This window comes from Kineococcus sp. G2, from assembly GCF_037154035.1.
Taxonomy (GTDB): domain Bacteria; phylum Actinomycetota; class Actinomycetes; order Actinomycetales; family Kineococcaceae; genus Kineococcus.
This window is the reverse complement of the sequence record NZ_JBBBEM010000038.1, coordinates 1-55,382: the sequence shown is the minus strand read 5'-3', so window position 1 is coordinate 55,382 and position 55,382 is coordinate 1. Positions and strand designations below refer to the sequence as shown.

Genomic DNA, 55,382 nt, shown 5'->3' with positions numbered 1-55,382 from the left:
CCTCCCCCCCCCCCACGGCGGCACCCAGCTGGGCGAGCTGCTCGGCGACGGCGTTCATCCGAGCGTCGTTCTCGTGCAGCCGCTCCAGGGCGGCCTCGACGCGGTCGGCGGCCTGCTCGCGGGTGTGCTGCGCGGCGGTGAGGGCGAACTGGGCGCGCTGCAGGCGGTGCTCGGCGCCCGCCAGGGCGTCGGCGGCCTCGTCGGCGGCGGCCTGCACCTGCAGCAGGCTGGGCGCGGAGGCGGAACCGCCGGCGGCGCGGTGGGCGGAGAGCACGTCGCCGTCGCGGGTGGCGGCCACGAGGTCCGGGCGGGCGGCGACCAGCTCGCGGGCGGCGGCGAGGTCGTCGACGACGACGACGTCGCCGAGCAGGCGGGCCAGGGCGCCGGACAGCTCGGCGGGGGCCTTCAGCAGCGCCAGGGCCGGCCGGGCACCGTCGGGCGCGTCGGCGGCCGCGGGGCCGGCCACGAGTGCGGGGGCGCCGGCGAGGACCATGCCGGCGCGACCGGCGTCCTCGGCGCGCAGGTGCTCGATCGCGGCGGCCGCCTGCTCGGGACCGGCCACGGCCACGGCGTCGGCAGCGGCGCCGAGCGCGGCGGCCACCGCCTGCTCCCAGCCGCTCTCCACCTCCAGCAGCGCGGCCACCGAGCCCAGCACGCCGGACAGGGCGGGCCCGGCCGCCAGCAGGGCGCCGGCGCCGTCGCCGCGGGTCAGGCCCAGCTCCAGGGCCTCCTTGCGCGCGGCCCAGCCGGCGCGCTCCTGAGCGGCGGCGCGCTCCTCGGCACGTGCGGCCTCGCAGGCGGCGTCGGCGGCCTCCAGGGCGGCCGCGGCCTCCTCGTGCTCGGCGTCCAGGCCCTCCTCGCCCTCCTCGACGCCGGCGACCCGGGTCTCCAGGGCGGCGAACTCGCCCTGCGCGTGCTCGCGGCGGCGTTCGGCGTCGGCCAGCGCGCCGGTCAGCCGCTCCAGCTCCGCCTCGGCGGCCTCCACCCGGCTGCGGGCGGCGGCGACCTGCCCGCCGAGGCGGGCCAGGCCCTCGCGCCGGTCGGCGGCGGCGCGCAGCGCGGCGGCCACCCGGCGGTCCTCCTCGGCGGCGGCCCGGTCGGCCTCGGCGCGCCGGGCGAGGACGTCGTCGAGGGCGGCGCGGTGCTCGGCGACCTGCCCCGTCAGCTCGGCCTCCTCGGCGCGCACGCGCGCGGCTGAGGCGGTCAGCTCCTCCGGGTCGCGCCGGCCGGTCTGCTCCTCCGGCTCGGCGGCCAGCAGCCGCAGCCGCTCGGCGGCCAGCGCCCGCGCGCCGCGCAGCCGCTCGGCCAGCGCCTGCAGGCGGTGGTGGGTGTCCACCGCGCGCGCGAGGTCGGGGGCGGCCGCGGCGGCCGCCGCCTCCGCGGCGCGCAACCGCCCGGTCGCCTCCGCCAGGTCGGCCTCCACGCGCTCCTGGCGCGCCCTCAGCGCCGCCTCGTCGGCCTCCTCGCGCTGCAGGGAGCTGACGGCCTGCACGAGGTCGTCCGCCAGCAGCCGCAGGCGCGCGTCGCGCAGGTCCGCCTGCACGACCTGCGCGCGGCGGGCGGCCTCGGCCTGCCGCCCCAGGGGCTTCAGCTGCCGGCGGATCTCGCTGACCAGGTCGGCGACGCGGGTGAGGTTGCCCTCCATGGCGCCGAGCTTGCGCAGCGCCTTCTCCTTGCGCCGGCGGTGCTTCAGGACGCCGGCGGCCTCCTCGACGAAGGCGCGCCGCTCCTCCGGGGAGGCGTGCAGCACGGCGTCGATCTGCCCCTGGCCGACGATGACGTGCATCTCGCGGCCGATGCCGGAGTCGCTGAGCAGCTCCTGCACGTCCAGCAAGCGGCACTGCGAGCCGTTGATCGCGTACTCGGAGCCGCCCGTGCGGAACATCGTCCGGGTGATCGTCACCTCGGCGTAGTCGATGGGCAGGGCGCCGTCGGTGTTGTCGATCGTGAGGCTGACCTCCGCGCGGCCCAGCGCCGCGCGCCCGGACGGGCCCGTGGTGCCGGCGAAGATGACGTCCTCCATCTTGCCGCCGCGCAGGCTCTTGGCGCTGTGCTCCCCCATCACCCAGGTCAGGGCGTCCACGACGTTGGACTTGCCCGAGCCGTTCGGGCCGACCACGCACGTGATGCCCGGTTCCAGCCGCAGCGTCGTCGCCGACGCGAACGACTTGAACCCCTTGAGGGTGAGGGTCTTCAGGTGCACGGACAGGGAGCCTAACTTCGCGCCGGGCCCCCACCGGGACGCCGCGCGGTCGGCGCGCTCAGCCGGTGGTGAAGCCGCTGACGCCGCGGGCGGCCGCGCGGTGGCCGACGACGGCGGTGACCTCCCCGGGGCGCTCGTGCGCGCTGGGCTGCTCGCCCAGGCGCTCCAGCAGCTCCTGCAGCCGCTCGGCCGGCCCCTCGGCGACGACCTCCACGCGCCCGTCGGCCTTGTTCACCGCCCGCCCGGACAGGCCGAGCTCGAGGGCCTGCGAGCGCGTCCACCAGCGGAAGCCGACGCCCTGGACCCGCCCGGAGACGAAGGCGGTCAGCCGCTCGGGCCGCGGTGCGGGGGCGGGTCCACCGGCGTCGTCCACGTCGCGCAGCGTAGGGACCTCGGCGGGGCCGGGCACACCGGTCGGCGGCGGGGGCCGCCGGGTGCCGGCGGGCCGGGCGGCGGTGCTCAGGGGCGCGCGCTGCGCGGCGCCGGCTGGCACGACGGGCAGGTGAACGACGAGCGGTTCATGAAGGCGTCGCGGCGCACCGGCGTCCCGCACCGCGGGCACGGCCGCCCCGCCTGCCCGTACACCGCCAGCGAGCGGTCGAAGTAGCCGCTGGCGCCGTTGACGTTGACGTAGAGGGCGTCGAAGCTCGTCCCGCCGGCGGCCAGCGCAGCCGTCATCACCTCGCGCAGCCCCGCCAGCAGCACTCCCACCTGCGCGGGCCGCAGCGACGCGGTGGGCCGGGCGTAGTGCAGCCGCGCGCGCCACAGGGCCTCGTCGGCGTAGATGTTGCCGACCCCGGAGATCAGCGCCTGGTCCAGCAGGGCGCGCTTGACGCCGGTGCTGCGCTCGCGCAGCCGCCGGGCGAAGGCGGCGTCGTCGAACGCGGGGTCCAGCGGGTCGCGGGCGATGTGCGTGACCGGCTGCGGCAGGAACGGCCCCCACGCGGCGTCCGGGTGCTCCCCCAGCCCGCCGGGCCCGCCGTCGGGCGTGGGCACCAGCGGCACGACGGCCAGGCCGCCGAAGGTGCGCTGGTCCACGAACCGCAGCTCCGTGCCGGCCGCGTCCGCCGGGACGGAGGAGCCGTCGAAGCGCCAGCGGGCGCGCAGGTGCTTCTCCTCCGGGGCGTCCTCGGCCTCCACGAGCAGCTGCCCGCTCATGCCCAGGTGCACCACCAGGGCCTCGTCGGCCTCACCCCGGGCGGGGTCCACCAGCGGTAGCCACAGGTACTTGCCGCGGCGCACCGCGTCGGCGAGGACGGCGCCCTCCAGCCGGGCGACGGCGTCGGCCGGGCCGGCGACGTGGCGGCGCGCCACCCGCGGGTGCAGCAGCTGCGCCTCGCGCACGCGGCGGCCGGCGACCCAGCGGGCCAGGCCGCGGCGCACCACCTCGACCTCGGGGAGCTCGGGCACGCCCCGATCAGCCCTGCGCGCGCACGGCGTGCGCGGCGCGGGCCTCCTGCAGCGCCTCGACCGCGGTGGCGGCGGCCCTCTGCTCCGCCTCCTTCTTGCTGCGGCCCTCGCCGTGGCCGAGCACCGAACCGCCGACGACCGCGTCGGCGCGGAAGCTCTTGGCGTGGTCGGGGCCGGAGTCGGTGATCGCGTAGGAGGGCACGCCCAGCCCGGCGGCAGCGGTCAGCTCCTGCAGCGCGGTCTTCCAGTCGGTGCCCGCACCGAGGCGCTCGGAGGACTCCAGCACGTCCGCCGTCAGGCGCAGCACGAACTCGCGCGCGGCCTCCAGGCCCACGGACAGGTACGCGGCACCGATGACGGCTTCCATCGTGTCGGCGAGGATGGAGGACTTGTCGCGGCCCCCGGTGGTCTCCTCGCCCTTGCCCAGGCGCACGTGGGCGCCGAGGTCCAGGCCGCGGGCGATGTCGGCCAGCGCGCGGGAGTTCACGACCGCGGCGCGCAGCTTCGCCAGGCGCCCCTCGGAGACGTCCGGGTGCCGGTGGTACAGGCGGTCGGTGACCACGAGGCCCAGCACGGAGTCCCCGAGGAACTCCAGCCGCTCGTTCGTCGGCAGACCGCCGTGCTCGTACGCGTACGAGCGGTGGGTCAGCGCCTGCACGAGCAGGCCGGCGTCGATGTCGACGCCGAGGGCGGCCCCCAGCCGGGCGACGTCGGCGACGTCGCCCGGCCGGGTGGCGCGGTCCTGTTGAGCGGTCAGCTCAGAGGTCCTTGACCTTGCGGCCCTTGTACTCCAGGTACAGGGGGGTGCCGGCGGAGTCGGTGACGACGCGCGCGGTGTGCGGGCGCGCGTAGGCCACCTGGCCGCGCTGCGTGGTGCGGGTCAGCGTCTCCTCGGACGCCTTCCACTGGGCGCGGCGCGACCGCGTGTTGCTGCGGGACATCTTCCGCTTCGGGACGGCCACGGTCAGCTCTTCTCTCTCGTGTCGGACGGGTTCTGGCCGGGCTGCTCCTCGAGCAGGCCCTGCAGGGCGGCCCACCGGGGGTCCGCCGGCTCTTCGGTGTCCTCGCCGCCGCCGAGCACGCGCTCGGAGACGCCGATCTCGTAGTCCTGCTGGCACGGGCCGTCGCACTCGGGCTGGAACGGCAGCTCCAGCACGATCGCGTCGCGCACCGCGGGCTCCAGGTCCACCAGCTCGCCGGCGGCGACCTCGCGGACCTCGTCGTCGTCCTCGGAGACCTCGGCGGGCCGCTTGCCGGGGTAGGCGAACAGCTCCTGGACCTCGACCTCGACGTCCTCGGCGACCTCGGTGAGGCAGCGCACGCACTCCCCCACCGCCCGGCCGCGGACGGTGCCGGAGACCAGCACGCCCTCCATGACGGCTTCGAGGCGCAGGTCCAGCTCGAGGTCGCTGCCCTCGGGGACGCCGATCACGGCGATGCCCAGGTCCGCCGGGGCCGGGACCGTGCGCCGCAGGGTGCGCATCGTGCCCGGGCGCCGACCCAGCTCGTGGGTCGACAGCACCAGCGGCGCGGCGGGGTCGAGACGACCCTCCTGCACCTTGACCACTCGCTCTGCCTCTCGCTGCGTTGGGAGCACCACTCGGCCCCGCCGCCCGTGGTCGTCCCCACCCGGCCGGCACGGGTGCCGGGGGTGGCCACGCTCACCAGCGTCGAGGCCGCGGTCAAGGGTAGCTGAGCCCGGGCCCGCGCAACGAATCCGCCCGCGCCCGGGCCCGCACGGGGGCCCGGGCGGCGCTCAGCCGTCCTGGCCGGGGCGCGGTGCGGGGTGGGCGCCCGCGGCCGCCCGGGCCTCGCCCTGCTCCTCGCGCGCCTGGGCGCCGGCCTCCTCCTGCTCGGGCGCGCGCACCTTCAGGCGGTCCCGGCCGCGGCGGGCCTGCTGCTGCAGGCGCTCCAGCTCCTCCTCGAAGTCGCCGAGCTTGCCGTCGCACCAGGCGTCGGCGTCCAGGCGCAGGCGCTTGGCCTCGTCGCGGGCGGTGGCCACGATGTGCTCGGCGCGCTCGCGCGCGGCGCGGGTGACCGCCTGCGACTCGGTCAGCTCCTCCGCCTCCGCGCGCGCCCGCGCCAGCACGCGCTCGGCCTCGCTGCGCGCCGACTCGAGGACCTCGTCGCGCTGGGCGAGCACGTCACCGGCCTGCTGGACCTCCGCGGGCAGCAGGCGCCGGACCTCCGCGACGAGCCGGAGCAGCTGCTCGCGGTCCACGACCACGGACGACGACAGGGGCACCGCGCGCGCCCCCGACACGAGCGCGGCGAGCTCGCCGAGCTTCTCGTGCACTTCCACGACTACCTGCCTCCAGAGGGTCCACCGGCCGCGCCTCGCGGCGGCCGGGGCTCATCCTCCCCCACCGGCTCGCGCAGGCGGCGCAGCAGCGCCGCGCGCACCACCGGCGGCACCAGGTCCGAGACGTCGCCGCCGTGGCGGGCGACCTCCTTCACCAGGCTGGAGGAGACGTGCTCGAGGCGGGGGTCGCCGACGAGGAAGAGGGTCTCCACGTCCGCCAGGTGCCGGTTCATCAGCGCCATCGGCAGCTCGTAGGCGTAGTCGGTGCCCCCGCGCAGGCCCTTGACGACGACGCGCGCCCCCAGGCGGCGGCAGTGGTCGACGAGGAGCCCCTCGCCGAACTCCTCCACCCGCACGCGCGCGGCCCGCTCCCCGCCGGCGGCCTCCAGGGCGGTGCGCACCAGCTCCACCCGCTCCGGGCCGCTGAACAACCCCCGCTTGGCGGGGTTGACGGCAACGCCGACGTGCACGACGTCGAAGACCTCGGCGGCGCGCAGCACCACGTCGAGGTGGCCGAGCGTCACCGGGTCGAAGCTGCCGGGGCACACGCAGCGGCGCAGCGGCGGGCCGGGGGGCTCGAACTCGGGCACGGTCTCGGGCACGCCCGCACGCTAGCGCCGCAGCGGTGTCAGGGGCGCACCACCCACACGCCCGTCTCCCCGTAGCGGCGCAGCCGGGCCGGCGGCCAGGACGCGGGCCAGCGGGGCTGCGGGCTGCGGGCCGAGCGCTCCACGACCACGGTGGCGCCGTCCGCCAGCAGCGGCTCCAGCGCCGTCAGCACGCCCGCCAGCGCGTCCTCGTCCACCGCGTAGGGCGGATCCACCAGCACCAGGTCCCAACCGCCGCCGGCGGCGGCGCGCGGCCCGGCCAGGAAGCGCTCGACGCGCTCGTGCTCCACCCGCACACCGGGCAGGCCCAGGGCGGTGGTGTTGGCGCGGGCCGTGCCCGCGGCGGTGCGCGCCGCCTCCACGAGCACGACCTCGCGCGCACCCCGGCTGGCGGCCTCCAGCCCCAGGGCGCCGGAACCGGCGTACAGGTCCAGCGCCCGGGCACCCTCCACCGCACCGGCGGCGTCCAGCGCCGAGAACAGCGCCTCGCGCACCCGCTCGCTGGTGGGGCGCGTGGTGTCCCCCGGCGGCACCTTCAGCCGCCGCCCCCCGGCCGTCCCGGCCACGATGCGCGTCACGGCGCCCCCTCCCCCGCGCGCGGCGCGCGCGTCACGACAGCCGCCGCGCGCGGTGCGCGGCGTAGGCCCAGCCGACGGCGACCGCCAGCGCGGTCACCACCAGCTGGCCGGTCAGCAGCTGCGGTGGCGCGGAGCGCGCCAGCAGCGCCAGCAGCACCGGCAGGGTGGCGACCGCCGCCAGGTCCGGCCCCGTCGTGACGGCCGCGGCGGCGCCGGGTGAGACCGGCCCGGCGGGCGTGGCGATCGCCGGGCGCGAGTGGTCCGGGTCCGGGCGCAGCGCCCCGCGCACCGCGGCCGCGGCCCAGCCGGGACCGGCCAGCGCCCCCAGCAGCGCCCAGGCGCCCCAGCCGGTCCCCGTCCCGGCGTGCACGAGGCCGCCGGTCGTCGCGGCCAGCGGCACGGCCACCGCGCCCCACAGCGCGCTCGCGGCCGCCACCGGCAGCCACCGCACCAGCACGAGCCGGCCCGCCGCGATCGGCAGTGCGCGCGCGGCGGCCGGGGCGAGCGCACTGCCGCGCACGGACTCGGCCAGCGTCGTGGCCGCCGCGTACCCGGCCGCCCACAACAGCACCGCGACCGCTCCGCGGTGGGCGGAGGTGCCGGCGGCCACGACGAACGGGACGAGCGCCAGCACCGCGGCCGTGACGAGGCGACGCGGCTGGCGGCGCAGCAGCCGCGCGTCCGCCGCGAGCACCGCGGTCGCGGGGCCGCGCACCCACGGAGCGCGGGCACCGGGCGGGCGGCGCCCCGGCGGCACGCGCCCCGGGCCGTCGGCGGCCAGCGCGCGGCCCAGCTCGCGCACGTCCACCTGCAGCACCGAGGACGTCAGGCGCTCCAGGCGCGCGGCGCCGCGCCGCAGCGAGGACGCGGGCGCACCGCCCACCGCGCGCAGGCCGCGGCGGCCGGCCGTCACCAGCACGAGAGCGGCCGCCGCCGCGGCGCAGGCACCGGGCAGCAGCAGCGCGGCCGGCGCCACGCCGCCCACCCCGAGGCCCGCGAGCGCCGAGGCGGCCAGCGCCACCACCAGCGCCGCAGCCGTCGCGTCCAGCGCGGTGGCCGCGCGCAGCAGGCCGTCGACGTCACCGCGCACCGCGGGCCCCAGCTGCAGCGCGTAGCCGGCGCAGGCCGTCGCCGCTCCCAGCGCGGCGGCGCCGGCGAGGGCGGGCAGGGCCGCCGCGGTGAGGCCCCCGGTGACACCGAGCGCCACCGAGACGGCCCACGCCACGACGACCGCCCCGGCGGCCGCGGCCACCAGGGCGCGGGTGCGCACCACGGGGCGCAGCAGCTGCTCGCGGGGCACCGGCAGGGGCGCCCACCAGGCGGTGCGCGCCGCGCCCAGGCTCACCGGTCCCAGCCGGCTGATCGCCGCCAGCGCCAGCAGCAGCACGCAGCACGCCAGCCCGGCGCACGTCAGCACCGCCGGCGCCTCGGGCGCCGGACCGGGACCGTCCTCGGTGGCGGCCAGCCCCCGCTGCAGCGCACCGCGCAGCGAGGAGCTGGCACCCAGGAGCAGCAGCGCGGCGATGCCGGCCTGCAGCAGGGCCGTGTAGGCGTCGGCGACGGTGGCGCGCAGTCCGCGCGCCGAGCGGGCCGGGGCCGCCTCACGCACCAGGTCGCGCCGGCCCGGCAGCGGTTCCCCGGCCGCGGGGCCCGGCAGCGGTGCTGCGGGCGAGCCCGCCGGAGGCCTCACGACGTCGCCACCGGACGGGCTCACCGGGCGGGATCCGTCACCAGGTGCGCCGCCTCGTCGGCGTCGACCACGCGGCAGGTGGACCCGCCGGACACGCCGCCGGGTCCGTCGTCCACGACGACGGCCCGGTCGGCCAGGCGGCGCAGCAGCACCACGTCGTGGGTGGCCACCAGCAGCGCCGTGCCGGCGTCGCGCTCGGCCGCCAGTCGTTCGGCGAGCGCTGCGCGACCGGGTGGGTCCAGGCGCTGCTCGGGCTCGTCGAGCAGCAGCAGCGCGCGCGGGCGCACCAGGGCGGCGGCCAGGAGGAGCCTGCGCTTCTGCCCGCTGGACAGCGACACCGGCAGCCGGTCGGCGGCGTCGGTGAGCCGCTGAGCGGCCAGCTCGGCGTCCACGACCGCTCCGGCGTCGCGCACGCCGTGCCCGCGGGCCACCAGCTCGAGGTGCTCGGCCACCGACAGCTCGGGGAACCAGGCGTCCTCGTCGAAGACGCACGCGACGTCGCGGCGGAAGGAGGCGGTGCGCTCGTCCACCGGCCGCCCGCGCAGGCGCACCGCGCCGTCCAGCGGCTCCAGCAGACCGGCGGCGGCCCGCAGCACCGTGGACTTCCCGGCGCCGTTGGCGCCCACCAGGCACACCGCCTCGCCGGGGCCGACCGCCACGTCGACCGGCGCGCACACCGGCTGCCCGTAGCCGACGACGAGGTGGTCCAGCTGGAGCAGCGCGGCGCCCTCGGCACCGGGGCGGCCGCTCACGCGCGCTCCAGGAAGCGCTCGGTCTCACCGCTGACGCGGTCCGCGACGGCGGCCGCGAGCGCCGGGTGGCGCTCCAGGGCGGGGTCGCCGGCGACGAGCGCGGTGGCGGCGGCGCGGGCGTCGGCGATGACGTCGGCGTCCTTGAGGACGCCGAGCAGGCGCAGGGACGAGCGGCGGCCGGACTGCGCGGCGCCGAGGACGTCGCCCTCGCGGCGCTGCTCGAGGTCCAGGCGGGCCAGCTCGAAGCCGTCGCGGGTGGCCACCAGGGCCGACAGGCGCTGCCCGGCCGGGGACGCCTCGGGGACCTCCGTCAGGAGCAGGCAGGTGCCGGGCAGGCCGCCGCGCCCGATGCGCCCGCGCAGCTGGTGCAGCTGGGAGACGCCGAAGCGGTCGGCGTCCACGACCACCATGACGCTGGCGCTGGGCACGTCCACGCCCACCTCGACGACGGTGGTGGACACGACCACGTCGACCTCGCCGGCGGCGAAGCGGCGCATCACGTCGTCCTTGTCGGCCGGGGCGAGCCGGCCGTGCAGGACCTCGGTGCGCAGGTGGGCGGTGGCCGGGTGGCGCCGGACGATCTCGACGACGTCGCTCACGGCCAGGGGCGGGCGACGCTTCTCGCCGTCGTCGGGCGGCGGCTCCTCCCCGCCGTCGGCGGGGTCCTTGCCCGCGTCGTCGCCGTCGATGCGCGCGCACACGACGTAGGCCTGCCGGCCGAGCGCCGCTTCCTCGGCCACCCGCTGCCAGACGCGGTCCACCCACGCCTCGTTCTGCAGCGGCACCGCGACGGTGGTCACCTCCGCCCGACCCGGGGGCAGCTCGTCGAGCACGGACGTCTCCAGGTCGCCGAAGACGGTCATGGCGACGGTGCGCGGGATGGGGGTGGCGGTCATGACGAGCAGGTGCGGGACGCTGGAGGCCTTGGCGCGCAGCGCGTCGCGCTGCTCGACGCCGAAGCGGTGCTGCTCGTCGACGACGACGAGGCCGAGGTCGGCGAAGGCGACGTGCTCCTGGAGCAGCGCGTGGGTGCCGATGACGATGCCCGCCTCGCCGCTCGCGGCGGCCAGGAGGGCCTCGCGGCGGGCGGCGGCGCCCATCGAGCCGGTCAGCAGCACGACGCGGGTGGCGAGCTCGTGCCCGCCGAGCAGGCCGCCGGCGGCCAGGTCGCCCAGGGCGGCGGTGGTGGAGCGCAGGTGCTGGGCGGCGAGGACCTCGGTGGGTGCCAGCAGCGCGGCCTGCCCGCCGCCGTCGACGACGGTGAGCATGGCCCGCAGCGCCACGAGGGTCTTGCCGGAGCCGACGTCGCCCTGCAGCAGCCGCTGCATGGGCCGCTCGCGGGCCAGGTCCGCGGCGATCTCCTCACCGACGCGCTGCTGGGCGCCGGTCAGCGGGAACGGCAGGCGGGCGTCGAACGCGGCGGCGAGGCCGCCGGGGCGGCGGGTGCGCGGCACGGCCCGCTCGCTGGCGGCGCCGGCGCGCCGCTGCGCGAGCGCGGTCTGCAGGACGAAGGCCTCCTCGTAGCGCAGCCGCCGCTGCCCGCGGGCGACGTCGGCGCGGTCGCGGGGGGTGTGCACGGCGCGCAGCGCCTCGAGGGGGTCCAGCAGCTCCGCCTCGGCGACGACCTCGGCCGGCAGGACGTCGGGCACCCGCCCGGTGGCTCCCAGGACCGTCTGCACGGCCTTGGCGATCTTCCAGCTGGGGGCCTTGCCGGTGGCCGGGTACAGCGGGATGGGCCGGTCGGCGAGCGCGGCGGCGTCCTCGGAGTCGTCGTCGAGGGGCTGGTAGTCGGGCCGGGCCAGCTGCCAGGAGCGGTTGAAGACCTCCACGCGCCCGGACGCCAGCACGGTGCGGCCCTCGCGCAGCTGGCGCTCGTGGTGGGCGAACTGCCGCACGCTGCGCGCGAAGAACGTCAGCCCCACGGTGTCGCGGCCGTCGCCGAGGGTGACCTGCAGCAGGGCGCCGTCGCGGTTGCGCATCCGGCGCGGCGGCTGCACCCGCACCACCTGCGCCACGATGGTGACGTCGTCGCCCGCGACCAGCTGCCGGATCGGCGTCAGCTGCCCGCGCTCGGCGTAGCGGCGCGGCAGGTGCCACAGCAGGTCGCGGACGGTCTCCAGGCCCAGCTCCTTGGCCAGCAGCGCCGCGGCGGGCGCCGTCAGCCGGCTGGACAGCGGTGCGTCCAGCTCGTCCACGCCGGAAGGCTACTGCCCGCCCCCGACGCCACCGCCGCGACGTCCCGCGGGCCGGCGGCGCGCGGCGACGACGCCGGTTCGCCCGCACGGCCACGGCTCGGCTATGGTTGACGGCGGTGTCCGGGCATCCCCGGCACCGGTCGACGCCCCACCGGGGTCGTCGCCCCTCCACCCCTCACGACCCCAGGAGTACCCCGTGGCTGCCAACTGCGACGTCTGCGCCAAGGGCCCTGGCTTCGGCAAGAGCGTCTCGCACTCGCACCGGCGCACCAACCGCATGTGGCTCCCGAACATCCAGCGGATCCGGGCCACGGTGAACGGTTCGCCGAAGCGGCTCAACGTGTGCACCTCCTGCCTGAAGGCGGGCAAGGTCACGCGCTGACCCTTCGCGCACAGCACGACCCCGAGGGGCCGGTCCACCAGGACCGGCCCCTCGGTGCGTTCCCGGGCGCTCCCGGTGCGCTCAGCGGTCGCGGAAGTGGTCCCAGCCCGTGCCGCCCGTCCGGGGCAGCCCGTCGACGAGGACGGAGCGTCCCCGCACGGCTCCGAGGACCTGCCCGACGACGCGGAAGCCGGCGGGTGGCCGCGCGTGCCGCGGGAAGCAGGCCAGCAGGCCGTGGTCCTCACCGCCGGTGAGCACCCACTCCTCCGCGGTGGCCCGCCCGGTGCCGGTGGCGGCCGCGAGCTCGGCGGCGGACTCCCCCAGCGCGGTGCCCGTCAGGTGCAGGTCGAGGACGGCGCCGCTGGCGGCGGCGATGCGCCCGGCGTCGCGCAGCAGCCCGTCGCTGACGTCCATGAGGGCGCTGGCCCCGGCGGACGCGGCGGCGGGGCCCAGCGCGGCGGGCGGCACGGGGCGGCGGTGGGCGGCGAGGAGGTCCTCCACGGCTGCCGGCCCGGCCAGGCGGCCGGCGCGCAGCAGGTCCAGCCCCGCGGCCGAGCGGCCGGGGCGGCCGGCGAGCGCCACGACGTCCCCCGGCCGGGCCCCGGAGCGCAGCACGGGGGGGCGGCCGCCGAGGTCGCCGAGGGCGGTGACGGCGACGACGACCTCGCAGGCTCCCGACAGGTCGCCGCCGACGACGACGGCGCCCAGGGCGCGGCACGCGTCGGCGACCCCGGCGGCGAAGTCCTCCACCCACGCCACCTCGAGCTCGCCGGGCAGCCCGAGGGCGATGAGCAGCCCGGTGCAGGTGGCGCCCATGGCGGCGACGTCGGCGACGTTCTGGGCGACCGCCTTCCAGCCGACGTCGGCGCCGGTGGACCAGTCGCGGCGGAAGTCGCGCCCCTCGACGAGCACGTCGGTGGTGGCGACCACCCGGGCGTCGGGGGCGGCCACCACGGCGGCGTCGTCGCCCGGTCCGAGCAGCGCCCGGGAGGGCAGGTGCGGCAGCACGCGCTCCAGCAGCTCGGCCTCGTCCAGGTCCGCGACCCGCACCGCTGTCCCCCGCCCTCGCCCGCGGCCGCGCGGTCGCGGCGGCCCCGCGCCACACCCGGCTGCGCGGCCCGGCCACACTAGCGGCGATGCCTCCCGCCGACCCGACGCCCCCGCCGTCCTCCGGCCCGACGCCCGCCGCCCCGGCACGCCGGTCCCCGTCCCCGGGCCGGCAGCGCGTGCGGGTGGCCGCCGCGGTGGCGGTGGTGGTGGGGGCGTCGGTGTGGGCGTTCACCTCCGGCAACGACGGCGTGGAGGCCGCCCCGGCGGCCGGGGACCCCGCCTGCGCGCGGCTGCTGCAGGAGCTGCCGGCCAGCCTGGAGGGGCTGGCGCGCGCCCCGCAGGGGGCTGCGGGGGTGGCGGTGTGGGGCGAGGAGCAGGTGGTGCTGCGCTGCGGGGCGGCGGTCATCGGCCCCACCACGAAGCCGTGCGTGCCGGTGGGGCCGGACGAGGCGAGCACCGTGGACTGGGTGCAGGACGCGGTCAGCGAGCGCGCCGTGCGCTTCCTGACCTACGGGCGCGACCCGGCGGTGGAGGTGACGGTGCGCTTCGGCGGGCGGCTGCGGGCGTCCGGCGCCAGCGCCCCGCTGGTGGACCTGGCGGCGCCGGTCTCGGCGATCCCGCAGACGCGGGCGTGCGTGTGAGGGAGGGCTCTCAGCGCAGGCCGGTGGGGCGGCGCAGCGCCAGCTGCAGCAGGTGGTCCACCAGCTCGGGGTAGGTGACGCCGGTCGCGGCCCACGCGCGCGGGAACATCGAGTGCGGCGTGAACCCGGGCATGGTGTTGATCTCGTTGACGACGATGCCGTCCTCGCCGCGCTCGACGTCCACGAAGAGGTCCACGCGGGCCAGGCCCTCGGCGCCCATCGCCTCGAAGACGCGGGCGGCGGTGCGGCGCACGGCCGCCTCCACGTCGGCGGGCAGGTCGGCCGGGCAGGTCAGGCGCACGCCGTCCGCGTCGAGGTACTTGGCCTCGAAGTCGTAGAAGGCGTGGTCGCCGACGACCTCGATCTCGCCGGGCACGCTGGTGCGCGGCGCACCGCCGTCGAGGTCCTCGAGCACGCCGCACTCCACCTCGCGGCCGGCGACGGCGGCCTCGACGACGACCTTGGGGTCGTGGGCGACGGCCTCGGCGACGGCGGCGGCGAGGCCGTCGGGCCCGTCGACCCGGGTGATGCCGATGCTGGAGCCGGCGCGGGCGGGCTTGACGAACACGGGGTAGCCGAGGGCGTCGACGGCGGCCCGGCAGGCGGCCTCGTCGGCGGCCCAGCGACGGGCGTGGAAGCTCGTCCACGGCCCGACGCGCAGGCCGGCGCCGGCCAGCAGCACCTTCATGGCCTGCTTGTCCATGCTGACGGCGGAGGCGAGCACCCCGGAGCCGACGTAGCGGGTGTCGGACAGCTCCAGCAGCCCCTGCAGGGTGCCGTCCTCGCCGAAGGGGCCGTGCAGCAGCGGCAGGACGACGTCGACGCGCTGGAGGGCGGCCACGCCGGCGGGCGGCTCGTCGAGGACCTGCAGGGCCCGCTCGGCGACCTCCTGGGCGAGGGCGACGCGGGTGCCGGCGGCGGGCACCTCGGGCAGCTTGCCGTCGGTCAGCTCGAACAGGGAGGGGTCGTCGGGCACGAGGACCCAGCGCCCGGCGCGGGTGATGCCCACGGGCACCACGTCGTAGCGCTCGCGGTCGATCGCGGCGAGCACGCCCGCCGCGGTCACGCAGCTGATGGCGTGCTCGGAGGAACGGCCGCCGAAGAGGACGGCGACGCGCGGCTTGGCGCTGACCTGGGTGCTCATCGGCGGGCACCCTACCGGCGGTGTGGTTGGGTGCGTGCGTGCCTGCGAACCCCCTGCCCGAGATCTCCCCCGACACGCTCGCCGTGGTCGCCGGACGCCCCGCCCGCGGGCCGGGCAGCGAGCTGAACACGCCGGTCTCGCTGACCTCCACGTACGTCGGCGGCGGCTCGATCGGCGACGGCGACCTGGGCTACGGCCGCTTTGGCAACCCGACGTGGGAGGCCCTGGAGACGGCGCTGGGGGCGCTGGAGGGCGGCTCGGCGCGCACGTTCGCCTCCGGCATGGCGGCGGTGGCGGCGGCGCTGCACCTGGTGCCGGCCGAGGCGACGGTGCTGGTGCCGCACGGCGCGTACAACGGCACCCACGCGGTGCTGGACCTGCTGGCGCAGCAGGGGCGGGTGCGGGTGGCGAGGGTGGACGTGACGGACGTCGAGGACGTGCGCGCGGGGCTGGCGGCCGCGGCGGGCCCGCTGCTGCTGTGGCTGGAGTCGCCGACGAACCCGCTGCTGGAGGTGGCGGACCTGGCGGCGCTGGCGTCGGCCGGCCACGAGCACGGCGCGCTGGTGGTGGTGGACAACACCTTCGCCACCCCGCTGCTGCAGCGCCCGCTGGACCTGGGCGCCGACGTGGTCGTGCACTCGGTGACGAAGTTCCTCTCCGGCCACTCGGACGTGGTGCTGGGGGCGGTGGTGACCCGCTCGGAGGAGCTGCTGGCGCACCTGGTGCGGCACCGCACCCTGCACGGGGCGATCCCGGGGCCGGTGGAGGCGTTCCTGGCGCTGCGGGGGTTGCGCACGCTGCCGCTGCGGCTGGAGCGCTCGCAGCGCAGCGCCGCGGAGCTGGCGCGGCGTCTGCGCGAGCACCCCGCGGTGGCGCGGGTGCGTCACCCCTCCCTGCCGGACGACCCCGGGCACGAGCTGGCGCGCAGGCAGATGAGCGGCTTCGGCGCGCTGGTCTCGATCGAGGTGGCCGGCGGGGCCGCGGCGGCCGACGCCGTGGTGGACGCGGTGCGCCTGTGGGTGCCGGCCACGTCCCTGGGCGGGGTGGAGTCGCTGATCGAGCGGCGCCGCCGGCACGCCGGGGAGCCGCGGGTCGTGCCCGAGGAGCTGCTGCGGCTGTCGGTGGGCGTGGAGGACGTCGAGGACCTGTGGGCGGACCTGTCGCAGGCCCTCGACGCGGCGCGGGGACGGATCGCCGGAGCCCGCTGAACCGCGGGGTGGCGCAGTGCGGCCGGGTGCGGGCCGACGGCCCCCGTCGGCGCCCGGGGTCGGGGCCGCCGCCCCGGGAGACCGTGCCACGATCCGCCGGTGGACGACTGGACCTTCTCCGACTCGATCGTGGTGGCCTGCTCGCCGGAGGCGCTCTACGACCTGGTCTCCGACGTCACCCGGATGGGGCGGTGGAGCCCGGTGTGCACCGGGTGCTGGTGGGACGAGGGTCGGTCGGCGCAGGTGGGCGCCTGGTTCACCGGGCGCAACGAGGTCCCCGGGCGGGTCTGGGAGACCCGCAGCCGGGTGGTGGCCGCCGAGCGCGGCCGGGAGTTCGCCTTCGTCGTCGGCGGGGACCTGGTGCGCTGGGGGTTCACCTTCGCCCCCGTCGAGGCGGGCACGCGCCTGACGGAGTCGTGGGAGTTCCTGCCCGCGGGTCTGGCGGCGTTCGCCGAGCGGTACGGGCAGGACGCCCCGCAGCAGATCGCCGACCGCACCCGCGCGGCGCACGAGGGCATCCCCGCGACCCTGGCGGCCATCGCCCGCACCGCCGAGGGCCGCTGACGGGGGAACCCGCGGGCAACCGCCTAGGCACCCACCAGGCGGGCGGCCAGGTCGGCCGGGGCGCGCCCGGCGGCGACGGCGGCGGCGACCTGCTCCACCAGGGGCATCGCGACGCCGGCGCCGGCGGCGCGGCGCAGCACCGCGGGGGCGGAGGCGACGCCCTCGACGGTGCCGCCGGCGGCGGCGAGCGCCTCGGGCAGGGGCGCGCCGCGTCCGAGGGCGACGCCGGCGCGGTGGTTGCGCGAGAGCGGCGAGCCGCAGGTGGCGACGAGGTCGCCGACGCCGGCCGGGCCGGTGAAGGTGGCGGCGTCGGCCCCCAGGGCGAGCCCGAGCCGGGTAGTCTCGGCCAGGCCCCGGGTCAGGACGGCGGCGCGCGCGTTGGCGCCGTGCCCGGCGCCCTCGACGACGCCGACGGCGAGCGCGACGACGTTCTTGACGGCGCCGGCGACGTCGACGCCGAGGACGTCGGTGCTGGGTTCGGCCCGGAAGACCGGGGTGGTGCAGGCGGTGGCGACGCGGGTGGCGACGGCGGCGTCGGCGCAGGCGACGACGGTGGCGGCGGGTTCGCGGCGGGCGATCTCGGCGGCGAGGTTGGGGCCGGAGACGGCGGCGACGAGCGCGGGGGCGGCGCCGGTGACGTCGGCGACGACCTCGGTGCCGAAGAGGCCGGTACCGGCTTCCACGCCCTTGGCCAGGCACACCAGCGGCACGGGCGGCAGCAGGCCGCGCCAGGCGGTGAGCTGCTCGCGCAGGCGCTGCAGGGGCACGGCGAGCACGACGAGGTCGGCACCGGCCAGGGCCGCGGCGGCGTCGGGGGTGGCCTCGACGGCGTCCGGGAGCACGACGTCGCCGAGGTAGGCGCGGTTGGTGCGCCGCTCGCGGACCTCGGCGGCGAGCTCGGGGCGGCGGGCCCAGAGGGCGACGCGGCAGCCGGCGTCGGCGAGGACGAGGGCGAAGGCGCTGCCCCAGGCTCCGGCGCCGAGGACGGCGACACGCGGGGACGGGGTGGGGGGAACGGGTGGCACGCGTGTCACGCTAGGGCAGTCGGGACACGCCGGGTGCGCAGCCTGCGGGGCGATATCTCACATGTGATATACGGTGGGCCCCATGGCAGTCTCCACCGAGCAGATGACGCAGCCCACGGGTGACCACCTCACCCAGATCGGCGCGCTCATCCGTGACGCTCGCAAGCACCGCGGCCTCACCCAGGTCCAGCTGGCCGAGCGGCTGGGCACCTCGCAGAGCGCGGTGCACCGCATGGAACAGGGTCAGCAGAACGTCACCATCGACATGCTCCAGCGCGTCGGGCACGCCCTGCAGGACGACTTCGTCTCCATCGGCCGCCCCGCCCCCACCCACCTGCGCGTGCAGGGCGGCACCCAGCTCTCCGGCAGCATCGCGGTGAAGTCCAGCAAGAACGCCGGGGTGGCGCTGCTGTGCGCGGCGCTGCTGAACCGGGGCCGCACCACCCTGCGCGGGGTGGCGCGCATCCTGGAGATCCACCGCATCCTCGACGTGCTGGGCAGCATCGGGGTGCGCTACGAGTGGGTGGGCGAGGCGGACCTCGTCCTCGACGTGCCCGAGGCGCTGGACCTGGCGGCGATGGACTCCGAGACCGCGCGCCGCACCCGCAGCATCATCATGATGCTCGGCCCGCTGCTGCACCGCTACGACGAGTTCCAGCTGCCCTACGCCGGCGGTTGCGACCTCGGCACCCGCACGGTCGAACCGCACATGGTGGCGCTGCGCCCCTTCGGGCTCTCGGTCACCGCGACCACCGGCCACTACCACGCCACGGTCGACGACTCGGTGCGCCCGCAGCGCCCCATCGTGCTGACCGAGCGCGGCGACACGGTGACCGAGAACGCGCTGATGGCGGCGGCCCGGGTCGACGGCGTCACCACCATCCGCAACGCCAGCCCGAACTACATGGTCCAGGACCTGTGCTTCTTCCTGGAGCAGCTGGGCGTGCGCATCGACGGCATCGGCACCACCACGCTCGTCGTGCACGGCGTGCCGGACATCTCCGTGGACGTGGACTACTCCCCCTCCGAGGACCCGGTGGAGGCGATGAGCCTGCTGACCGCGGCGATCGTCACCCACTCCGAGCTGACGGTGACGCGCGCGCCCATCGAGTTCCTCGAGATCGAGCTGGCGATCCTGGCGGAGATGGGCCTGCGCTACGACCTGTCCGAGGAGTACCCGGCGGCCAACGGCCGCACCCGGCTGGTCGACATCACGGTGCACCCCTCGCAGCTGAAGGCGCCGATCGACAAGGTCCACCCGATGCCGTTCCCGGGCCTGAACATCGACAACCTGCCGTTCTTCGCGGTCATCGCCGCCAGCGCCGAGGGTTCGACGACCGTGCACGACTGGGTCTACGACAACCGCGCCATCTACCTGACGGAGCTGAACCGGCTGGGTGCTCGCGTGAAGCTGCTGGACCCGCACCGGGTGCTGGTGGAGGGCCCGACCCGCTGGTCGGGCGCCGAGGTGCTGTGCCCGCCGGCGCTGCGCCCGGCCGTGGTGGTGCTGCTGGCCATGCTGGCCGCCAAGGGCACCTCGGTGCTGCGCAACGTGGACATCATCGCCCGCGGCTACGAGCAGCTGGCCGAGCGCCTGACGCCGCTGGGGGCGCGGATCGAGACGTTCCGGGACTGACCGGCGCACGAGACGCGGAAGGCCCCGCCCAGGGTTCCGGGCGGGACCTTCCGCGTCGGTGCTGCGAGTTCCTCAGGCCTTCTTGGCCGTCCGGCGCGCGGTGGTCGTCCTGGCCGCCGGTGCCGTCTTGGTGGCGGCCGTCTTGGCGGGGGCGGCGCTCCTGGCCGGCGCCGCCTTCTTCGCCGCGGCGGTCGTGGCCGACCGGGTGGCGGTACCCGCCCGGCCGGTGGTGGCGCGGGCGGTGGCCGCCGGGCTCGCCGCCCCGCGGGTGGTGGTGCGCGCCGGTGCGGCCGGCGGGCTCGCGGCGGCCGTCTTGGCGGGGGCGGTCTTCTTCGCCGCCGCGGCGGTGCCGCCGTTCTTCTCCTTCAGGGCGGCGCTGTAGGCCCGCAGCGCCTTGGTGTCGGAGACGACCTCCTTGAAGGCGGTGCCCGGGCGGAACCGGGGCACGGAGGTCTTCTTGATCTTCACGGCCTCACCGGTGCGCGGGTTGCGGCCGGTGCGGGCGTTGCGGGCCTGCTTCTCGAAGGTGCCGAAGCCGCTGATGGCGACCTTCTCGCCCTTGGCGACGGCCACAGTGATGGTCTCGACGAGGGCCTCCACGGCCGTCGTCGCCTGCTTCCTGCCGCCGAGGCGCGCCTCGAGCGCCTCGACCAGTTCCGCCTTGTTCACGAAGGCCCCTCCTCGGTGCGTCCATCCGTGCTGACACCTGCGCGCGACGTCCTCGCGCGTGGCCGAGCGGGAGCCCGACGGGGAAACGGTACGACCCGCGATCACCGTCGTCCACCAGGCGCGCGGCGGCGAGCCGTTGCGGCGCAAGGAGGTCGGCACCCCTGCGCGGGGAGCGCCCTGGCGCGCAAGCGGTTCCGCGGGGGGCACCGCACCGCTGCGCACAGCACCGCGCCGGCACCCCACCGACACCCGGAGCGCTTGCAGCGCAACGGTTCCCGCACGACGAGGCCCCGGTCCCGCTGCGGTGCAGCGGGACCGGGGCCTGCGGTCGCGGGTGGTCTCAGCCGGCGGTGCGCGCCGGGAGCGTCGTCGGCTTGAAGGAGGGCCGGCGGGCCTCGAAGGCGGTGATGTCGTCGGCGTGGCGCAGGGTCAGGCTGATGTCGTCCAGCCCCTCCATGAGCCGCCAGCGCACGTAGTCGTCGACCTCGAAGGCGGCGGTGAAGTCGTCCACGCGCACCACGCGCTCGACCAGGTCGACGGTCACCTCGGTGCCGGGGTGCGCCTCCAGCGCCTTCCAGATGAGGTCGATGTCGCTCTGCTCCACCACGGCCGCCAGCAGACCCTGCTTGCCGGCGTTGCCGCGGAAGATGTCGGCGAAGCGGGGGGCGAGCACGGCCTTGAAGCCGTAGTCGCGCAGCGCCCACACGGCGTGCTCGCGGCTAGAGCCGGTGCCGAAGTCGCGGCCGGCCACGAGCACCGACCCGGCCCGGTACGGCTCCTGGTTCAGCACGAACGACGGGTCGCCGCGCCAGGCGGCGAACAGCGCGTCCTCGAAGCCGGTCTTGGTGACCCGCTTGAGGTAGACCGCCGGGATGATCTGGTCGGTGTCGACGTCGGTGCGTCGCAGCGGGACGCCGACGCCGCGGTGCACGGTGAACTTCTCCACGGGTTCCTCCTGCAGGTTCGGCCGGGCGGGGCGCGGTCTCAGGCCAGCGCGCCGGCGGGAGCACCGGCGCCGGGCAGCGGCTCGAGGTCCGCCGGCGAGGACAGGGTGCCGCGCACGGCGGTGGCGGCGGCGACGAGCGGGCTGACCAGGTGGGTGCGCCCGCCCTTGCCCTGCCGGCCCTCGAAGTTGCGGTTGGAGGTGGACGCGCAGCGCTCGCCGGGGGCGAGCTGGTCGGGGTTCATGCCCAGGCACATGGAGCAGCCCGCGAACCGCCAGTCGGCGCCGAACTCCTTGAAGACCACGTCGATGCCCTCGGCCTCGGCCTGCAGCCGCACCCGGGCCGAGCCGGGCACCACCATGACGCGCACGCCGTCGGCCTTGGTGCGCCCGCGCACCACGTCGGCGGCCGCGCGCAGGTCCTCGATGCGGCTGTTCGTGCACGAGCCGATGAACACGGTGTCGACGGCGACGTCGCGCATCGGGGTGCCGCCCGCCAGGCCCATGTACTCCAGGGCCCGCTCGGCACCGCGGCGCGCCTCGTCGTCGCCGATCTCCTCGGGCACCGGCACCGAGCCGGACAGCGGTACGCCCTGGCCGGGGTTGGTGCCCCAGGTGACGAAGGGCTCCAGGTCGGCGGCGTCCAGGACGACCTCGGCGTCGAAGACGGCGTCGTCGTCGGTGCGCAGGGTGCGCCAGTGCTCCACGGCGGCGTCCCAGTCGGCGCCGGTGGGGGCGTGCGGGCGGCCCTTCAGGTACGCGAAGGTGGTCTCGTCGGGGGCGACCATGCCGGCGCGCGCACCGGCCTCGATGGACATGTTGCAGATGGTCATGCGCCCCTCCATGGAGAGGCTGCGGATGGCCTCGCCGCGGTACTCCAGGACGTAGCCCTGCCCGCCGCCGGTGCCGATCTCGGCGATGACCGCGAGGATGACGTCCTTGGCGGTGGTGCCCGGCTTGAGCGTGCCGTTCACGGTGATGGCCATGGTCTTGAACGGCTTCAGCGGCAGCGTCTGGGTGGCCAGGACGTGCTCGACCTCGCTGGTGCCGATGCCCATGCCCAGGGAGCCGAAGGCGCCGTGGGTGGAGGTGTGCGAGTCGCCGCACACGACCGTCATGCCCGGCTGGGTCAGGCCCAGCTGCGGGCCGACGACGTGCACGATGCCCTGCTCGGCGTCGCCGAGGGCGTGCAGGCGGACGCCGAACTCGGCGCAGTTCTCCCGCAGCGTCTGCAGCTGCTTGGCGGAGGTGCGGTCCTGCAGCATCGACAGCGGACGGTCGATGTCCGCGGTGGGGGTGTTGTGGTCCTCGGTGGCGATGGTGAGGTCGAGGCGGCGGACGCCGCGCCCGGCCAGGCGCAGGCCGTCGAAGGCCTGCGGGCTGGTGACCTCGTGGACGAGGTGGAGGTCGATGTACAGCAGGTCCGGCTCGCCGTCCTGCCCGCGCCGGACGACGTGCTCGTCCCACACCTTCTGCGCCAGCGTGCGTCCCACGTCGCTCTCCCCTCGTCGTCGCCGAGACGTCGGCATCGGCACTTGCGTCTCACTTCTTGAGACGCCAGTATCGCTCCGTGGACAAGAGTAGCGGAGTCGGCGTGCTGGACAAGGCCGTGCAGGTGCTGAGCGCCCTGGAGGCCGGCCCGGCGAGCCTGGCGCAGCTGGTCACCGCCACCGGGCTGGCCCGCCCCACCGCGCACCGCCTGGCCGTCGCGCTGGAGCACCACCGCCTCGTGGCGCGCGACCTGCAGGGGCGCTTCGTCCTGGGCGCCCGGCACGCCGAGCTGGCCGCCGCCGCCGGCGAGGACCGTCTCGTGGCGGTCGCCGGCCCGCTGCTGAGCGCGCTGCGCGACGCCACGGGCGAGAGCGCCCAGCTCTACCGCCGCCACGGCGAGCACCGCGTCTGCATCGCCGCCGCCGACCGCCTGCACGGCCTGCGCGACACCGTGCCCGTGGGCGCGTCCATGACGATGGCCGCCGGCTCGGCCGCGCAGGTGCTGCTCGCCTGGGACGACCCCGAGCGCCTGTCCGTGGAGCTGCTCGGCGCCCGGTTCGACGCGGCCGCCCTCTCCGGGGTGCGCCGGCGCGGCTGGGCCCACTCCAGCGGCGAGCGCGAACCCGGCCTGGCCAGCGTCAGCGCACCCGTGCGCGGGCCGTCGGGGCGCGTGGTGGCCGCGGTCTCCGTCTCCGGGCCGGCCGAGCGCTTCGGGCGCCACCCGGGTCGCAGGCACGCCGACGCCGTGCTGGCCACCGCCGAGGCGTTCACGGCCGCCCTGCGCCCGGCGGAACCGCCCGCACTGCCCGTGGAGGCGTGAGCCCGTCGGGAGCGGGCGCCGCGAGCGGGCGCCTCAGCGGGTCCAGGCCAGCAGCGCGGGCTCGTCCCGCCCCGCCCAGGTGCCGGTGAGCGTCGCCGCCCCCGCGGGTGCGACGGCCGCGCCGTCGAGCACGCGCACGAGGCCCAGGCGGACCCCGGCGGTCGTGGTGCTGTCGACGACCCCGGCGCCGTCCGGGCCGCCGGCGCCGGGAGCGCCGGGACCCACGCGCACGTCGGGCTCCCCCAGCGGGGCGCCGTCCGGGCCGACGAGGGCGGCCTGCGCGGCGCGCCCGGTCACCACGTCGGCGAGCACGCGCGCGAAGACGGGGTCACCGGCGGCGTCGTGCACCCACCGCCGGCCGAGCACCGAGTGCTCCAGCGTCCCCACCAGGTGCCCCTCGCTCCCGGGCAGCTCGGCGGCCCGGTAGCTCAGCGGCACGTGCACGAGGACGCCCCCGGCGCGCACGAGGTGCGCTTCCAGGCCCACCTCGCCGTCCGGGTCGTCGAAGCGGTAGGCACCCACCCGCTCCACGTCGCCCGCGCCGGTCACGCCGGCGGGGCACCAGGACTGCGCGGTGAGCCACCGCGCGACGAGCTCGAGCTTCGACGGGACCAGCGTCGCGTCGTGGATGACGGCCACACCGGCACCCTAGGCCCCGGCGCGCACGCGCATCCGCTGGGCGGCGCGGTCACGGCCGGCGGCGACCGGCACGCTGCGGGTGGCGGCGGCGAGCCCGGCGGGCGGGACGTCGACGCCGATCGACTCGTGGTGGCCGGCGGGCACCGCGTACGTCTCGTGCCAGATCCCCACCGCGCCGCGGGCGGCGCGGGCGCGCGCGTTGAACCGCTGCCAGGCGCGGCGGTGCAGGCCCTCGCCGCGCCGGGCGTGGGCGTGCAGGGAGTCCAGGTCGCGCCAGTACTGCACGACGAACGGCCCGCCGGAGCCGATGCAGGTGCGGGCGCCGAGCATCCCGTGCTCGGGGTGCTGCGCCAGCTCACGCAGCATCGGGGGCATGGCGAGCAGGACGGGCAGCCACGCCCGCACCCGCCACGGGGAGTTGATCCGCATGCCGACGAGGAACACGACGACCTCGCCGTCGTGCTCGTGGGTGGTCCGGCCGGTGGGGACGCGCACGGGAACCTCCGGGAGGGCGGGGTGATTGGATAGCTGCACTGCCCAGCATTGGACAGTGCAGCTATCCAGTCAAGGGGTCCCCGTGCTCATCTCCGCCCTGGCCGCCGAGAGCGGCGTGCCCGTGCCCACGATCAAGTACTACCTGCGCGAGGGCCTGCTGCCGCCCGGCCGCGCCACCGGGACCACGCGGGCGGAGTACAGCGAGGAGCACGTGCGCCGACTGCGCCTGGTGCGGGCGCTGGCCGAGGTGGGCGGACTGCCGATCGCCCGCGTGCGCGACGTGCTGGCCTGCCTGGACGGTGCCACGCCTCTGACCACCGCCCTGGGCACCGCCCACGACGCGCTGGCCGGCTCCCCCGCGCCCGAGGCGCCCGCCGACGGCGCGGAGGCGGCCGGGGCGCTGGTCGCGGACGCCGGCTGGCGCGTCGACGCGGGTTGCAGCAGCCTCGCGCAGCTGGGCGCCGCCCTGGCGGCCCTGGCGGGAGCGGGCTTCCCCGTGGACCCGGCGGCGCTGCGCCGCTACGTGCGCGCCGCGGACGAGGTGGCGCGCGAGGAGGTCGACGCGGTCCCGGGCGAGGACACCGCCGACGCGGTGGAGTTCGCGGTGCTGGGGACCGTCCTGCACGAGCCGGTGCTGCTCGCGCTGCGCCGCCTGGCCCAGCAGCACCACTCCACACGCCGGTTCGGGGCTCCCGCGCGGGGCGAGGGCGGGGAGTGAGCACCGCCGGGGACGAGGAAGGCCCCCGGTCGTGGACCGGGGGCCTTCAGGAGTAGCCCCGACGGGATTCGAACCCGCGCTACCGCCTTGAGAGGGCAGCGTGCTAGGCCGCTACACAACGGGGCCCCAGCTCACCCGCTCCGCGAGGACCGGGTGTCGTCCAGAACGCGCCCACCGGATTTGCACCTGATGATCTCCGGGAGTAGCCCCGACGGGATTCGACCCCGCGCTACCGCCTTGAGAGGGCAGCGTGCTAGGCCGCTACACAACGGGGCCCCAGCTCACCCGCTCCGCGAGGAACGGGTGTCGTCCAGAACGCGACCACCGGATTTGCACCTGATGATCTCCTGGAGTAGCCCCGACGGGATTCGAACCCGCGCTACCGCCTTGAGAGGGCAGCGTGCTAGGCCGCTACACAACGGGGCCCCAGCTCACCCGCTCCGCGAGGAACGGGTGGCGTCCAGAACGCGACCACCGGATTTGCACCTGATGAGCTCCTGGAGTAGCCCCGACGGGATTCGACCCCGCGCTACCGCCTTGAGAGGGCGGCGTGCTAGGCCGCTCCACAACGGGGCCCTAGCTCACCAGTTCATCGAGAGAGGAACGGGTGGTGCGCTGGGGTACCAGGACTCGAACCTAGACTAACTGAACCAGAATCAGTCGTGCTGCCAATTACACCATACCCCATGGTGATCTCCCGGCCGGCGAACCGCCCGGGCGCGTCGCAGACTCTACCGGGTCGCGGCGCCGCTCCCCAAATCGGCACCCGAGCCCGTGACCTGAGCCGACCGCCCGCCTCGTGGACGGGACGGCCGGCCCAGCGCTGCCCGGCTCAGCCCAGCGTCGCCCGCAGCCGGCGCAGGCGGGTGAGCGAGGAGTCGCGGCCCAGGATCTCCATGGACTCGAACAGCGGCGGCGAGACCCGCCGGCCCGTCACGGCGGTGCGCACCGGCCCGAAGGCGAACTTCGGCTTGATCCCCAGCCCGTCGACGACGGCCGCCCGCAGCGCCGCCTCGATCGCCGCCGTGGTCCACCCCGCCAGCGGCTCCAGGGCGGCGAGCGCCGCGTCCAGCACGTCCGCCGCCTCCGGACGCAACGCGGCCGTCGCGTCCTCCTCCAGCACCAGCTCGTCGTCCGCGGCGAACAGGAAACCCAGCATCCCCGGCGCCTGCCCCAGCAGGGTCATGCGCTCCTGGACCAGGGGCGCGGCCGCCGCCAGCAGCTCGCGCTGCTCCCCGCTCGGCTCGGCGGGCAGCACGCCGGCGGCCTGCAGGTAGGGCACCAGGCGCTCGCGGAAGTCGTCCGGCGCCAGCGCCCGCAGGTGCTGCGCGTTGATCGCCTCGGCCTTGGCCACGTCGAAGCGGGCCGGGGAGGCGTTGACGTCCGCCACGTCGAAGGCGGCGACCATCTCGTCCAGGGAGAAGACGTCGCGGTCCTCGGCGATGCCCCAGCCCAGCAGCGCCAGGTAGTTCAGCAGGCCCTCGGGGGTGAACCCCCGGTCGCGGTGGTGGAACAGGTTGGACTCGGGATCGCGCTTGGACAGCTTCTTGTTGCCCTCGCCCATGACGTACGGCAGGTGCCCGAAGCGCGGCACTGCCCGCGCGACGCCGATGTCGATGAGCGCCTCGTACAGCGCGATCTGCCGCGCGGTGGAGCTCAGCAGGTCCTCCCCGCGCAGCACGTGGGTGATCCCCATGAGCGCGTCGTCGACGGGGTTGACCAGCGTGTACAGGGGGTCGCCGTTCGCGCGCACCAGCACCGGGTCCGGGAAGGAGCCCGCCTTGAACTCGATGCGCCCGCGCACCAGGTCGTCGAAGGAGTAGTCGCGGTCCTGCGGCACCCGCAGCCGCAGCGTGGGCTGCCGGCCCTGCTCGCGGAACGCCGCGACCTGCTCCTCGCTCAGGTCGCGGTCGAAACCGTCGTAGCCGAGCGCCTTGGAGCGTCCGGCGGCCTCGTGGCGGGCCTCGATCTCCTCGGCCGTCGAGTAGGACTCGTACAGGTGCCCGGCCGCCAGCAGCCGCTGCACGACGTCGTCGTAGGTGGCGCGGCGCTGGCTCTGGCGGTACGGCTCGTGCGGGCCGCCGACCTCGACGCCCTCGTCCCAGTCCAGGCCCAGCCAGCGCAGCGCGTCGAGGATCTGCGCGTAGCTCTCCTCGGAGTCGCGCGCGGCGTCGGTGTCCTCGATGCGGAAGACGAACGTGCCGCCCGTGTGGCGGGCGTGCGCCCAGTTGAACAGGGCCGTGCGGATCAGGCCGACGTGCGGGGTGCCCGTCGGCGAGGGGCAGAAGCGGACCCGGACGCCGGCGGGGCCGGACGCCGGGGTGGCGGGGGCGGGAGCGGTGTCAGTCATGGCACCGCCAGCCTAGTGAGGCGCGCCGCCGCCGTCCCGGCCCGTCAGTCCTGCGGGGCGGTGAACGGCGTGGACAGGGTGCCGATGCCCTCGACCTCCACGTCCACGCGCTGCCCGGCGCGCACCGGGCCCACCCCGGCGGGGGTGCCGGTGAGGATCACGTCGCCCGGCAGCAGCGTCATCGCCCGCGAGACGTGGGCGACGATCGAGGGCACGTCGTGGACCATCAGGGAGGTGCGGCCGTCCTGGACGACCTCGCCCTCCTCGGCGGGGCCGTCGGCGAGCCGGGTGACGATGCGCACGTCGGAGGGGTCCAGCTCGGTCTCGATCCACGGCCCCAGCGGGGTGAAGCCGTCCGCGCCCTTGGCGCGCCACCACTGCTTGTCGGACTCCTGCAGGCTGCGCACGGTGACGTCGTTGGCGACCGTGTACCCGAAGACCACCTCGCCGACCCGCTCGCGGGGCACGTCCTTGCACAGGCGGCGGATCACCACGGCCAGCTCGCCCTCGTAGTGCAGTTCGTCGCCCGCCCACGCCGGGATCGGCAGCGGGTCGCCGGGGCCGGCCACGGAGGTGTTCGGCACCGTGAACACCAGCGGCTCGGAGGGCACCTCGTTGCCCAGCTCCGCGGCGTGCGCGGCGTAGTTGCGGCCGATGCCGAGGACCTTGCTGCGGGGGATGACCGGAGCCAGCAGGCGGGCGTCGGCCAGCGGCACGCGCTCCCCCGTGGGGTTCAGCGGCGTGAACAGGGGGTCGCCGGAGACGACGAGGATCTCCTCGTCCCCCGGCGCGCCCTCCACCACGCCGTAGCGCGGGTCGGAACCGGCGGCGGAGAACCTGGCGATGCGCATGCGCTCACCCTAGTGGCCAGCTCGGAAACCTCTTGATCACGCTGCGGCCCGCCGGGTGGGGACCACCTGGGCGACGCCGCGGAACGGGGCACCGCGGAGGCGCCGCCGCACCGCGCCCGACGAGGGCCGGCACCTGCTCCTCCACCTGCCCGGCGCCTACTCCCGCGCGGCGGCCGTGCTGGCACGAACCACCAGGCGCGGCGCCAGCACGATCTGCCGGTGCTCCTCACGCCCACCGTCGATGCGCTCGAGCGCCGCTTCGACGGCGTGGCGCGCCTGCGTGACCGGCTCCTGGCTGACGGAGGTCAGTTGCACGTGACCCAGACGCGCCAGGTCGCTGTCGTCGTAGCCGACGACGGAGACACGTGCGGGGACCTCGACGCCGGCCCGCACCAGGACATCGATCAACCCGACCGCCACGCGGTCGTTGAAGCACACCACCGCCGTGGGCAGCTCCCGCCCCTGCTGCCGCGACCGCAGCAGGCTCCGCCCGGCGACGGCGCCCGCCTCCTCGGAGGAGCTGCCCCGCAGGACGAAGCAGTGCCGGCTCAGGTCGAGGGCAGCGGTCGTGGTCAGGAAGCCGTGTTCGCGGTCCTCGGCGATGCGCCCGGGTCCACCGCTGACGTGGGCGATGCGGCGGTGCCCCAGTGCTGCCAGGTGCTCCACCGCGGCGGCGATGCCCGTCTCATCGGCGGTGCGCACCACGTCGAGGCGCCCGCTCGATCCGCCGCCTCCGCCGCCCTGGCCGTGCGTGGACGCCGCTGATCGCCGCCCGGCGCCCGTGCTCGTGAGCCCCCCACCGGTGCGACGGCCGACGACCACGACCGGGGTGCGGGCGTCGAGCTCGACCAGTTCCGGCTCGGGCAGTTCCGGTCCCAGCAGCAGCAGCGCCTCGCAGCGCGAGTCCAGCAGCGTCTCCACCGCGCCTCGCTCGCCGCGGCGGCGGGTGACGGCGCTGAGGACCACTTCGTAACCGGCGTCCTCGGCCGTCTCCTGGATCGCCTCGACCATCTCGGCGTGGAAGGCGTTGCGCACCGACAGGGTCACCCCCAGCAGCCGGCTGCGGTGCAGCGCCAGCGCAGTGGCAGCTCGATCGGCGCGGTAGCCCAGCTCGGCGGCAGCGGCCACCACGCGTCGGGCGGTCTGCGGGTTCGGACCCGGCACTCCCCGCAGCGCCAGGGAGGCCAGGCCCTTGGACACCCCCGCCCGGGCGGCGACGTCCTTGAGCGTGGGCCGGCGCAGCGCAGGGCGGGGTGAGGTGACACCACCGCTCGGGCGGGTCTCGCTCTCGCTCACGCCTACCGCCCTCCCCGAGGGACGCGCGATCACAGAAGGGTGCGTGACCGCGGAGCTGCTCGCGTGGAGCTGCGCCGTGGACCTGCGCAGTCATCTAAGCAGCCGCCCCGGGTGCCCCGCTGTCGACGTGGTTGACAGCGACGCTCGAGCTCCCCCATGCTGACGCCACATCCTAAAACCGGTTTAGGCGGGCTGTGGATCCCACTGGCGGGGCTCACCGGGCCAGTCGGCCCTGCTCGAGCGCGACCGCTCGAGCAGCGCGGTCCGCACGGTGCCGCTTCCCGCTCACCGCCCCCTGCGCACCGTCCTCGCGCCGGCGCACCCCCGCGAAAGGCTGCCCACGCACGATGCCCGCCACCTCCGCTCCCCCGCGCTCGATCGGTGTGGCCGTCATCGGCGCCGGCATGGCCGGTCGTGCGCACATCGCCGGCTACCGCACCGCCTCGACCCTGAGCGGCGGCCCCCACGGCGAGGACCTGCCCGGGATCCGCCTGGTGGCGGTGGCCGACGCCCACGCCCCCTTCGCCGAAGCGGCCGCCGAGCGCTACGGCTACCGGCAGGTGCTCAGCGGCCCGGCCCACCCGTACGTCGCCGGGGGGCCGGCGATGGACTTCCCCAGCGTCGGGCACGGGCGGAACGACTTCTTCGTCTTCCAGCGCCGGGCGTTCCTCAACGAGATCGCCGGCGGGCCCGGCACCCCGATCGGCGACCTGCCCGTGGTGGCGCACGGCCTGCACGACCTGCGCGTGCCGGAGGCCGTCACCCGCGCCGCCGGCACCGAGGGCGGGGTCGTCCCCGTCGCCTGAACCGATCGACTCACAACCTGAGGAGCACGAGAGTGAAGCTCGGCGTCTACAACGCGATCCTGCACGACCGGTCCCCGCCCGAGGCGATCGAGGTCATCGCCGGCCTCGGCCTGGAGGGGATCGAGCTGAACTCCGGCGGGTTCCTGCCGCCGGTGCACATCCCCACCTTCGACGACATCCTCACCAGCGACGCCGCCCGAGACGACTTCCTCGCCCAGTTCGAGGGCACCGGGGTCTCGATCGCCGGTCTGAACTGCAACGGCAACCCGCTGCACCCGAACGGGGTCATCGGTGACGCCCACGCCCAGGACGTTCGCCGCTCGATCCGGCTGGCGAACCGCCTGGGCCAGCACCGCGTGGTGACGATGTCCGGTCTGCCCGGCGGCGAGCCGGGCGCCACCCGGCCCAACTGGATCGTCAACGCCTGGAACTCCGGCGCGCTCGACGTCCTGGACTTCCAGTGGGAGATCGCCACGCCGTTCTGGCGCGAGATCGACGCCCTCGCCCGTGACCTGGACGTCAAGGTCGCCCTGGAGCTGCACCCGCAGAACCTCGTCTTCAACCCCGCCGGCATCCGCGAGCTCGTCGAGCGCACCGGCGCCACCAACGTCGGGGTCGAGCTGGACGCCTCGCACCTGTTCTGGCAGCAGATGGACCCCGTCGCCGTCGTCCGCGACCTGGGTCCGCTGGTCTTCCACGCCGCAGCCAAGGACGTGCGCGTCAACCCCGCCGCAGCCGTCTACGGCGTCCTGGACAACCGCTTCCGCCGCCTCGACCCCAGCGAGGACCGCGTGAACCTGGGTGGGGACGAGTGGGTCAACGAGTGGCCGAAGGAGTCCGCGTGGGACTTCGTCGCCCTCGGCCGCGGACACGACACCGCCTTCTGGGCGCAGTTCCTGACCGCCCTGCACGAGGTGGACCCGGAGATGATCGTGAACATCGAGCACGAGGACGTCTCCCTCGGCCGGGTGGAGGGCCTCGAAGTGGCCGCCGGGGTCCTCAAGGCCGCCGCGCAGGCCGCCGACGTCTGACTCCCTCCACCGACCTCAGCACGGCGCAGCGACCGCCGCGGGCGTGGCCGGCACGTGGCCTCGTCACGCGGTCCGCTCGGTGACCGCGGCGGCACCGGCTTCGGCGGGCGCGGTGTCGGCGTGCTCGACGCGGTCGCCGGCGGTGCGCATGTGCGCAGTCATGGCCACCGCCGCCTGCTGCGCGTCGCGCGCGGCGATCGCCTCGTAGACCGCCCGGTGCTCGCGGCAGGCGGTGACCGCCTGCTCCTCGTTGCGCAGCCCGCGCTCGACCCACACCCGCAGCAGCGAGCGCACGGTCTGCAGCAGGTCGCTCATGACCTCGTTGCCCGCAGCCCGCGCGAGATGCAGGTGGAAGCCGGCGTCCGCCTCGATGAAGGCTTGCCGGTCGGTGGTGTGCGCCTCCATCGCCTCCAGGTGCGTGCGCAGCCGCTGGAGGTCCTCGTCGTCGATCCGCTCGGCGGCCAGGGACGCTGCGCGCACCTCCAGGGCGCTGCGCACCTCCGACAGGTGCGCGGTGTGCTCGGCGGAGAGCATCAGCCCCCAGCTGAGCGTGGTGGGCAGCAGTTCGGACATGCTGTCGCGGATGTAGGTGCCAGAGCCTGGACGCACCTGCACCAGGCCGAGGATCTCCAGCGCCGCCAGCGCCTCGCGCACGGCCGAACGCCCGACACCGAGGGCCTCGGCCAGCTGGCGTTCGGGAGGCAACCGGGATCCGGGAGGGAACTGCCCCCGGGCGATGAGCGAGGTCATCTGGCGGGCGACTTCCGCGACCGCGGATCCACGCGGCAGGGCTTGCAGCTCCAGCTTCAGCCGGGCGGGGTCGTCGTCTCGAAAGGCCGGCACGACGTCACGCTAACGCAGCGGACGGGGCCTGCGGGCTGGCCGGGCGGGCGGTCGAACTCTCCACGCGCAGCACTCCCCACGGTTCCACGCGCACCTGCTCGTCCCCGATCCGCAACTGCTGGCCGCGGCCGGTGAGATCGGCGGCGATCAGGACCAGGCGGCCCTCGCGCCGGGCCGCGACCACTCCCCGGCCGGGTTCCAGCGGTGCGTGCACCAGTTCTGCTCCCCGCAGCTCGTGCAGCCACCCCAACGGCTGCGCGGCGGGGTACGCGGCCCCGTCGAGGGTCCCGAACCCGCGCGGCCCCCACGTCTCGGCGTAGGTGAGGGAGGCGACCCCCGGCACCGCCAGGGCCTGGAACGACGCGATGATCCAGGCGGCGAAACCACGACCGGCCTGGCGGGGATCGCTCGCCGCCCACACGTGGTGCGCACCGGTGCCTTCGGCGACGACGTCGGCGTCCGCGGGGACGCGGGGTGAGGTCGCCACGGCGTTGAAGCGCGGGCGCAGGGTGATCGGCCCGACGTGCACGGGGCGGCCGTCGGCGATGACGACGGCCTGCTCGGCGGTCAGGCGCTGCACGGCGACGGACTGCAGCAGCTGACGGCGGCCGGTGTCGTGCATCTGCGGGGTGCTGGAGAACGTCAGCGCGGGCAGGTTCGCCGGCAGGTCGCCGTGGCGCCGGTTCAGCTCGGTGAAGTGCGCGCTGGTGCCCCCCGCGAGCGGCAGGTCGCCGGAGCGCCGCACGAGGTGCTCCCACAGCGGCGCGGTGGTGGTATGCCCCTCGGTGTCGTGGGCGGCGACGCGGGCGACGGCGGTTCCGCGCAGCGCCTCCAGGACGGCGTCCAGCTGCTCGGGGTGCTGCGCGGTGATGCGCACGTCCAGGGGCGCGGCACCGGCCTCGGCGCGGGCGCGCGCCAGCACGCCGGGCCAGGCGCGGCCGGTGGCGTCCAGCTCCACCAGCACCGGCCCGTCCCACCACGGCACGGGGTTCTCGAGCGCGCCGGGTGCGGTGGAGGCCCCGACCTGCAGCTCGGGGACCGGGCAGCCGGACGGCACGAGTTCCACGGCGTCCACAGCGTCCGGGGTCACCCGGGGGGCCTCGTGCACGTGCGCCGGGAGCTCCTCCTCGCGGACGGTGAGCTCGACCGCCTGGGTGAAGCGGTCGCCGGGCGCCACGGGTACGGGGAACGGCAGGTCCAGCGGGGTGCTGTACGTCTTGAACGAGGCGTCGGTCCAGTTGCGCTGGTCCTCCATCTCGAACACGTCCCCGGTGAAGGTCAGGGACGCCTCGGCCCCGTCCGCGCTCCACGCCAACCCCGCGACGTCCCGGGCGGGCTGGTGGGGAGCGATGGCGACCGGGAAGGCGGTGGAGGTGCTGGTGCCGTCCGGGTGGAGCACGCGCAGCGCGGTGCCGGCCACCTGCGGCGGGTGCAGCGCGACGATGCCGGTGCGGTTGCGCCGGAACGCGCTCGCGGCACGGCCCTCGACGGTGAACAGCAGGCGCTCGCCGTCCACGGTGAGCACGCCCCGCCAGCGCACCTGCGCTCCCAGGCCCTCGTGCTCCGCCTCGATCACCACCTGCAGGCGATCACCGTCGACGGTGACCTCGCAGGTGAGCAGCCGGGCGGGCACGGTGCGCCAGTCGTGGTCGCGCACCACCACGCGCAGGGAGCTGAGCAGCTGCCGCCCACGGTGGGTGAGGTCGTCCAGGTGGGTGCCGCGCACGGTCAGCGACCAGGGACCGGCCTCGAGCGGACGCGCAGCCGGTTCGTCGTCGAGCCAGACGCCGCACCAGGCGTCCGGGGCCGGGCCGACCGGCGCCACACCCTGCGCCGGGGCGGCCGCTGCGGGATCGCCGGCGTTCACAGGGAGGTCATCCCGCCGTCGACGCGGAAGATCGCGCCGGTGGCGAACGAGGCCTCGTCGCCGGCGAGGTAGACCATGATCCCCTCCACGTCCGCAGGGGTTCCGGCCCGGCCCAGCGGGGTGCGCGAGACGATCGCCGCCCGCGAGGCCTCGTCGCCGGAGATGGCCGTGACCAGGGGGGTCTCGGTGTAGCCGGGCACGACGGTGTTGACCCGGATCCCTTCGTGCGCGTAGGCGGCGGCGACCGTGCGCACCAGGCCGTGCACGCCGGCCTTGGAGGACGAGTAGGCGGTGAAGTCGCGTCCTTCACCGTTCAGGCCGGTGGGGCTGCCGGTGCAGATGATCGAGCCGCCCCTGTTCGCGCCGCTGCGCCCGGTCATGGCGCGCACGGCGTGCTTGACGGTCAGGAACGTGCCCGTGAGGTTCACCTCGATCGTGCGGCGCCACACCTCCAGGTCGAGGTCCGCGATCGGTGCGTCCTGCCCGAACAGCTGCACGCCGGCGTTGGCGACGACCACGTCCAGCGGTGCGCCGTCGGTGAGCACCTGCTCGTACGCGGCCCGGACGCTGTCCTCGTCGGTGACGTCCATGCGCACCGCCACCGCCCCGGGCAGGTCCTGCACGGCCTGCTCGGCGCCGATCAGGTCCCGGTCGGCGAAGACCACCTGCGCACCCTCCGCCGCGAAGCGGGTGGCCACTGCCCGCCCTATGCCGGAGGCCGCCCCGGTCACCAGAGCGCGCTTGCCGTGAAGTCGCTCGCCCATGCTCACCCGTCCTCGTCGTCGAAGCGTCCCGGCGGGGCACCACGCTGCCGCCGACCGAGACACCAGCAAACCGGTTGGCCTTTATCTGGTCAACCGGTTGACGCACTCTGCGCTCGTGTCGCAGACTCCTCGCACGGCGCAGCAGCCGTCGGCCGGGTCCGCAGGGCCAGGGCCGCGCACCACCCCTCTCCGGCACTCCGCCGGGCGACCCTCCCGGGAGTCAGCGTGGACACCGCACCCTCCGGCGCCCCCGCGCCACCCGCACCGAGCGGGACCACCCGCACCGGTGCGGGCTCGGGGACCTACGCGTACTTCTGGCGCGGCTCGCAGCGCGTCGAGCAGCCGATGGGCATCGCCGAGCAGCTGGCGGACGCCGCCGGGCTGGGCGCGGAGGTCTTCCAGCTCTGCGACGAACCCCGCCTGGACCTGCTGGACGGGACCGGCCTGGCGGGCCTGCGCCGAACCGCCGAGGACCTCGGCCTCGCCCTGGAGGTCGGCACCCGCGGAACCCGCCCGGAGCACCTGCACCGCTACCTCGGGATCGCCGAGACCCTCGGGGCCCGGCTGGTGCGCAGCATGTGGACCGCCGGCCCCGCCGACCCCGAGGACCGTCCCGACCGCGGCGAGACCGAGCGCCGACTGCGCGAGGTCCTGCCCGACTACGCCCGCGCCGGCGTCACGCTGGCGCTGGAGACCTACGAGCAGGTGCCCACCACCGCCCTGGTGGACGTCGTCGAGACCCTCGGCAGCGAGCACCTGGGGATCTGCCTGGACCCGGCCAACACCGTGGCCGCCCTGGAGAACCCCGCCGACGTGGTCGCCCGCTGCGCTCCCCACGTGAAGAACTGGCACGTGAAGGACTTCGCCTTCACCCGGGCCGAGGGCTGGGTGGGCTTCACCCTCACCGGAGCGCCGCTGGGCGAAGGCCTGCTCGACCACGACGCCGTCTTCGCGGCCGTGGACCCCGTGCGCCGCGGGATCAGCCGCATCGCCGAGCACTGGCTGCCCTGGCAGGGCGATCCGCAGACCACCACCCGCACCGAGGCCGCCTGGACGGCCACCACCCTCGCCCGCCTGACCCGCTCGACCCCCGACTCAACCCGCTCGAGGAGCACCAGCGATGACCGACCTGGCTGAACCCACCACGACCACCGGCACCGGCGCCCTGACCGTGGCGGTCATCGGCGCCGGCGGCAAGATGGGCATGCGCGTGTCGAACAACCTCGACACCAGCGCCTTCACCGTCCGCTACGCCGAGAACTCCCCCGCCGGGCAGGAACGGGTCCGCGCCGCCGGCCGCGAGGTCGTCGACACGCACGTGGCCGTCGACGGCGCCGACGTCGTGGTCCTGGCCGTCCCGGACGTCGTGCTCGGCAAGGTCTCCGAGGACCTCGTGCCGCGCATGAAGGACGGATCGATCCTGCTGACGCTGGACCCGGCCGCCGCCTACGCCGGTCTGCTCGCCTCCCGCGACGGCGTCGCGCAGGCCGTGGCGCACCCGTGCCACCCCTCGGTGTTCCTCGAGCGGCGCACGGACGAGGAGTACGCCGACACCTTCGGCGGCATCGCCGCCCCCCAGGAGGTCGTCGCCGCCCTGCAGATCGACGACGAGGGTGTGCGGGCAGTCGCCGAGCAGGTCATCACCACCATCTACGCCCCCGTCATCCAGGTGCACTGGGTCAGCGTGAAGCAGCTCGCCGTCCTGGAGCCCACCCTGGTGGAGACCATCGCCTGCATGATCGGCGCCCTGCTCAAGGAAGCGCTGGACGAGACGGTGAACACCGTGGGCGTGCCCGCCGAAGCCGCCCGCGCGATGCTGTGGGGCCACGTCGGCATCGCCCTGACGAACGCGCTGCGCGGCTCCAACCCGTTCTCCGAGGCCTGCCACATCGCCATGGACTACGGGCGCGAGTCCATCGTCAAGGACGACTGGAAGAAGATCTTCCGCGACGACGAGCTCGACACCGTCATCGCCCGGATGCTCAAGATCGACGCCGTCCGTCGCTGAACCCGCACGCCGGGCGACCTGCACGAGCGTCGCCGGCCGGTGCACGAGCGCACCGGTCGACGACGACACCCGTGGATCGACCACGGGGTTCACCAACAGCTGTACGGGCGGGAACCGCCACCCTGCCGTCCCCGGCAGGCGACCACGATCGAACGCTATGGAGGCAAAGGTGCTGGGAAGGCGAACGCTCGCGAGGACGGTGGCCGCGGTGGCCGTGACCGGTGTGCTGGCGAGCTGCGGGTCGTCCGGCAGTGGCAGCGACGGCGAGACCGAGCTGACGGTCTGGATGCTCACCCTGGAGCCCACCCAGAAGGAAGCTGTGGAGACGGTGGTCGAGGGCTTCGAGGAGGCCAACCCGGGCGTGAACGTGGAGGTGGAGGAACGCGCCACCGACGCCCACAAGGAAGCCTTGCGGCAGGTCGCCGGCACCGAGTCCGGCCCGGACATCTACTGGTACTGGATGGGTCCCGGCCTCGGCGGCGAGCTCATCGACGCCGGGCTGAGCATGGACCTGACCGAGGCTTACGAGCAGAGGGGCTGGACGGACCGGTTCAGCGAGGCGGCGCTGTCCAGCGTCACCCGGTACGGCGGTTACCACGGTGTGCCGTGGACGGTGCAGGGCGAGGGCATCTTCTACAACAAGGAGCTCTTCGAGCAGGCGGGTATCACCTCCGAGCCGACCACCTACGAGGAGCTCGTGGCCGCGGCCGACAAGCTCGTCGCCGCGGGGATCACCCCCATCGAGTTCGGCGGAACGGTCAACTGGCACGTCATGCGCCTGCTGGACTCCCTCATCGAGACCAAGTGCGGAGCGGAGACCGCTGACGCGCTGAACACCGGCGAGGCGAGCTGGGCCGATCAGCCGTGCGTCACCGAGGCCTTCACCGAGCTGAAGACCTGGGGCGAGAAGTACATCAACGAAGGCTTCATGGGGATCAGCAACGACGACTCCAGCCAGCTCTTCTACTCCGGTGACGCTGCCATGGCCTTGGAAGGCAGCTGGTTCGACGCGAACGTCGTCGAGAACGGCATGGATCCCGCCAACGTCGGCATCTTCCCCTTCCCCACGGGCACGAACCGCATCTACGGCTTCACCGAGGGCTTCTACGTCAACACCGCCACGGAGCAGCCCGAGCTGGCGCTCGACTTCCTGGACTACGCCACCAGCGCCGAGGTGCAGGAGGAAGTCGTCGGAGCGTTCTCGCCGATGTCGGTGAACACCGAGGTGGCGCCGGCCACGGACAACCCGCTGCACGAGCTGTGGCCGCCGATCTTCGAGTCCGCCGAGGGTCTGTACATGAACAACGACCAGAACCTGGACCTCGCGGCGACCACCGAGTACTGGCGCATCCAGAACTCCGTCCTCACCGGGGACATCGCTCCCGAGGATGCCGGTGAGCAGTTCCAGCAGTTCCTCGACGCCAACGAGTGATCGCGACGGGTGGGGGCGAGCCCTGCACTCGCCCCCACCCCCACCCCCGCCGCCCCGAGGGAGCCTGACATGACCGTTCTCGACCCGGTCGGCACGCGCAGCGCGCAGCCGGCCAAGCGCAGGCGCGACCGCCGATTCCTGCGGGCGCTGCCGTACCTGCTGCCGGCCGCCGTGCTGTACGTGTGGTTCCTGGCCTACCCGATGCTCGACGCGGTGCGGCTCTCGTTCTACGAGTGGTCGGGCTTCCGGAGCGAGGACCCGGAGTTCGTCGGCCTGAGCAACTACGAGCGCATGCTCACCGCGGACCCGGTGTTCTGGACATCGCTGAAGAACTCCATCATCTGGGTCGTGCTCTCGCTGCTGGTGCCGATGACGCTCAGTCTGGTCCTCGCGCTGGCACTGAACCAGAAGATGGCCGGACGCAACGTCTTCCGTGCGGTGTTCTACATCCCAGCCGTGTTCGCGTCCATCACCGTGGCGGCGATGTGGCGCTGGATCTACAACCCCACCCTCGGCGCGGTGAACCAGATCCTCGAAGGCGTCGGCCTGGGCTCGTGGACTCAGCAGTGGCTGGGCGACCCCGACATCGCGCTGTACTCGGTGTTCGTCGCCGCCGTCTGGCAGGGCGTCGGGTTCACCATGGTCCTCTTCCTCGCCGGCCTGCAGCAGGTGCCGCAGGAACTCATCGACGCCGCGAAGGTCGACGGTGCCGGACGCTGGCAGGTCTTCAAGGCCGTGACCCTGCCGGCGCTGCGCCCGACCACCGTCGTCGTCGTCATCCTCACCATCATCAACTCCCTGAAGGTCTTCGACCTCATCGTCGGCATGACCGGTGGTGGGCCTGCGCAGTCCACGCAGGTCCTGGCCCTGTGGTCGTACACGCAGTCCTTCTCCAACCACTCCTTCGGCATGGGCGGCGCGGTGGCCACGGTCCTGCTGCTGCTCTCGCTGTGCCTGGTGGTCCCGTACATGATCTGGTCGATGAAGGGCGAGGAGCACTGATGCCGACCAACACCCCCACCCGGCTCGCCACCGGTGTCCCCGCCGCCCTCGCCGGCGAGGGCGTGCGCCGGCGCCGCCACACCGACTACGTCACCGTCGGGCTGTGGATCTCCCTGCTGATCAGCGCGGCCGTCTGGGCGCTGCCGTTCATCTTCATGTTCCTCACCTCGGTCAAGAGCCGGGCCGACGTCAGTTCCCTGCCCACGTGGGCGCTGCCCACCGAGTGGGCCTGGACCAACTACGCCGACGCGGTCGAGACCGGTGACCTGTGGGTGACCGGCGCGAACAGCCTGCTCATCGCCGTGGTGAAGGTCCCCCTGGGCATCCTGCTGGCCGCGGCGGCCGCCTTCGCCCTGGGCCGGCTGCGCTTCCGCTGGCACCGCGTGCTCCTGTGCGTCTTCGCCGTCGGGTCCATGGTCCCGATCCAGATCGGGCTGGGTCCGCTGTTCAACACCATGCTGAGCCTGGACCTGCTGGACTCGCGCGCCGGGCTGGTCCTGCCCTACCTGGCCTTCGGCATCCCGTACCAGATCTTCATGCTGTACGGCTTCTTCCGCGCCATCCCCGATGAGCTGGAGGAGTCCGCCCGCGTGGACGGCGCCTCCACGTTCCGCATCTTCTGGCAGATCTGCCTGCCGCTGGCCAAACCGGCGCTGGCCGCGCTGTTCATCCTGGACTTCGTGGCCACCTGGAACGAGTACGCGATCGCCACGACGCTGCTGCAGAGCCAGGACCACTGGACGATCCCGCTGGCCGTGCAGGGCTTCAGCAGCCAGCACTCCACGGACTACGGCGCGCTGAACGCCTTCATCTTCATGTCGGCGATCCCCGTGCTCATCGTCTACCTGCTCTTCCAGCGCTACTTCGTCCAGGGCGCCTTCGCCGGCGCGGTCAAGGGCTGACCCGCGCCGCGGTCGGTCCTCGGCCGACCCCCGACACCGTCATCCAGGAGGCCTCCGCATGACTCTCGCCGACACCTCCGGCGTCGTCTCGACCGCCGCGCCGTGGCGGCAGGTCGAGCTCACCCTCACCGCGGACTCGCAGCACGCCGACCCCTACGGCGCGGTGGAGGTCTGGGCGGACTTCACCCACGACTGCGGCGAGGTCCTGCGCCGGCCCGCGTTCTTCGACGGCGGGTCCACCTGGCGGGTGCGCTTCGCCTCGCCGCTGCCCTCGGGCACCTGGCGCTGGCGCAGCGGCGCCTCCGTCGAGGACGGCGGACTGGCCGGGCAGGAGGGCACCATCGACGTGCAGGCTCCCGCGGAACCGCCGGAGCGGCTCTTCGAGCGTCGCGGGTTCTGGCGGATGGCACCCGACGGGCTGACCCTGCAGCACGCCGACGGCACCCCGGCCCTGCTCGTCGGCGACACCGCGTGGGGCCTGCCGTGGCGGGCCACCCCCGAGCAGGTGCGCACCTACGCCGCCGACCGCGCCGCCAAGGGCTTCAACGCCGCGCTGCTGATGAGCGTGCAGCCCGACATGGGCGCCGAGGGCCCGCAGGACCGCACGGCCGACGAGGGTTTCGGCGTCGCCTTCCACGACCTGCCGCAGGGGAGGCTGCGCGAGATCGACGTGGAGTACTTCCGCTACCTGGACACCCTGCTCGACGTCCTCGCCGAGCACGACGTCGTGCCGGTGCTGCAGCCGGTGTTCCAGGGGTTCGGCTGGAAGGGGCTGGGGACCGCGGGCCCGGTCGTGCCGCCGGAGGAGTACGCCCGGTACTGCCGCTACCTCGTCGCCCGCTACGGCGCGCGCCCCGCGGTGTGGCTGGTGGGTGCCGACGGTTCCGGCGAGGAGCCGCAGATCGCCGCCGGTGGCGCCGAGGTGCACGCCTGGGACGCCTACGCCCAGCCCACCGGCATCCACTACCGCCCGCACGCGACCAACCGTGCCCACCAGGACGCCGACTGGCTGGACTTCCAGTGGTGCCAGACCGGGCACAGCGGCGAGCACTTCCCCGAGCGCGTCGCCGACATGGCCCGCAACACTCCCCTGAAGGGCGTGGCCAACGGCGAACCCAGCTACGAGAACACCGGCCGCACCGGCCGCGCCGCGGGTTGGTGGCAGGGCCACGAGGCCTGGGCCAACCTGTGCGCCGGCGGCACCATGGGTGTCGTCTACGGCGCCGGCAGCCTGTGGCAGTGGAAGCTGCACCCCGATGAGCCCGGCCACTCCGACTTCTTCGCCGCTCCCGGCGCCGGCTGGCGCGAGGCGCTGGACTTCGAGGGCTCCGACTACGTCGGCCTCGTCGGGAAGATCCTCGACGGGCTGCCGCTGACCGGCGCCCGCCCGGACTGGACGCACACCCTGCACCCGCGCGGCCTGCTGGTGCCGGACGTCCTGTTCATCACCTACCTCGCCGAGGGCGGTGACCTGCGCGTCCTCGACGGCCGCCCGATCCCCCTGGCCTACCGGGTGGTGGACCCGCGCACAGGGAAGGTCGTGTCGGAGGGAGTGCGGGAGTCCGTCGACGCACCCGTCCCCGATGCCGGGGGCGAACCGCGCGTGTACATCTGCACCCGGCCCGGAAGCTGACCCCCTGCGCCCACCTCCCCCGCTCGACACCACTGCCCGCTCGGTCCCGCCCGGTGACCGCCCGGGCTCCTAGAGAGGCCGATCCGTGCTCCACACCGCCAACTCCTTCGACCGCGACACCCCCCTGCTCGAGGTCCTGCGCTCGCCCGCCGGCGCCGAGGTGCTGCGCCGGCTGGCGCCCACCGTCGTCGAGTCACCGCTGCTGCACACGTACCAGCAGTACCCGCTCGGACTGGTGCTGGCGACCGAGGAGGGCCTCACCGAGGAGGTGCGCCGGCAGGTCCTGCACGAGCTGCACGACCTGACCGCGGTGGGGACCGGCAGCACGGGCACCCCGCAGGCACCGGTCGCCGCTCCCAGCCGGGCGTACGAGAGCGCCGAGGTGGTGCCCGGTTCGGCAGCGGTGAGCGCCCCCGCCGAGGTCGAGGTCTGGCAGCGCTTCGAGGTGGAGCTGCGAGGCCCCTCCCACGGCAACCCCTACACCGACGTGGAGCTGACGGCCCGCTTCTTCGGACCCGGAGGCACCAGCTACGACGTCCTGGGCTTCTACGACGGCGACGGCCGCTACCTGATCCGCTTCCTGCCCCCGAGCGCCGGGCCGTGGCGCTTCGAGACGACCAGCAACGCCCGCTCCCTCGACGGCATCCAGGGCCAGCTGCAGGTTCACCCGGGCTCGGGCCGTGGGCCGGTGCGTGTGGCCGATCAGCACCACTTCCGCTACGCCGACGGCAGCAGGTACCTGCCCATCGGCACCACCTGCTACGCGTGGACGCACCAGGACGAGCAGCTGCAGGAGCTGACGCTGCGCACGCTCGCCACCTCACCGTTCAACAAGGTGCGCATGTGCCTCTTCCCGAAGTCGTACACCTTCAACACCGACGAGCCGGCCCGCTACCCCTTCGCCCGCAGTGAGGGCGGCGGCTGGGACCCCACGCGGTTCGACAGCACCTACTGGGCGCACCTGGAGCAGCGCATCGACCAGCTCGAGGCGCTGGGCGTCGAAGCGGACCTCATCCTCTTCCACGCCTACGACCGCTGGGGCTTCTCCACCATGGACAGCGCCACCGACGACCGCTACGTGCGCTACGCCGTGGCTCGGCTCTCGTCCTTCCGCAACGTCTGGTGGTCGCTGGCCAACGAGTTCGACCTGCTGCACACCAAGACCGAGGACGACTGGGAACGCTGGGCGACGATCATCCGCCGCTGGGACGCCACCGACCACCTGCGCTCCATCCACAACTGCCGCGAGGTCTACGACCACTCCCGGCCCTGGATCACGCACGTGAGCATGCAGCGCACCGACGTCTACCGGACCGCGGAGAACACCACGGAATGGCGCGCGACCTGGGGCAAACCGGTCGTCGTGGACGAGTGCGCCTACGAGGGCGACATCGACCAGGGCTGGGGCGACATCACCGGTGAGGAGATGACCCGCCGGTTCTGGGAGGGCGCCCTGCGCGGCGGCTACGTCGGTCACGGCGAGACCTACCTCGACCCCGACGACGTGCTCTGGTGGGCCAAGGGCGGTGCGCTGCACGGCACGAGCCCGGCACGCATCGCCTTCCTCGCCTCGATCATCCACGAGGCGCCCGGCGGTGTGCTGGAACCGCTGCCCCTGGCGTGGGACGCCGTGGCTGCGGGCGTACCGGAGGAGTACCACCTCGTCTACTTCGGCATCCACCGACCGCGGTTCCGGCGCTTCTTCCTCGACCCGGCCGTCCGGTGGGAGGTCGACGTCATCGACACCTGGAACACGACCGTCGAGACGCTGCCGGGCACCCGTTCGGGCAGGTTCGTCGTCGACCTGCCCGGTCGGCCCCACATCGCCGTGCGACTGCGCGCGGTCCCCAGCACGGGAGGCGTCCGCTGATGCCCGCCGAACCGTGGCGCATCGCCCGCCGCTGCCGCGTGGTCATCGACAACGACTGGGCCGGCGACCCCGACGGCCTGGTCGCCCTCGCCCACCACCTGCTCTCCCCCGGGCACCGCGTCGAGGCGGTCACCAGTTCCCTGCTCTCACCGGTCTTCGGACCGCCGCAGGGTGGTGCAGCGACCGGTGCGGCACTGGCCACCGAACTGGTCGAGCTGATCGGCGGAGCCGAGCGCCCTCCCGTGCACGCGGGCGTGGACGTGCCCGACGACGGCCGCGACGCTCCGAACGACGCTGCCGACGCGATCGTGCGTGCCGCGCGTCGCGACGACCCGCTGCCCCTCGTGGTGGTGTGCGCCGGTCCGTTGACCAACGTCGCCGCCGCGCTGCACCGCGATCCCGGCATCGCCGAGCGGATGATGCTGTCCTGGGTCGGGGGCGCCCTCGGCGCGGGCCCCGAGTACAACCGGGACACCGACCCCGACGCCGCTGCCCAGGTCCTCGCCACCGCCGGCCTGCGGCGCCGGCAGTTCCCGGTGGAGACCTACCGGCAGTGCGCGTGGAGCGTGGCCCAGTTGCAGGACGCGTTCGAGGGCTGCGGGGACCTCGGTGCCTGGCTGTGGCGCCGGTTCGTGGAGCTCCCCCTTCCCGAGGGTTTCGAGGTCGACGCCGTGTGGCCCCTGGGTGACAGCTGCCCGCTCATCGGAACCGCACTGGGAACGGGATCGAGCACCTGGGCCGAAGGAGCCGACGGGATGACGCGCACGTGCACGCGCGTGGACACCTCGCTGCTGTTCGGCGACATGCTCGCCCTGTTCCGCCGCCACGCCGGAGCGCGGAGCTGACCGCCGGCGACCCCTCGGGAGGGCCCACCTCTCGCGCTGATCCGCCGCCCCCGGGACCGTGAGGCCACGGACGTGGGGAGGGCCTGCGGGGGCAAGCGGATCGGGCGCAGCGGGTCAGGCGCGCGGCAGGGTGAAGGTGGCCACCAGGTCGTTGAGCTCGGCGGCGGCGCGGGACACCTCGCCGGCGGTGGTGGCGGTCTGCCCCGCCCCGGCCGTGGTCTGCTCCGCGGCCGCGGCGATGCCGGAGATGTTCACCGCGATCTCCCGGCTGCCGGTGGAGACCTCCGCGACGTTGCGCACCATCTCGGACGTGGTGGCGGACTGCTCCTCCACCGCCGCGGCGATGGTGGCCTGCAACGCGTCGATGCGGGCGATGACCTCGGTGATCTGCCCGATCGCCCCCGCCGCCGCCGAGGCGTCCGCCTGGGTGGCGCTGACCCGCCCGGTGATCTCCTCCGTCGCCCGCGCGGTCTGCTGCGCCAGCTCCTTGACCTCGCCGGCGACCACCGCGAAGCCCTTGCCCATCTCTCCGGCGCGGGCGGCCTCGATGGTGGCGTTCAACGCCAGGAGGTTCGTCTGCTCGGCGATGGAGGTGATGAGCTTGACGACGTCACCGATCTCGCGGGAGGAGGCGGACAGCCGCTCCAGGATCGCGGAGGCCTCGCCGGCGTTGGTCACGGCGGCGGAGGCGACCTCGGAGGCCTGCGCGGTGGAGGTGGAGATCTCCCGGATCGCGGCGGTCATCTGCTCACCGGCGGCGGCGACCGTCCCGATCGAGGCGGAGATCTCCTCGGTGGCCGCGGAGACGACCTGCGACTGACCACCCGTCTGCGTGGCACCGCTGGACAGCTGGGTCGCCACGGCGCTCAGCTCCTCGCTGGAGGCCGCCAGGCTCTGCGACGCCCCGCCGATGCGGCGCATCGTGGCCGTCAGGGTGTCCATGGTGGTGTCCACGGCGCCGGCGAGCCGGCCGACCTCGTCGTTCGCGGCGTAACCGACGCGCTGGTCCAGGCGGCCGCCTGCCAGGCCCTGCACCACGTCCAGGGTGCGGGCCAGGGGGCGCGCCACCGAGCGGGAGATGACCACCGCGATCGCGATCGCGAACGCCACCGCGGCAGCACCCACCACGAGGAACAGCACGACGGCGGCGTGGTAGGCCGCCGAACCCTGCTCGGCGATGTCCAGCGCCGCCTGCGACTCCGCCTGCGCCAGTGCGGCGCGCGCGGCGTCCATCTCCTTGAACAGCGGCAGCGTGGTCTGGCTGCGCAGTGCGATGAAAGCCTCGCTGTCCCCCGCCTGGGCGAGGGCGAACAGCGGCGGGCGCATCTGCCGGTACTGCTCGATCAGCGCCTCGTACGCCTCCCGCTCGGCGGCGGGGGCGGACGGGCGGCTGCCCTGGTACGCCGCCCACGCATCGTCGAAGACCGCGTCGTGGGCGTCGATCTGGTCCAGGACGGCGGCGACCTGGTCCTGCCCCTTCACCATGACGAGGTTGGCCAGATCCACCCGCAGCTGCAGCGCAGCGCTCTGGACCTGCTCGATGGTCTTCACCGACGCCAGGCCGTCGTCCGCCATGGAGGCGAGCGTGCGCTGCGAGGCGCCGAGCTTGGTGATGCCGACCCCGACGATCGCGGCGAGCAGCAGGCAGACGACGCCGAAACCGGCGAACAGCTTCGTAGCGACGCGCAGGTCGCGGAGGGAGGAGATCACACCTGGTGCATCGACCCGTCCTCGCGCGCCCTGAGGGACCTAGGTCCCCCGGGGGGGTGCGCGGCTCACACCAGGCGGTGCATCCAGCCGTGCGGGTCCTCGGCGCGGCCGTACTGCACGTCCAGCAGCCGCTGGCGGACGGCGGTGGTGACCTCGCCCGGGCCGCCGGTGCCGTGCACGAGCTCGCCGTCGCGCGAGACGAGGCGGCCGACGGGGGTGACGACGGCCGCGGTGCCGCAGGCGAACACCTCGGTGATGCGACCGGACTGGACGCCCTGGCGCCACTCGTCGATGCTGACCCGCCGCTCGCTCACCTCGTGCCCGGCGTCCTTCGCGAGCTCCAGGATGGAGGCGCGGGTGATGCCCTCCAGGATGGTGCCGGTCAGCTCGGGGGTGACGATGGAGCCGTCGTCGTGGACGAAGTAGAGGTTCATCCCGCCGAGCTCCTCGACGTACCGGCGCTCACCGGCGTCGAGGAAGCAGACCTGGTCGCAGCCGTTGGCCTGCGCCTCCTCCTGCGCGACGAGGCTGGCGGCGTAGTTGCCGCCGCACTTGGCCGAGCCGGTGCCGCCGAACGCCGCCCGGGTGTAGTCCTGCGAGAGCCAGATGGAGACGGGCTTCACGCCGCCGCTGAAGTAGTTGCCGGCCGGGGAGGCGATGACGAGGAACCGCACCTCGTTCGCCGAGCGCACCCCGAGGAACGCCTCGGTGGCGACCATGAAGGGGCGCAGGTACAGCGAGGACTCCCCGCCGCTGGGCACCCACGCCTCGTCGGTGCGCACGAGCTGGGTGACGGCCTCGAGGAACATCTGCTCGGGCACCTCGGGCAGCGCCAGGCGCCGCGCGGAGCGGGCGAGGCGGGCCGCGTTGGCCTCGGGCCGGAACGACCAGACGCTGCCGTCGGCGTGCCGGTAGGCCTTCATGCCCTCGAAGACCTCCTGCGCGTAGTGCAGGACGGCCGCGGCCGGGTCCAGCTGCAGGGGGCCGTAGGGCACCACGGCCGCGTCGTGCCAGCCGGTGCCCCGCGTCCAGGTGGCGATCGCCATGTGGTCGGTGAAGTGCTTGCCGAACCCGGGGTCGGCGAGGATCTCCGCGCGCCGCTCGGCGCTCACCGGTACGGCCGAGGCGTGAACGGGGAAGCTCATCGGGGTCTCGGTCGCGGTGGTGCTCACGCGTGGCTCCTCACAGGGGTGGATCGGTGCTGACGACGGTAGCCCCCGGCACGGCGGCCGGGGGACGCGGGGAGCGCGGCTCAGCCGGCGGCGAGCGCCGCGAGGGCGTCACCGGTGGCGGCGGTGCTGCGCGGGGCCGCGACCTCGCCGGAGGCGCGGCGGGCGAGGTCGGCGGTGACGGCGGCGTCCACGCGGGCGGCGGCGTCGGCGAGGCCCAGGTGCTCGAGCATCAGCGCGACGCTGAGCACGGCGGCGGTGGGGTCGGCCAGCTGCTTCCCGGCGATGTCGGGGGCGGAGCCGTGCACGGGCTCGAACATGCTCGGGGCGGTGCGGTCGGGGTTGACGTTGCCGGAGGCGGCCAGGCCGATGCCGCCGGTGACCGCCGCGGCCAGGTCGGTGAGGATGTCGCCGAAGAGGTTGTCGGTGACGACCACGTCGAAGCGGGCCGGGTCGGTGACCAGGAAGATCGTGGCGGCGTCGACGTGCAGGTAGTCCACGGCGACGTCGGGGAACTCCGCACCCACGGCCTCCACGGTGCGCCGCCACAGGTGCCCGGCGTGCACGAGGACGTTGTGCTTGTGCACGAGGGTGAGCTTCTTGCGCGGGCGGGCGGCGGCGCGGGCGAAGGCGTCGCGCACGACCCGCTCGACGCCGAAGGCGGTGTTGACGCTGACCTCGGTGGCGATCTCGTGGGGGGTGCCGACCCGCAGCGCCCCGCCGTTGCCGACGTAGGGGCCCTCGGTGCCCTCGCGCACGACGACGAAGTCCACCTCGCCGGGCTCGGCCAGCGGGGTGGGCACGCCCGGGTAGAGCTTGGAGGGGCGCAGGTTCACGTAGTGGTCCAGCGCGAAGCGCAGCTTCAGCAGCAGGCCGCGCTCGAGCACGCCGCTGGGCACGCCCGGGTCGCCGACGGCGCCGAGCAGGATCGCGTCGTGGCCGCGGACCTCCTCGAGCACGCAGTCCGGCAGCGTCTCGCCGGTGCGGTGGTACAGGCGGGCGCCGAGGTCGTACTCGGTGGTCTCGACCGTCGCGCCGGAGCCGTCGAGGACGGCCCCGAGGACCTTCAGCGCCTCGGCCGTCACCTCCTGGCCGATGCCGTCGCCGGGGATGACCGCGATCCGCAGGGTGTCCGCCATGGCGGTGAGGCTACCGGGGCGGACGGGCGCCGCGTCCAGCATCCGGGACCGTCGTCTCAGCCGGCGGACGGCCTCCTCCGACTGCGGGAGGAGACCGCGGGTGCGCCCGCGGGCTGACGACCCGCGGGCCGAGCCGTGCCTACCCTCGTGCGGTGCAGAAGCAGAACGTGTTCGACAGGCTCGTGGCCTGGCCCCGCGTCCACGTGCTGCTGCTGGACGTGCTGGGCGCGCTGACCCTGACCTTCGTGTGCGTCGCCACCGCCACGGCCACCGGCCGGGGCGCCGTCCTCGTCAGCGCGGTGATGTGCCTGCCGCTGGCGCTGCGGCGCGTGCGCCCGGAGCTCAGCGGCGGCCTCGTGGCCGCGGGCGGGCTGCTGCAACCGGCGCTGGCGCCCGACCCGCAGGTCGCGAACGTCGCGGTGCTGATCGCCCTGTACTCGCTGGCCGCCTACGCCGCGCCGTGGGCCTCGCGCGGCGGGCTGCTGCTCGGGCTGTTCGGCGCGCTGGTGGCTCCGGTCCGCTACGTGCTCCCCTCGGTGGACCTGCTCAACACGATCGCCGCCGCGCTGTTCATCGCCGTCCTGGTCGTGGCGACCTGGCTGCTGGGCCGGTTGCGGCGCGCCTCCCGGGAGAACGAGATGGCCCTGGTGGAGCGGGCGCGCCTGCTGGAGGTCGAGCGGGAGAACGAGTCCCGGCTGGCGGCCACCGCCGAGCGCCAGCGCATCGCCCGCGAGATGCACGACGTCGTGGCGCACTCCCTGTCGGTGATCATCGCGCAGGCCGACGGCGGCCGGTACGCCGCGGACGCGAACCCGGCGGCGGCGGCGGCGGCGCTGGGCACCATCTCCGCCACGGGCCGCCAGGCGCTGGCGGACATGCGCAACCTGCTGGGCGTCCTGCGCCAGGGCCCCGGCGACGAGCGCGCACCCCAGCCCGACGCGGCGCAGGTGGCCGACCTGGTGGAGCAGGTGCGCGCCAGCGGCCTGGACGTGACCCTGGAGGTGTCGGGCGAACCGCGCGACGTGCCGCCGGCGGTCGGGCTGACCGCCTACCGCATCGTGCAGGAGTCGCTGACGAACGTGCTCAAGCACGCCGGCCCCGCCGCCCGGGCGCGCGTGCAGGTGCGCTGGGACGCCGACGCCCTGCGCCTGGGCGTCGACGACGACGGCCGCGGCGCCTCCGCCCTCGTGCAGGACCCCGGTGCCGGCGGGCAGGGGCTGCGCGGCATGGCCGAGCGCGCCCGCCTGCACGGCGGCTCGGTCACCGCCGGGCCGCGGCCGGGCGGCGGGTTCTGCGTGCGTGCCACGCTGCCCCACGCACCCTGACCGCAGGGGCGCACCCGCCCGTGTCCCGCTCGACCCCCGGAGGTCCCCGTGCCCGCCGTCCGCGTCGTCCTCGTCGACGACCAGCAGCTCGTCCGCGCGGGTTTCCGCATGGTCATCGACTCCCAGCCGGACCTGGAGGTCGTCGGCGAGGCGTCCGACGGGCTGGCCGCGGTGGACCTGGTCGGGAGCACGCCGTGCGACGTGGTCCTCATGGACGTGCGCATGCCCGGCGTGGACGGCATCGAGGCCACCCGCCGCATCACCTCGGCGCCGCGACCGGAAGGGGTGGAGCCGCCGAAGGTGGTGGTGCTGACCACGTTCGACCTCGACGAGTACGTGGTGGCCGCCATCGGCGCCGGCGCCAGCGGTTTCCTGCTCAAGGACGCACCGCCGGAGGAGATGCTGGCCGCGGTGCGCACCGTGCACGCCGGGGACGCCGTCATCGCGGCCAGCTCCACGCGCCGCCTGCTGCAGCACGTCGGCCCGATGCTGCGCCAGGGCGCCGCGACCCCCGCCGCGCCGAAGGGCCTGCCGCAGGACCTCACCCCCCGCGAGCGGGAGGTGCTGGAGTGCATGGCGCACGGGCTGACGAACTCCGAGATCGCGGCCCGGTTCTTCGTCTCGGAGGCGACCGTGAAGACGCACGTGGGGCGGGTGCTGGCCAAGACGGGATCGCGCGACCGCGTGCAGGCCGTGGTGCTGGCCTACACCGCCGGGATGGTGCAGCCCGGCGACGTGCTGCGCGACGCGCGCTGAACCCCGGGCCTCCACCCGGGGGATGACGCGCGCCCGCCGCGTCCACCGCCGGTCCGACCCGCGGGGCGCCGCGGGATCGTCTCCGCGCCCGACGCGCCGGGAGGGCCGGTCTCCCTACGGTCGAGGGGTTCGACGCCGGCGGTGCCGGCGAACCCCCAGGAGCGAGGAGAGACCCGTGCCAGAACCGCACACCACCCGGTACGCGGACGTGCTGCAGGCTACGGAACCGGCGGTGCGCGCCGTGGGCCTGCGCAAGACGTACGGTCGCGGCGACGCCGTCGTGCACGCCCTGGCCGGTGTGGACGTGGAGTTCTCCCGGGGGGAGTTCACGGCCATCATGGGCCCGTCCGGTTCCGGCAAGTCCACGCTCATGCACTGCCTGGCGGGCCTGGACACCGCCAGCGCCGGGCAGGTGTTCCTCGGCGGCACCGAGCTCACCGCGCTGCGCGACGCGGAGCTGACCCGGTTGCGCCGCGACCGGATCGGTTTCGTGTTCCAGTCCTTCAACCTGCTGCCGGTCCTGACGGCCGGGGAGAACCTGGTGCTGCCGTTGCAGCTGGCGGGCCGCTCACCGGACCGGGCGTGGCACGACGAGGTGGTGGACCGCCTGGGCCTGGTGGACCGGTTGCGGCACAAGCCGTCGGAGCTGTCCGGCGGGCAGCAGCAGCGCGTCGCCGTGGGCCGGGCGCTGCTGCCGCGCCCCGACGTCGTGTTCGCCGACGAACCCACCGGGAACCTCGACTCGCGCTCCGGCGCGGAGGTGCTCGGACTGCTGCGCTCCAGCGTGCGCGAGTTCGGTCAGACCGTGGTGATGGTGACCCACGACCCGGTGGCCGCCTCCTACGCCGACCGCGTCGTCCTCCTCGCCGACGGGCACCTGGCGGGCGGGCTGGTCTCCCCCACGCCCGACGACGTCCTCGACGCCCTGCGCACCCTGGGGGCCTGAACCGTGCTGCGGACCACACTGGCCCAGTTGCGCGCCCACGTCGGTCGCGTCCTGGCCTCCTGCCTCGCCGTCGTCATCGCCGTCGCGTTCGTCGTGGCGACCCTCGTCCTGAACTCCTCCGCGAGCGCCAGCCTGCTGAAGGCCGTCGGCGCCCCGTTCGTCGCGAGCGCCGCGGTCGTGACCGCGCCGGAGGACGCCGACCCCGCGGCCGCGGGTGCGGCGCTGGCCGGTGCCGCGGAACGGGTGCGGACCCTGCCGGGCGTCGCGCAGGTCTCCACGGACCGGGAGACGGGCGTGCAGGTGCTGCTGCCCGGGCGCACCGGCTCCTCCTACGCGCAGGCCCAGGCGGTCACGGAACCCGGCCCGCTGCGCTGGGAGCGCACCAGCGCCGGCCGCCTGCCGCAGGCCCCCGGCGAGGTGGCCGTCAGCGACCGCCTCGACGCCGCGGTGGGCGACGTCCTGGAGGTGACCCGGTGGACGGGCGAGGACGGCACCGAGGAGGTCACCTCCGAGGCGCGGGTCGTCGGCCTGGTGGACCTGGCGGGCGACCCCACGGCGGGGCTGTACGGGCGCGTGTTCGCCACCGGTGAGCAGCTGCGCGCCTGGGGCGCGCAGGACCCCTCGCGCCTGCGCGTGGCGGCCGCACCCGGCGCGGACGGCGGCGAGCTGACCAGCCGGGTCGCCGGCGCGGTGCCCGCCGCCGCGGCGGGCGAGCTGGTCGTGCGCACCGGCGAGGAGGCCGCCGAGGACGTCGCCTCGTCGTTCACCGGTGACGCGGCGGCGCTGACCGCGGTGCTGCTGGTGTTCGGCGCGGTGGCCGTCCTGGTGGCCGGCCTCGTCATCGCCAACACCTTCGCCGTGCTGCTGGCGCAGCGCACCAGGGAGCTGGCGCTGCTGCGCTGCGTGGGCGCCACCCGCGGCCAGGCGGCGCGCGGGGTGCTGGTGGAGGCCGCGGCCGTCGGCCTGCTGGCCTCGCTGGCCGGCGCGGGTGCCGGGGTGGGGCTGGCCGCCGTGGTCTCGGCCGTGGCCTCGGACGCGGACTCGCCGATCCCGCTGGACACCCTCGTCGTGCCGGTGCTGCCGCTGGTGGCCGGCGTGGTGCTGGGCACCGTCGTCACGGTGCTCTCGGCGCTGGCGCCGGCGCGCGCGGCGACCCGCGTCGCCCCCCTGGCGGCGCTGCGCCCCCTGGCCGCCGTCCCGGTGCGTTCGCGCGGCGGTGTGCTGCGCCTGGTCGCCGGCCTGCTGCTGGCGCTCCCCGCGGGGGCCGCCCTCGTGCTGTTCTCCTCGGCGGGGCAGCTGGAGCCGGCGGTGCTGGCGGGGGCGGTCAGCTTCGTGGGGGTCGTCCTGCTCGCGCAGCGGGCGGTCCCGGCGGTCGTCGGCCTGGCCGGCCGCCTCGTGCGCGGCGGCGGCGTGCCGGCGCGGCTGGCCGCGGGCAACGCGGTGCGCAACCCGCGCCGCACGGCGGCGACCGCCACCGCCCTGCTCATCGGCGTCACCCTCACCACGGCGATGGTGGTCGGCGCCTCCTCCACGCGGGCCACGGCCGGGGACCTGCTGGAGGCCGGCTACCCCACCGACGTGGTCGTCTCCTCCTGGGACGAGCCGGTGGACGACACGCTGCTGGACCAGCTGGGCCAGGTGTCCGGGGTCGCGCGCGCGGTGCCGGTGCTGGAGGGGGAGGTCACCCTCGGCGACGGCGACACGACGGGCGTGGCGGGGGTGGACCCCGCGCAGGCGGCGCAGGTGGTGCGCTCGCAGCAGCGCGCACCGGTGCCGGCGCCCGGGGAGCTGGTGGTCTCCGGGTACAGCGCGGACGTGCTCGGCCTGGCGGACGGCGACGCGGTGACGGTGACCGGCGAGGGCGGCGCACCCGTCGAGCTGCGGGTCGTCCTCGCCCCCGACTCCGAGCAGGGCTCGCTGATGACGGCCGCCGACCTGCGCCGCGCCGACCCCGCCGCGGCGGTGCGGGGCGCGTGGGTGCGGCTGGACGACGCCCTGGACGCCGACGAGCAGGGTGCGGCGGTCGACGCGATCACCGAGGTCGTCACCGCGGCCCTGCCCAGCAGCGACGTCACCGGTGTGGTGGCGGTGCGCGAGTCCTTCGACCAGGTGCTGACGACGATGCTGCTCATCGTCACCGGTCTGCTGGGCGTGGCCGTGGTCATCGCGCTGATCGGCGTGGGCAACACCCTGGCGCTGTCGGTGGTGGAGCGGCGCCAGGAGTCGGGCCTGCTGCGCGCGCTGGGCCTGACCCGCGGGCAGCTGAGGGCGCTGCTGGCCTGGGAGGCGCTGCTCGTGGCCGGGGTGGCCGGGGTGCTGGGCGTCGCGCTGGGCACCGGGTACGGCCTGGCGGGCACCGCGTCGGTGCTGGCGGCGGAGGGCCCGGTGGTCCTCGACGTGCCGTGGACCTCGATCGCCGGGATCGTGGTGATCGCCGCGCTGGCCGGGGTGCTCGCCTCGGTGCTCCCGGCGCGGCGCGCCGCGCGCACGCCCCCCGTGGCGGCGATCGCGGACTGAGGGCGCGGTGCGGCCGGGCGAGCGGAGGGGACCCGCCCGGCCGCCGCGTCCCGCACCACGGCCGCGTGGCAGGGTGGCGGCATGGCTGTCGTGAAGATCAACGCGATCGAGGTCCCCGAGGGCGGCGGGCCGGAGCTGGAGCGCCGCTTCGCGCACCGGATGGGGGCGGTGGAGGGCACCGAGGGCTTCCTGGGGTTCGAGCTGCTGCGCCCGGTGGCCGGGGAGTCCCGCTACTTCGTGTACACGAAGTGGGAGACCGAGGAGGCGTTCCAGGCGTGGGCGGGCGGGGGCGCGAAGGAGGCGCACGCCGGGGAGCGGGCGAAGCCGGTGGCCACCGGCGCCAGCCTGCTGGAGTTCGAGGTCGTCCTGGGCGCCGGACCGGCCTGAGCCGACCGGCCGGGCCGCGGCGGCGGGCGGGTGGCCCGCGCAGGGCCACCCGCCCGTCTCGACGCCCGGCGCGCGCGGGTCTACGGTGAGGTCACCGGCTTGTTGCCGGTTCAACGACCTGGAGGGGGAACGCCGTGAGCGTGAAGCTCGCCATCGTGTACTACTCGGCCACCGGCACCGTGCGGTCCATGGCCCAGCGCGCCGCCGAGGCCGGCGAGCGCGCCGGCGCGGAGGTGCGGCTGCGGCAGGTCGCGCGCCAGACCACCGGCGGTGAGCGCGCCACCAGCGAGGCGCAGGCCGAGCACGGCGCGAACGCCACGGAACCCGCCGCGACGGCCGAGGACGTCGTGTGGGCCGACACCGTCCTGTTCGGCTCCCCCACCCGCTACGGCAACATCGCCGGGCAGCTGAAGACGTTCATCGACTCCCTGGGCCCGCAGTGGGCCCAGGGCCTGCTGGCGGACAAGGTGTACGCCGGGTTCACCGCCAGCCAGACCGCCCACGGCGGGCAGGAGTCCACCCTGCTGGCGCTCTACAACACGATCCACCACTTCGGCGGCCTCGTCGTGGCCCCCGGCTACACCGATCCGCTGAAGTTCGTCGACGGCAACCCCTACGGCGTCTCCCACGTCACCGGCGCGAACAACGACACCCCGCTGGGCGAGGCGGAGCTGAACGCGCTGGACCACCTGGCCACCCGCGTGGTGACGATCGCCCGGCGCTTGCAGGGCTGAGCGCGCGGGGCGCCGCGGCGACCACCCGGTCGCCGC

At 75.3% G+C, this 55,382-nt stretch carries 52 protein-coding genes and 5 tRNA genes; 23 read left to right on the top strand and 34 right to left on the bottom strand.

Annotated elements, in window-relative coordinates; all coding sequences use genetic code 11:
- The 12 genes from V9U69_RS07605 to V9U69_RS07550 form a co-directional block, all read right to left on the bottom strand.
- The coding region (locus V9U69_RS07605; RefSeq protein WP_337060916.1) for a chromosome segregation SMC family protein at positions 1 to 2,203 on the bottom strand (2,203 nt) is incomplete at its 3' end.
- A 58-nt stretch (positions 2,204 to 2,261) separates the two neighbouring features.
- On the bottom strand, positions 2,262 to 2,576 hold the full coding sequence (locus tag V9U69_RS07600) for an acylphosphatase (RefSeq protein ID WP_337060915.1): 315 nt from the start codon (positions 2,574 to 2,576) through the stop codon (positions 2,262 to 2,264).
- Between the two features lie 86 nt (positions 2,577 to 2,662).
- On the bottom strand, positions 2,663 to 3,613 hold the full coding sequence (gene mutM, locus V9U69_RS07595; RefSeq protein WP_337060914.1) for a bifunctional DNA-formamidopyrimidine glycosylase/DNA-(apurinic or apyrimidinic site) lyase: 951 nt from the start codon (positions 3,611 to 3,613) through the stop codon (positions 2,663 to 2,665).
- 7 nt (positions 3,614 to 3,620) lie between these two features.
- Positions 3,621 to 4,370, bottom strand: a complete 750-nt coding sequence (rnc, locus tag V9U69_RS07590) for a ribonuclease III (protein ID WP_442907663.1) — start codon at positions 4,368 to 4,370, stop codon at positions 3,621 to 3,623.
- Between the two features lies 1 nt (position 4,371).
- Positions 4,372 to 4,575 (bottom strand): 50S ribosomal protein L32, encoded by a 204-nt coding sequence (gene rpmF / locus V9U69_RS07585; protein WP_242129534.1) that lies wholly within the window; start codon positions 4,573 to 4,575, stop codon positions 4,372 to 4,374.
- Between the two features lie 2 nt (positions 4,576 to 4,577).
- On the bottom strand, positions 4,578 to 5,171 hold the full coding sequence (locus V9U69_RS07580; protein ID WP_442907662.1) for a YceD family protein: 594 nt from the start codon (positions 5,169 to 5,171) through the stop codon (positions 4,578 to 4,580).
- Between the two features lie 198 nt (positions 5,172 to 5,369).
- Positions 5,370 to 5,915, bottom strand: coding sequence for a hypothetical protein (locus V9U69_RS07575; protein ID WP_337060908.1), 546 nt, complete (start codon positions 5,913 to 5,915; stop codon positions 5,370 to 5,372).
- A gap of 2 nt (positions 5,916 to 5,917) precedes the next feature.
- Positions 5,918 to 6,517 (bottom strand): pantetheine-phosphate adenylyltransferase, encoded by a 600-nt coding sequence (coaD, locus tag V9U69_RS07570; protein ID WP_337060906.1) that lies wholly within the window; start codon positions 6,515 to 6,517, stop codon positions 5,918 to 5,920.
- A gap of 26 nt (positions 6,518 to 6,543) precedes the next feature.
- Positions 6,544 to 7,101: a 16S rRNA (guanine(966)-N(2))-methyltransferase RsmD gene (rsmD, locus tag V9U69_RS07565; protein WP_337060904.1), complete on the bottom strand. Its 558-nt coding sequence runs from the start codon at positions 7,099 to 7,101 to the stop codon at positions 6,544 to 6,546.
- 31 nt (positions 7,102 to 7,132) lie between these two features.
- On the bottom strand, positions 7,133 to 8,791 hold the full coding sequence (locus tag V9U69_RS07560) for a DUF6297 family protein (RefSeq protein WP_337060902.1): 1,659 nt from the start codon (positions 8,789 to 8,791) through the stop codon (positions 7,133 to 7,135).
- 20 nt (positions 8,792 to 8,811) lie between these two features.
- Positions 8,812 to 9,543, bottom strand: a complete 732-nt coding sequence (locus V9U69_RS07555) for an ABC transporter ATP-binding protein (RefSeq protein ID WP_337060901.1) — start codon at positions 9,541 to 9,543, stop codon at positions 8,812 to 8,814.
- On the bottom strand, positions 9,540 to 11,738 hold the full coding sequence (locus V9U69_RS07550) for an ATP-dependent DNA helicase RecG (RefSeq protein WP_337060899.1): 2,199 nt from the start codon (positions 11,736 to 11,738) through the stop codon (positions 9,540 to 9,542). Before V9U69_RS07550 ends, V9U69_RS07555 begins: the two co-directional genes overlap by 4 nt.
- 196 nt (positions 11,739 to 11,934) lie before the next feature.
- Here V9U69_RS07550 and rpmB point away from each other — a divergent pair, with 196 nt between their 5' ends.
- Positions 11,935 to 12,120, top strand: coding sequence for a 50S ribosomal protein L28 (rpmB, locus tag V9U69_RS07545; RefSeq protein ID WP_337060898.1), 186 nt, complete (start codon positions 11,935 to 11,937; stop codon positions 12,118 to 12,120).
- Between the two features lie 81 nt (positions 12,121 to 12,201).
- Here rpmB and V9U69_RS07540 read toward each other — a convergent pair whose 3' ends face one another.
- Positions 12,202 to 13,170, bottom strand: a complete 969-nt coding sequence (locus V9U69_RS07540) for a thiamine-phosphate kinase (protein WP_337060897.1) — start codon at positions 13,168 to 13,170, stop codon at positions 12,202 to 12,204.
- 86 nt (positions 13,171 to 13,256) lie between these two features.
- On the opposite strand from V9U69_RS07540, the gene V9U69_RS07535 reads away from it, so the two are divergent.
- The gene (locus tag V9U69_RS07535) at positions 13,257 to 13,811 is read left to right on the top strand and encodes a DUF3515 family protein (protein WP_337060896.1); all 555 of its coding nucleotides are present in this window, start codon (positions 13,257 to 13,259) and stop codon (positions 13,809 to 13,811) included.
- Positions 13,812 to 13,821: 10 nt separating this feature from the next.
- Here the strand turns inward: V9U69_RS07535 and V9U69_RS07530 are convergent, their stop codons facing one another.
- Positions 13,822 to 14,955 carry a D-alanine--D-alanine ligase family protein gene (locus V9U69_RS07530; protein ID WP_337060895.1) on the bottom strand — a complete coding sequence of 378 codons (1,134 nt, stop codon included), beginning with the start codon at positions 14,953 to 14,955 and terminating at the stop codon, positions 13,822 to 13,824.
- A 38-nt stretch (positions 14,956 to 14,993) separates the two neighbouring features.
- Here V9U69_RS07530 and V9U69_RS07525 point away from each other — a divergent pair, with 38 nt between their 5' ends.
- Both V9U69_RS07525 and V9U69_RS07520 read left to right on the top strand, forming a co-directional pair.
- Positions 14,994 to 16,163, top strand: a complete 1,170-nt coding sequence (locus V9U69_RS07525; protein ID WP_337060893.1) for a trans-sulfuration enzyme family protein — start codon at positions 14,994 to 14,996, stop codon at positions 16,161 to 16,163.
- 99 nt (positions 16,164 to 16,262) lie between these two features.
- On the top strand, positions 16,263 to 16,727 hold the full coding sequence (locus tag V9U69_RS07520) for an SRPBCC family protein (RefSeq protein ID WP_337060892.1): 465 nt from the start codon (positions 16,263 to 16,265) through the stop codon (positions 16,725 to 16,727).
- A gap of 23 nt (positions 16,728 to 16,750) precedes the next feature.
- On the opposite strand, the gene V9U69_RS07515 is transcribed toward V9U69_RS07520, so the two are convergent.
- Positions 16,751 to 17,752: an NAD(P)H-dependent glycerol-3-phosphate dehydrogenase gene (locus V9U69_RS07515; protein ID WP_337060890.1), complete on the bottom strand. Its 1,002-nt coding sequence runs from the start codon at positions 17,750 to 17,752 to the stop codon at positions 16,751 to 16,753.
- 103 nt (positions 17,753 to 17,855) lie between these two features.
- Between V9U69_RS07515 and V9U69_RS07510 the strand changes: the two genes are divergently transcribed.
- Positions 17,856 to 19,388 carry a helix-turn-helix domain-containing protein gene (locus V9U69_RS07510; protein WP_442907660.1) on the top strand — a complete coding sequence of 511 codons (1,533 nt, stop codon included), beginning with the start codon at positions 17,856 to 17,858 and terminating at the stop codon, positions 19,386 to 19,388.
- A gap of 72 nt (positions 19,389 to 19,460) precedes the next feature.
- Here V9U69_RS07510 and V9U69_RS07505 read toward each other — a convergent pair whose 3' ends face one another.
- The 3 genes from V9U69_RS07505 to leuC form a co-directional block, all read right to left on the bottom strand.
- A complete protein-coding gene (locus tag V9U69_RS07505; protein ID WP_337060887.1) occupies positions 19,461 to 20,057 on the bottom strand; it encodes an HU family DNA-binding protein in 597 nt (198 codons plus the stop codon).
- Between the two features lie 340 nt (positions 20,058 to 20,397).
- Entirely contained in the window at positions 20,398 to 21,003 is a 606-nt protein-coding gene (gene leuD, locus V9U69_RS07500) for a 3-isopropylmalate dehydratase small subunit (protein WP_337060885.1), read from the bottom strand.
- Between the two features lie 38 nt (positions 21,004 to 21,041).
- Positions 21,042 to 22,493 carry a 3-isopropylmalate dehydratase large subunit gene (gene leuC / locus V9U69_RS07495; protein ID WP_337060883.1) on the bottom strand — a complete coding sequence of 484 codons (1,452 nt, stop codon included), beginning with the start codon at positions 22,491 to 22,493 and terminating at the stop codon, positions 21,042 to 21,044.
- Between the two features lie 77 nt (positions 22,494 to 22,570).
- Between leuC and V9U69_RS07490 the strand changes: the two genes are divergently transcribed.
- The gene (locus V9U69_RS07490) at positions 22,571 to 23,311 is read left to right on the top strand and encodes an IclR family transcriptional regulator (protein ID WP_337060881.1); all 741 of its coding nucleotides are present in this window, start codon (positions 22,571 to 22,573) and stop codon (positions 23,309 to 23,311) included.
- A gap of 33 nt (positions 23,312 to 23,344) precedes the next feature.
- On the opposite strand, the gene V9U69_RS07485 is transcribed toward V9U69_RS07490, so the two are convergent.
- On the bottom strand, positions 23,345 to 23,950 hold the full coding sequence (locus V9U69_RS07485) for a maltokinase N-terminal cap-like domain-containing protein (RefSeq protein ID WP_337060880.1): 606 nt from the start codon (positions 23,948 to 23,950) through the stop codon (positions 23,345 to 23,347).
- Positions 23,951 to 23,959: 9 nt separating this feature from the next.
- Positions 23,960 to 24,445 carry a DUF4188 domain-containing protein gene (locus V9U69_RS07480; RefSeq protein WP_337060878.1) on the bottom strand — a complete coding sequence of 162 codons (486 nt, stop codon included), beginning with the start codon at positions 24,443 to 24,445 and terminating at the stop codon, positions 23,960 to 23,962.
- Positions 24,446 to 24,527: 82 nt separating this feature from the next.
- Here V9U69_RS07480 and V9U69_RS07475 point away from each other — a divergent pair, with 82 nt between their 5' ends.
- Positions 24,528 to 25,163 (top strand): MerR family transcriptional regulator, encoded by a 636-nt coding sequence (locus tag V9U69_RS07475; RefSeq protein WP_337060876.1) that lies wholly within the window; start codon positions 24,528 to 24,530, stop codon positions 25,161 to 25,163.
- 53 nt (positions 25,164 to 25,216) lie between these two features.
- On the opposite strand, the gene V9U69_RS07470 is transcribed toward V9U69_RS07475, so the two are convergent.
- The 8 genes from V9U69_RS07470 to V9U69_RS07435 form a co-directional block, all read right to left on the bottom strand.
- Positions 25,217 to 25,289, bottom strand: a tRNA-Glu gene (locus V9U69_RS07470).
- A gap of 77 nt (positions 25,290 to 25,366) precedes the next feature.
- A tRNA-Glu gene (locus tag V9U69_RS07465) sits at positions 25,367 to 25,439 on the bottom strand.
- A gap of 77 nt (positions 25,440 to 25,516) precedes the next feature.
- Positions 25,517 to 25,589, bottom strand: a tRNA-Glu gene (locus V9U69_RS07460).
- A gap of 77 nt (positions 25,590 to 25,666) precedes the next feature.
- Positions 25,667 to 25,739: transfer RNA gene (locus tag V9U69_RS07455), tRNA-Glu, on the bottom strand.
- 39 nt (positions 25,740 to 25,778) lie between these two features.
- Positions 25,779 to 25,850: transfer RNA gene (locus V9U69_RS07450), tRNA-Gln, on the bottom strand.
- Positions 25,851 to 25,995: 145 nt separating this feature from the next.
- Positions 25,996 to 27,513 (bottom strand): glutamate--tRNA ligase, encoded by a 1,518-nt coding sequence (gene gltX / locus V9U69_RS07445; protein WP_337060874.1) that lies wholly within the window; start codon positions 27,511 to 27,513, stop codon positions 25,996 to 25,998.
- A 44-nt stretch (positions 27,514 to 27,557) separates the two neighbouring features.
- Complete coding sequence (locus V9U69_RS07440; protein ID WP_337060872.1) at positions 27,558 to 28,364, bottom strand: fumarylacetoacetate hydrolase family protein; 807 nt, start codon at positions 28,362 to 28,364, stop codon at positions 27,558 to 27,560.
- Between the two features lie 156 nt (positions 28,365 to 28,520).
- Positions 28,521 to 29,660 carry a LacI family DNA-binding transcriptional regulator gene (locus V9U69_RS07435; RefSeq protein WP_337060870.1) on the bottom strand — a complete coding sequence of 380 codons (1,140 nt, stop codon included), beginning with the start codon at positions 29,658 to 29,660 and terminating at the stop codon, positions 28,521 to 28,523.
- Positions 29,661 to 30,007: 347 nt separating this feature from the next.
- Between V9U69_RS07435 and V9U69_RS07430 the strand changes: the two genes are divergently transcribed.
- Both V9U69_RS07430 and V9U69_RS07425 read left to right on the top strand, forming a co-directional pair.
- Positions 30,008 to 30,466: a hypothetical protein gene (locus V9U69_RS07430; protein ID WP_337060868.1), complete on the top strand. Its 459-nt coding sequence runs from the start codon at positions 30,008 to 30,010 to the stop codon at positions 30,464 to 30,466.
- 32 nt (positions 30,467 to 30,498) lie between these two features.
- Positions 30,499 to 31,497: a sugar phosphate isomerase/epimerase family protein gene (locus tag V9U69_RS07425; protein ID WP_337060866.1), complete on the top strand. Its 999-nt coding sequence runs from the start codon at positions 30,499 to 30,501 to the stop codon at positions 31,495 to 31,497.
- Between the two features lie 63 nt (positions 31,498 to 31,560).
- On the opposite strand, the gene V9U69_RS07420 is transcribed toward V9U69_RS07425, so the two are convergent.
- From V9U69_RS07420 to V9U69_RS07410, 3 genes are read right to left on the bottom strand one after another with little or no spacing between them, the layout of a single operon-like run.
- A complete protein-coding gene (locus V9U69_RS07420) occupies positions 31,561 to 32,340 on the bottom strand; it encodes a FadR/GntR family transcriptional regulator (RefSeq protein ID WP_337060865.1) in 780 nt (259 codons plus the stop codon).
- Positions 32,341 to 32,344: 4 nt separating this feature from the next.
- Entirely contained in the window at positions 32,345 to 34,207 is a 1,863-nt protein-coding gene (locus tag V9U69_RS07415; protein WP_337060863.1) for a hypothetical protein, read from the bottom strand.
- A complete protein-coding gene (locus tag V9U69_RS07410; protein WP_337060862.1) occupies positions 34,204 to 34,971 on the bottom strand; it encodes an SDR family NAD(P)-dependent oxidoreductase in 768 nt (255 codons plus the stop codon). Before V9U69_RS07410 ends, V9U69_RS07415 begins: the two co-directional genes overlap by 4 nt.
- A 345-nt stretch (positions 34,972 to 35,316) precedes the next feature.
- Between V9U69_RS07410 and V9U69_RS07405 the strand changes: the two genes are divergently transcribed.
- From V9U69_RS07405 to V9U69_RS07370, 8 genes are all read left to right on the top strand, one after another.
- On the top strand, positions 35,317 to 36,108 hold the full coding sequence (locus V9U69_RS07405; protein WP_442907659.1) for a sugar phosphate isomerase/epimerase family protein: 792 nt from the start codon (positions 35,317 to 35,319) through the stop codon (positions 36,106 to 36,108).
- Positions 36,092 to 36,979 (top strand): phosphogluconate dehydrogenase C-terminal domain-containing protein, encoded by an 888-nt coding sequence (locus V9U69_RS07400; protein ID WP_337060858.1) that lies wholly within the window; start codon positions 36,092 to 36,094, stop codon positions 36,977 to 36,979. The genes V9U69_RS07405 and V9U69_RS07400 overlap by 17 nt, the downstream gene beginning before the upstream one ends.
- Positions 36,980 to 37,187: 208 nt before the next feature.
- Positions 37,188 to 38,411, top strand: coding sequence for an extracellular solute-binding protein (locus V9U69_RS07395; protein WP_337060856.1), 1,224 nt, complete (start codon positions 37,188 to 37,190; stop codon positions 38,409 to 38,411).
- 69 nt (positions 38,412 to 38,480) lie between these two features.
- The gene (locus V9U69_RS07390; protein WP_337060854.1) at positions 38,481 to 39,413 is read left to right on the top strand and encodes a carbohydrate ABC transporter permease; all 933 of its coding nucleotides are present in this window, start codon (positions 38,481 to 38,483) and stop codon (positions 39,411 to 39,413) included.
- Entirely contained in the window at positions 39,413 to 40,315 is a 903-nt protein-coding gene (locus tag V9U69_RS07385; protein WP_337060852.1) for a carbohydrate ABC transporter permease, read from the top strand. Before V9U69_RS07390 ends, V9U69_RS07385 begins: the two co-directional genes overlap by 1 nt.
- A 58-nt stretch (positions 40,316 to 40,373) precedes the next feature.
- On the top strand, positions 40,374 to 41,948 hold the full coding sequence (locus V9U69_RS07380; RefSeq protein WP_337060851.1) for an apiosidase-like domain-containing protein: 1,575 nt from the start codon (positions 40,374 to 40,376) through the stop codon (positions 41,946 to 41,948).
- Between the two features lie 85 nt (positions 41,949 to 42,033).
- A complete protein-coding gene (locus V9U69_RS07375; RefSeq protein ID WP_337060850.1) occupies positions 42,034 to 43,818 on the top strand; it encodes a DUF5605 domain-containing protein in 1,785 nt (594 codons plus the stop codon).
- Positions 43,818 to 44,663 carry a nucleoside hydrolase gene (locus tag V9U69_RS07370; protein ID WP_337060848.1) on the top strand — a complete coding sequence of 282 codons (846 nt, stop codon included), beginning with the start codon at positions 43,818 to 43,820 and terminating at the stop codon, positions 44,661 to 44,663. Before V9U69_RS07375 ends, V9U69_RS07370 begins: the two co-directional genes overlap by 1 nt.
- Positions 44,664 to 44,777: 114 nt before the next feature.
- Here the strand turns inward: V9U69_RS07370 and V9U69_RS07365 are convergent, their stop codons facing one another.
- From V9U69_RS07365 to V9U69_RS07355, 3 genes are all read right to left on the bottom strand, one after another.
- Positions 44,778 to 46,373: a methyl-accepting chemotaxis protein gene (locus V9U69_RS07365; RefSeq protein ID WP_337060847.1), complete on the bottom strand. Its 1,596-nt coding sequence runs from the start codon at positions 46,371 to 46,373 to the stop codon at positions 44,778 to 44,780.
- A gap of 65 nt (positions 46,374 to 46,438) precedes the next feature.
- Positions 46,439 to 47,518, bottom strand: coding sequence for a branched-chain amino acid aminotransferase (locus V9U69_RS07360; protein ID WP_442907658.1), 1,080 nt, complete (start codon positions 47,516 to 47,518; stop codon positions 46,439 to 46,441).
- 107 nt (positions 47,519 to 47,625) lie between these two features.
- On the bottom strand, positions 47,626 to 48,681 hold the full coding sequence (locus V9U69_RS07355; protein WP_337060845.1) for a 3-isopropylmalate dehydrogenase: 1,056 nt from the start codon (positions 48,679 to 48,681) through the stop codon (positions 47,626 to 47,628).
- 152 nt (positions 48,682 to 48,833) lie between these two features.
- On the opposite strand from V9U69_RS07355, the gene V9U69_RS07350 reads away from it, so the two are divergent.
- From V9U69_RS07350 to V9U69_RS07325, 6 genes are all read left to right on the top strand, one after another.
- Complete coding sequence (locus tag V9U69_RS07350; RefSeq protein WP_337060844.1) at positions 48,834 to 50,006, top strand: sensor histidine kinase; 1,173 nt, start codon at positions 48,834 to 48,836, stop codon at positions 50,004 to 50,006.
- Positions 50,007 to 50,054: 48 nt separating this feature from the next.
- The gene (locus V9U69_RS07345; RefSeq protein ID WP_337060843.1) at positions 50,055 to 50,762 is read left to right on the top strand and encodes a response regulator transcription factor; all 708 of its coding nucleotides are present in this window, start codon (positions 50,055 to 50,057) and stop codon (positions 50,760 to 50,762) included.
- Between the two features lie 211 nt (positions 50,763 to 50,973).
- Entirely contained in the window at positions 50,974 to 51,708 is a 735-nt protein-coding gene (locus V9U69_RS07340) for an ABC transporter ATP-binding protein (RefSeq protein ID WP_442907657.1), read from the top strand.
- A 3-nt stretch (positions 51,709 to 51,711) separates the two neighbouring features.
- Positions 51,712 to 54,225 carry an ABC transporter permease gene (locus V9U69_RS07335; RefSeq protein ID WP_337060839.1) on the top strand — a complete coding sequence of 838 codons (2,514 nt, stop codon included), beginning with the start codon at positions 51,712 to 51,714 and terminating at the stop codon, positions 54,223 to 54,225.
- Positions 54,226 to 54,306: 81 nt separating this feature from the next.
- Positions 54,307 to 54,612 (top strand): antibiotic biosynthesis monooxygenase family protein, encoded by a 306-nt coding sequence (locus V9U69_RS07330; protein ID WP_337060838.1) that lies wholly within the window; start codon positions 54,307 to 54,309, stop codon positions 54,610 to 54,612.
- Positions 54,613 to 54,800: 188 nt separating this feature from the next.
- Positions 54,801 to 55,346: a flavodoxin family protein gene (locus V9U69_RS07325; RefSeq protein WP_442907656.1), complete on the top strand. Its 546-nt coding sequence runs from the start codon at positions 54,801 to 54,803 to the stop codon at positions 55,344 to 55,346.
- Positions 55,347 to 55,382: the final 36 nt, after the last annotated feature.

What these genes read in the sequence shown, in the direction of transcription:
- V9U69_RS07535 (WP_337060896.1), top strand. Translation starts at nt 13,257, where the DNA reads ATGCCTCCCGCCGACCCGACGCCCCCGCCGTCCTCCGGCCCGACGCCC.
- V9U69_RS07530 (WP_337060895.1), bottom strand. Translation starts at nt 14,955, where the DNA reads ATGAGCACCCAGGTCAGCGCCAAGCCGCGCGTCGCCGTCCTCTTCGGC.
- V9U69_RS07510 (WP_442907660.1), top strand. Translation starts at nt 17,856, where the DNA reads ATGACGCAGCCCACGGGTGACCACCTCACCCAGATCGGCGCGCTCATC.
- gltX (WP_337060874.1), bottom strand. Translation starts at nt 27,513, where the DNA reads ATGACTGACACCGCTCCCGCCCCCGCCACCCCGGCGTCCGGCCCCGCC.
- V9U69_RS07440 (WP_337060872.1), bottom strand. Translation starts at nt 28,364, where the DNA reads ATGCGCATCGCCAGGTTCTCCGCCGCCGGTTCCGACCCGCGCTACGGC.
- V9U69_RS07430 (WP_337060868.1), top strand. Translation starts at nt 30,008, where the DNA reads ATGCCCGCCACCTCCGCTCCCCCGCGCTCGATCGGTGTGGCCGTCATC.
- V9U69_RS07410 (WP_337060862.1), bottom strand. Translation starts at nt 34,971, where the DNA reads ATGGGCGAGCGACTTCACGGCAAGCGCGCTCTGGTGACCGGGGCGGCC.
- V9U69_RS07405 (WP_442907659.1), top strand. Translation starts at nt 35,317, where the DNA reads ATGGGCATCGCCGAGCAGCTGGCGGACGCCGCCGGGCTGGGCGCGGAG.
- V9U69_RS07400 (WP_337060858.1), top strand. Translation starts at nt 36,092, where the DNA reads ATGACCGACCTGGCTGAACCCACCACGACCACCGGCACCGGCGCCCTG.
- V9U69_RS07390 (WP_337060854.1), top strand. Translation starts at nt 38,481, where the DNA reads ATGACCGTTCTCGACCCGGTCGGCACGCGCAGCGCGCAGCCGGCCAAG.
- V9U69_RS07385 (WP_337060852.1), top strand. Translation starts at nt 39,413, where the DNA reads ATGCCGACCAACACCCCCACCCGGCTCGCCACCGGTGTCCCCGCCGCC.
- V9U69_RS07380 (WP_337060851.1), top strand. Translation starts at nt 40,374, where the DNA reads ATGACTCTCGCCGACACCTCCGGCGTCGTCTCGACCGCCGCGCCGTGG.
- V9U69_RS07370 (WP_337060848.1), top strand. Translation starts at nt 43,818, where the DNA reads ATGCCCGCCGAACCGTGGCGCATCGCCCGCCGCTGCCGCGTGGTCATC.
- V9U69_RS07360 (WP_442907658.1), bottom strand. Translation starts at nt 47,518, where the DNA reads ATGAGCTTCCCCGTTCACGCCTCGGCCGTACCGGTGAGCGCCGAGCGG.
- V9U69_RS07355 (WP_337060845.1), bottom strand. Translation starts at nt 48,681, where the DNA reads ATGGCGGACACCCTGCGGATCGCGGTCATCCCCGGCGACGGCATCGGC.
- V9U69_RS07330 (WP_337060838.1), top strand. Translation starts at nt 54,307, where the DNA reads ATGGCTGTCGTGAAGATCAACGCGATCGAGGTCCCCGAGGGCGGCGGG.
- V9U69_RS07325 (WP_442907656.1), top strand. Translation starts at nt 54,801, where the DNA reads ATGGCCCAGCGCGCCGCCGAGGCCGGCGAGCGCGCCGGCGCGGAGGTG.